Here is a 56016-nt window from a genome sequence, read left to right on the forward strand (position 1 = left end):
CCAACACAATATCCGACATGCGCTCCCGGTCTCCGCCAACAAACAGGCGTAAAAACATTACGTCAAGCAGCGCTAGAACCGTTAGTACAATCTGCACGATCTGCCAACTACGCTTAGGAAATACACCTTTACCCATGTAATTCAATATCAGATATGCAAAGAAACCCATTTGTGAATACACGCTGATCATAACCCCTGATCCAAATAGGATCAAAAGATACAGAAGAAAATCATTTAATCCATTTGTTTTCTCCCCGTTCACCAGCATCATAATCAATCCTGTACCTAATGCTCCCGCTGCCCCAATAAGCAAGGCTGTCCAAAACAGGAAAAACCATTTACGTAAATTCAAATGTTTTCCACCCCCGAGTGTTTATTTTACCAACCTTCTCAGCAAAAAACCATCATTGCTCAACATATTTCGCCCTTTCCCATCACATACTACATCCAGTATCTAATCAAGGAGGGATTGTACACATGAAACGGCCTTTGTGGCAGCTATGCTGTGTCGTACTGGGGCTATCCGTCATGCTTGCCGGCTGCGGTTCAGATCAGAGTTCTTCGCCTCCTCAGGGCAGTTATAAAGAGATGAAAACAATGGTTGTAGATATTTTGAAAAGTGACGAAGGCAAGAAAGCAGTGGAGGAAGCTCTTACAGGTCAGAGCTCATCCAGCGGAAACAGCAGTTCGGAAGAAGGTGGCGGCTCGGGTGGTGCTTCGGGATCCATTGGTATGAAAATGTTAATGCCTGTGCAATCTTCGGAACAAATACGTATTGCAGTAAAAGATACCATTACAGCTCCCGAATATAAGAAGGAATTCGAAAAGATTATGACTGATCCGCAGTTTGCGGGGGAATTTGCCAAGGTGATCAACGCACAAAGTAAACAACTTCATATGCAATTGATTAAAGATCCCACATATCAAAAGTCTGTTGAAGACATCATGAAGTCACCTGAGGTATCCAAAATGTTCATGGATATGACAAAGACTCCAGATTACCGTAAACAGACGATGACTGTCATGCAGGAAGTGATGCAAAACCCATTGTTCCGCATGGAAGTACTCACTTTGCTCAAGAAAGTTGTACAGGAAGAGTTGCAACCGAAAGTGGAAAGTGGCGGAAAACAAGGGGAAGAGCAAGGCGGACAGCAAGACGGTCAGGGCCAAGGTGGTAGTGATGGCGGAGATGGTGGAAGCAGTGGAGATTCGGGCAGCGGAGGTTCTTAAACAGTAGGTGTTTAATTGCGCACCACAGATACTGAAAAGCCTGCATCCAAGTGGACGCAGGCTTTACTTGTATTTATAACACCCAACCCTTAAAACTGGGATTCAATGGACCGGGCCACTTCATCGTAGATGACCCCTATACGAGAATCTGCTTTGTAAACGGAAGGTGAGAAATCAGGCTCAGAAGGATGATTATCCGGCGTGCCTAGTGGAATCTGGGCAAGCAAGCTTGTGTGCAGACTTTCCGCAAGTCTTCCCCCGCCTCCACGTCCAAAGACATAATCCTTCTCGCCGCAACTGCCACATTCATAATAAGCCATGTTCTCAACCACACCAAGCAACTCATGATCGGTCTGAATGGCCATTGCACCCGCACGTGCAGCGACAAAAGCAGCTGTTGCATGTGGCGTGGTCACAATAATTTCCTTGCTCTGTGGCAACAACTGATGCACATCCAAAGCAACATCTCCCGTACCTGGTGGCAAATCCAGTAACATATAATCCAACTCGCCCCACTGGACATCAGTAAAGAATTGACGCAACATCCGGCCGAGCATGGGTCCTCGCCAGATCACTGGATTGTTCTCCCGAATAAAGAAGCCCATGGACATCACTTTGACTCCGAAACGTTCAACCGGTTGGATAACGCCATCTTCAACGAGCGGATATTCTTCAATCCCCATCATGTCAGGTACACTGAAGCCGTAAATATCCGCATCAATCAAGCCTACTTTCTTGCCTTGACGTGCCAAGGCTGCAGCGAGATTAACGGTCACCGTTGATTTACCAACGCCACCTTTACCACTGGCCACTGCAATAAAACGAACCCCTGATTCAGGACTTAACAACTCATGTCCATCCAGGCCCGCTGCGTGACCTTTTACGAGCACTTCGTCCCGATCGGGTTCTTTATCAGGTTGTCCCATATTCAGGCTCTCACGATCATGCTCAGAAGCTGCACGTACGCGAATATGTACATCCCTCAGTCCGTGCTGGGACAACAAATTACGTGCTGCATCACTCAAGGCTGTTGAATCCTCAGGTCGATTTTCCAGTGTCACTATGGTCAGAGCCACATGATTTTCTTTCACCATAATATCTCGAACCCATTCCAGTTCGGTCAGACTTACTCCCAATTGTGGTTCTTGTAATGGCTGTAATAGTTCAAGTATCTGTTCTTTTGATAACATCAGACAGCACCTCAGCTTTATCTATTGGCATGTAATTAGGTATGCTGATCCAATTATATCATTACCTTTCTTATTCTGACTAACTTTTAGGCCGTTCTCCTGAGGAATATCTGAGAATCCCATTATAGATCGATGCAGCTACCTTGCGTTGATAAGCTTCATCAGCAAGCATACGTGCCTCTTCCGGATGAGAAAGGAAGCCCACTTCTACCAGTGCTGAGGGAATCTTCAAAGCTTGTAACAGGTAAACCGTGTTTACCGTTTTGGCGATCCGATCTGTATTCTCCAGATTACGAACCATCTCTTGTTGAAGCAGATTAGCCAAACCTTCGTTATCCGGATGGTTAGGTGTATAGAAAACCTGCGCTCCACTCCATCGGTTGGATGGGACACTGTTCATGTGAATGCTAATAAAGAGATCTGCTTGCTTATCCTCTATGCGCCGTACTCTTTGTTTCAGATCTTCCGTCTTGCGTTTGGAGTACCCCTTGGTGTCCGCTTCTGCCAGATCCGTGTCTATCTCTCGTGTCATAACCACCAAGGCCCCAGCCTGCTGCAAATAATCTCTCACATACAAGGCGATAGACAGGTTAATATCTTTTTCAATAACCCCCTGCTTACTTACCGCTCCTCCATCTGGACCTCCGTGCCCTGCATCAATAGCAATGACTTTGCCTGCCATCGGTAGACTCCAGTAGCCTGACGTCTTGGCAGAAGGCAGCTCATAAGACATCACCGCCACTAACATGGCCAGCAGACAGAGGCTAAGCATGACTCTTTTGATTGTTTTTAACCTAATCCAGACTACAAAGTGTTTCCCCATATTTTTACGCATAATAAAACCACCTCGTCCCTATAAATGACTCTAATCATCTATATGGGACAAGATGGACAATTATACCGCTAGGACGGGACTTGCTCCGCCATTCCTTCAATCAGCACCTCAGCTACCTCAGTACGTGTAAATTCAGGAGAAGGGCACTGACCGTCTCGGAGCAACCCGCTTACTTTGGTGCTGGAAAGCGCCATGAGGTGCTCTTTATCATGTGGACAAGTTTTGCTGGATGCCTAGTGCGTCTACAATCTCCATAGCGCTCTTTTGAATGTACTCATGAGTCCCGCTGGACCGGATTACGTGTCTGAAAGCCGACTACTGTCTTCCAACAATTGCTCACGTTCTTTTCCTTGTACGACACGCTGAACCAGCGTACCTCCATGTGACAGAATTGATGTCATCTTGTCAGTTCCTTGTGTATCTATTATTTATGAAGGCCACATTCCGTTTTATCATTACCAGACCAACGTCCAGCACGAGGGTCCTCACCAGGCATAACCTGACGTGTGCAATGCTCACAGCCAATACTCGGGTAGTTCTGATCATGAAGAGGATTATACACAACGTTATTATCACGAATATATTGCCATACATCCTCTGTGGTCCAATGCGCAATCGGATTAAACTTCATCAGGCCAAATTTAGTATCATATTCAACCTTCTTGGAGTTTGCACGAGTTGGTGCTTGATCTCTACGAATACCTGTAATCCATGCATCATACTGAGAAAGAATTCGTGTTAACGGTTCAACTTTGCGAATGTTACAGCACGCATTTGGATCAGACTTCCACAATTCTTCACCGTGTTGAGCTGCCTGTTCTTCCGGAGTAATCTTAGGTGACACGCGTACAAACTCAAGGTTGTAATTCTCTTGCATCTTATCCCGTGTTTCGTATGTTTCTTTGAAGTGGAAATCAGTATCCAAATAAAAAATATCTGTCGATGGGCTGATCTTCTGCAACATATCTACAAGTACAACATCTTCCGCACCAAAGCTACATGCAAAAGTGATATTAGGAAATGTTTCAATAGCATACCGAATAATATCCTCTGGACTCGCCAGCTCCAGTTCCTCTGCCTTCGTGCGTGCCAATTCTTCTTTCTCCAATAAGTTCATCTGCGTATTTTCCCCCATTCTGCATTTCAATAAACGTTAAAGCCGACTAATCTAATATGAATTATGTTTAGTATAAATCTTTCATTGTGGATGTCAATGCCTGCCATATGGTAAAATAGATCATTTTTTTCTCTTTTTGATCGTTGCTATCGCAAATAATTTGGTTCAATTTATCCTTTTCTCTGTTCATGAGATAAAAAAGTGAACTTGGCCCAAGTCATTGGGCTGGTTAGAATATATTTCAAAGCCTAGAAATGCTTTGCTGGTGCTGAGTTTGAACAGTTTATATCGCCAGGAAAAGCATCAGATTATCAATCTTCAATTAACATGAAATAAAGAGAAGAAGAAGTTATAAGTAGTTCAGCGTGACAACATATATCAAATGATATGTGAGAGACTTTTATGGTTTTCATAAGAAATACTGATGAAACTTACAATGAAGAATAAAGTTTTGAAGAGCAAACCGAATTCATTCAATAAAGCAGGCTTGAGCCCTATAGAAGATTTTATAAAGAGCTGTTTTAGAACGTGTGGGAAACGACGGGAATGAGCATAGCGTATCATCATAAACGATTTATGAGGTGTAGTGAGGTGTAGTAAGAAGTATTAACTCAGATATGAAAAACTGTATTGAGGAACATTAATGAAGATATTTAACACATATGATGCGACAATGAACAGTCATGCGGACACATATGAGTATTATGGCATAAGCGGATATATATATTATATGCGAAATCTTCATGAAGATATAAAAAAGCCTTTGGCCGAGGCCAAAGGCTTTTAATATTAACGTTTGGAGAACTGAGGTGCGCGACGAGCCGCTTTAAGACCGTATTTTTTACGCTCTTTCATACGTGGGTCACGAGTCAGGAATCCTGCTTTTTTCAGGGATGCACGGTATTCCGGATCTGCTTTGAGCAGAGCGCGGGAGATACCATGACGGATTGCGCCGGCTTGGCCGGAGATTCCGCCACCATGAGCAATAACAAGAACGTCATAGTTGTTGAGCGTTTCTGTCAAGTTCAGTGGTTGTTTTACGATCAGTTTGAGTGTTTCCAAACCGAAGTATTCATTAATATCACGTTTATTGATGACAATGCGTCCTTCACCCGGTACAAGGCGAACACGTGCTACCGAATGTTTACGACGACCTGTCCCATAGTATTGTACTTGTGCCATGAAACTGTCCTCCTTTTAATTAACCGCGAAGTTCGTAAACTTCTGGTTTTTGTGCTGCATGTGGATGCTCAGTGCCTCTGTACGCTTTAAGTCTCAACTTCATTTTCTCGCCCATGCGAGTTTTAGGAAGCATACCGCGAACAGCCAATTCCAACATACGCTCAGGTTTGTTTTTAACCATCTCTTCAGCAGTAGTTACTTTCAAACCACCTGGGTGCATCGAGTGACGGTAGTATTTTTTACCTTGCATTTTCTTACCAGTCAATACGATTTTCTCAGCATTGATGATAACAACGAAATCGCCAGTGTCCACATGTGGAGTGAATTGTGGCTTGTGTTTGCCGCGAATCAAAGCAGCTGCTTCGCTCGCCAAACGTCCGAGGGTTTTGCCTTCAGCATCAATGATGTGCCATTGGCGCTCAACTTCGTTAGGCTTCGCCATGTACGTAGTACGCATGAAAAGTTCCTCCTTAAAATGTTCAAAATCATCATTTTCATTTATCTTCGTTCGTTAAGTTATAACTTTAGGTGTTGATGGATTGTAAATTTGATGTGAACCTCTTAATTGGGGCTGTGGGAAAGCCATTAAGAAAACACAACTTTTATATTACATGATAGGCGATTAAATCGCAAGTGTTAATTAAGCTTTTCACTCACCAATTTTAATCTTTTGTATATTCAAGATCCCAGAGCATTAAACCGCAGCTAACTGCAGTAGGTCCTGCAGCAGATCGATTACATGCAGCAATCATATTCGGTACATCAGAGGCTTTCCGTTTGCCCTCTCCGATCTCCAGCAGTGTGCCTACAATGATTCGAACCATATGCTGCAAAAAGCCGTTACCACTCACATAAATGTGAATGACACCCTGATCACGCGGATGGTCTCTGCACATTGATCGGTCCACTTCAATCCATGCTTCGTATACCGAACGGACATGATTCTCTTTCTGAGACTTGCGTGAAGCAAAAGAGGTATAATCATAGGTCCCTATGAAATGTCGTAAGGCCTCCTGCATTGCCGTAATATCAAGCTTCGCATGATGATGATACTGCAGTCTTCTGTTGAATACATCCGGAAACTGATTCGCATTGACTGTGTAACGATATGTTTTCTTTTTCGCTGCATAGCGAGAATGAAAATCAGCCGAAACTTCAATCGCATCAATAACGACAATATCGGAGGGTAATCTGGAGTTGAGCGCAATACACCAACGTTCAATCGGGATCTGGGATTCCGTAGGAAAATTGAAGATCTGTCTGCGAGCGTGAACGCCTGCATCTGTTCGGCCTGAACCTGTAATTTTAACCTTCTCACCGGTTAAAGCACGAATCGCATCTTCAAGATGATCCTGAATGGTATTCCCACCCGGCTGTACTTGGAAGCCGTAATAGGCAGTGCCATCATAAGTTAACGTCATACATAAGTTCCGCATTAATACCACACCTTTGTTCCATACTATACATATCCCTATCCCGAACAGCAAAAGAAGCCCCTTACGGAGCTTCTATTACAGCACGAATTCCGAAATGAAGAGAAAAAAAGGGTTAATCCAGAATCGTTGATTCTGTCCCCTTTCCTCATCTCATCTGTTTTACGCGCGGTCTACCAGTTCCAAGTAAACCATTGGCGCTGCGTCACCACGACGAGGTCCCAGTTTCAAGATACGAGTGTATCCACCTGGACGCTCAGCGTAACGACCGGACAATTCGCTAAACAGTTTTTGGATTGCATCTTGCTCACCATCGATAGTTTCGCGGCGAACATAAGCTGCCACTTGGCGACGGGCATGAAGATCTCCCTTTTTCGCTTTAGTGATCAGTTTTTCAGCAATAGAGCGAACCTCTTTTGCTTTCGCTTCAGTTGTCTGAATGCGTTCGTATAAGAACAGGTCGGTTACCAGGTCACGGAACAAAGCTTTACGTGCGCTGGAATTACGGCCCAACTTTTGGTATGCCATTGTTTTCCCTCCTTCACTTCAAGCACTCGGCTGTCTATTCTTCTGTACGGAGTCCCAAACCAAGTTCCTCAAGCTTCTCTTGAACTTCTTCCAAAGACTTGCGTCCGAGGTTACGGACTTTCATCATGTCTTCTTCCGTTTTCGTAGTCAGCTCTTGCACGGTATTAATACCGGCACGTTTGAGGCAGTTGTAGGAACGAACAGAGAGATCCAGCTCTTCGATCGTCATTTCGAGTACTTTTTCTTTTTTGTCTTCTTCTTTTTCGACCATGATCTCTGCATCTTTCGCTTCGTCTGTAAGACCCACGAAGAGCATCAAATGCTCAGTCAAAATTTTAGCGCCAAGGCTTACAGCCTCTTCAGGACGAATACTTCCATCAGTCCAAACTTCCAACGTGAGCTTGTCATAGTTGGTCACTTGACCGACACGCGTATTTTCCACAGCGTAGTTAACGCGACTGATCGGGGTGAAGATGGAATCGACTGGGATGACGCCGATCGGCTGGTCATCGCGTTTATTCCGATCTGCCTGGACGTAGCCGCGACCGCGATTGGCAAAAATACGCATGTGAAGTCTCGAACCTGGTCCGAGCGTAGCGATGTGCAGATCCGGGTTAAGGATTTCCACATCGGAGTCAGCACGGATATCTCCAGCCGTAATTGCTCCTTCGCCTTCAGCATCAATCTCGAGCACTTTCTCCTCATCCGAATGAATCTTAAGCGACAAAGCTTTCAGGTTAAGAATAACCTCCGTAACATCTTCCATTACGCCAGGAACTGTAGCAAATTCATGCAGAACGCCATCGATTTGAACCGAAGACACTGCCGCACCCGGCAGTGACGAGAGCAAGATTCGGCGAAGCGAGTTTCCAAGCGTCGTACCGTATCCGCGCTCAAGCGGTTCTACTACGAATTTCCCATAGGTGCCATCATCGTTGACGTCTACCGTCTCAATTTTCGGCTTTTCGATTTCAATCACTGCAATACCCCTCCTTCAAAACGTCGGTCCTCTATGAAACATTTACCTTCTCTTGCGAAAACATGTAGTAGTATGCCTAAACAACCATTATTAGCAGATTGTGCCGGAAATATACCACACGCAGGGGCAAATCTCATTAGACACGACGACGTTTTGGAGGACGGCATCCGTTATGCGGGACTGGAGTTACGTCTTTGATCAGGTTAACTTCAAGACCAGCAGCTTGCAAAGAGCGGATCGCTGCTTCACGGCCTGCGCCTGGTCCTTTAACCATAACCTCAACGGCTTTCATCCCATGTTCCATTGCAGCTTTGGCAGCAGTCTCAGCAGCCATTTGTGCAGCAAACGGAGTCGATTTACGGGAACCTCTGAATCCGAGACCGCCGGAGCTTGCCCACGAAATTGCATTTCCGTGAGGATCCGTAATAGTAACGATAGTGTTATTGAAAGTGGAACGGATATGTGCCACGCCAGATTCAATATTCTTACGGTCACGACGTTTAGTACGTACGACTTTTTTCGGTTTAGCCATTTTCTCTTATCCCCCCTTATTATTTCTTCTTGTTCGCTACTGTACGACGAGGACCTTTACGAGTACGAGCATTCGTTTTCGTACGTTGTCCACGAACAGGCAGACCACGACGATGACGAACTCCACGGTAACAACCGATCTCCGTCAAACGTTTAATATTCAAAGAGATTTCTCGACGCAGGTCACCTTCTACTTTGACCTCTTTATCGATACTTTCACGCAATTTGCTGACTTCATCTTCCGTCAAATCACGAACACGAGTGTCCGGATTGATGCCTGTTGTGCTCAGAATTTTCTGGGAAGTCGTTTTACCGATTCCGAAAATATAAGTCAAGGCGATCTCAACGCGCTTATCACGTGGCAAATCCACACCAGCTATACGTGCCATTTTACGCTACACCCCCTTCTTTAACCTTGTTTTTGTTTGTGTTTCGGATTTTCACAGATAACCATAACATTCCCTTTGCGGCGAATGACTTTGCATTTTTCGCAAATCGGCTTGACCGAAGGTCTTACCTTCATGTGAATTACCTCCTCAAAGTTTTGCTAAGCAAAACCCTCTTCGTAAGCATTGACCTTGTTCTACTATTGTAAAACCGGCTTCGAAGCTTTCGCAAGTTTTGCCGGGCAAAACCCGCTTCATAAGCTTCACAGTTCATTGCAACTGTCTACTACTATTTACGGTAAGTTATGCGACCTTTTGTTAAATCATAAGGCGACAACTGAACAACTACTTTGTCTCCAGTCAAGATACGAATAAAGTGCATCCGTAGTTTTCCGGAAACGTGAGCGAGAATTTGATGACCGTTCTCAAGCTCAACCTTGAATGTTGCATTCGGTAGCGGTTCAAGAACCGTACCTTCCACTTCAATGACATCTTCCTTGGCCATTAGTCAGTCTCCTTTCTCTTCAGCTTGAATGTTGGTGGATTCCAGAAATGAATGGACCGCATAGCGGAGCTTTCCATTTGTCACCCGACCACTCTCGTTTAAACTGTTCACAACCTCGCTGCTAATCATGGGCTGGAGTTCAAGATGAAGAAGATTCTTCTTCTTGGGTTGATCAAACTTACGTTTGTCTCCATCCGCGATATATACGAACTTACTGTCCGCTATAGCAACAATTACTGCGGCTTGGTCCGCATTGCGGCCTTTACGGATCTTCACAAGTTGACCGAGCTGCGGATTAGACTGACTGTTCATGCCTCATCACCTACGCATTCAGTTTCGTGAAAATTTCCATACCATCTGGTGTAACTGCTACGGTGTGTTCAAAGTGGGCACATAACTTTCCATCAACCGTGACGACAGTCCAGTTATCTTCCAACGTTTTCACATACCGTCTTCCTACGTTAACCATCGGCTCTATGGCCAGCACCATGCCCGCTTTGAGCCGTGGTCCCCGATCGGGAAGACCATAGTTCGGAATCTGTGGTTCTTCGTGCAGATCTGCGCCTATGCCGTGACCGACATATTCACGAACAACTGAGAACCCTTCATCTTCAATATATTTCTGAATCGCATGAGATATTGTAAACAAGCGAACGTCCGGTTTTACCAGCGCCAGACCTGCGTATAACGAAGCCTCGGTAACGTCCAGAAGACGACGGGCTTCTTCGGAAATACGGCCGACCGGATAAGTCCAGGCGGAATCTCCATGATACCCCTGGTACTGCGCGCCAATGTCAAACGTAACGATATCGCCCTCGTTCAACTTGCGTTTGCCGGGAAATCCATGTACCAACTCTTCATTTACTGAAGCGCACACACTGGCAGGGAAACCGTTATAACCTTTGAAAGACGGCACAGCTCCTTGACTGCGGATATATTGATCAGCCATATGGTCAAGTTCACCAGTCGTAATACCGGGAGCGATATGCTCTGCCAAGAGACGATGCGTTTCCGCAACAATTCTCCCTGCTTCCCTCATCAAGCCCAGTTCCGTTTCGGACTTACCAATGATCATCAATTAACCTCTCAGTAAGGACACGATTTCTTGAGAAACTTGATCGATATCCTGTTCTCCGTTCACTTGACGAAGAAGACCTTTAGTCTCATAGAACGTGAGGAGTGGTGCTGTTTTGTTGATATACTCGTCCAGTCGTGTACCTACACTCTCTTCATTATCATCAGAGCGTTGATACAACTCACCAGCGCATTTATCACAAATACCTTCCTGCTTAGGCGGATTGAATACCACATGATAAGTGGAACCACAGTTTTTACAAATCCGACGACCCGTCAAACGAGCGAGTAATTTGTTGCGATCCACTTTCAGGTTGATTACATGATCGAGACCTGAGTTCAATCGGTCCAGAATGCCATCGAGCGCTTCTGCTTGTGACAGGGTTCTTGGAAATCCGTCCAAGAGGAAACCTTCTCTGCAGTCAGGCTGCTGCAAACGTTCTTCAACGATGCCAATGGTTACATCATCTGGTACAAGCAATCCTTGATCCATATATTCCTTGGCTTTCAGGCCAATGGGAGTTCCCTGTTTGATCGCTAGACGAAATGCATCGCCTGTTGAAATATGGGGAATACCGAACTCTTTCACGATGACGTCTGCTTGTGTTCCTTTTCCTGCCCCAGGAGGGCCCATGAATAGGATGTTCACGTTATGTCACTCCCTCCAAGACTACCCTACATCAACAAACAGCACAATAGGTGCCGGCAAGTAAATCTTCACTCGACCGGTACCTATTGCCTATTTATTGATAAAACCTTTGTAGTGGCGTTTGATCAATTGGCTTTCGATTTGCTTCATCGTATCCAGCGCAACACCGATAACGATCAGGAGGGATGTTCCTCCAATTTGCGCAGATTGAGGCAAACCAGAAAGTGCCCCTAAGAATACAGGCAGAACGGAAATGACTGCCAAGAAGATGGCTCCGGCCATTGTCAAACGAGTCATGACACGGGTCAGATATTTCTCGGTTGCTTTACCCGGGCGAATGCCTGGGATGTAACCGCCGTTCTTTTTCATATTATCAGCCATCTGCTGTGGATTCATCTGTACAAAAGTATAGAAGAATGTGAAACCGAAGATCATCACAACATACAGTAACATACCCAGAGGTTTGTGTGTAGTCAGATTCTGTCCGATCCACTGTGCCCAGATGCGATCTGCCCAGAAGTTGGCGATGATCGTTGGGAACATCAACAGCGATGAAGCAAAGATGACAGGGATAACACCTGCTGCATTAATTTTCAGCGGGATATGTGTATTCTGTCCACCGTACATTTTGTTACCTACGACACGTTTAGCGTACTGTACAGGAATTTTCCGAATCGCCTGCTGAATGTAAATGACCCCTATGATGATCAGCACAATAACAATTGCGATGATTACACCTTTAAGAATATTCATAAACAGTTGGTCAGGTTGGATGAAGTCAGATTCGATCGTTTGTTTGATAATATTAGGCACCGTAGATAGGATACCTGCAAAGATCAAGATCGAAATTCCGTTTCCTATGCCCTTCTCGGTGATTTGCTCACCAAGCCACATCAGGAATGAAGTACCGGCCGTAAGTACAATCGCGATCAAGATATAATCTGCAAATGTAGCGTTAGGCACCATCTCTGTATTGTACAAGCGGTTGAATCCGATCGACGTACCAAACGCTTGAATCAATGCCAGCCCGATGGTTAAATAACGGGTCAACTGTGCAGATTTCTTCTTACCTTGTTCACCTTGCTTTGCCCACTCCGCTAATTTAGGAATAACGTCCATGGAAAGCAACTGTACTATGATAGACGCAGTGATGTAAGGCACGATCCCGAGCGCAAATATCGAGAACTGGAAGAGCGCTCCACCCGAGAACGTATTGAGAAGTCCAAAAACTTCTTTACCCGCAGAATTTGTCGCTTCGAACACATCTTTGTTAACTCCCGGCACGGGGACAAAGGAGCCGATGCGGTAAATGATCAGTACAAAAAGGGTAAATAATACCCTTTTGCGCAGATCTTCAACCCGCCAGATATTCTTTAGGGTCTTGAACATTAAATCACCTCAGTTGTACCGCCAGCAGCTTCAATTTTCTCAATAGCAGATTGAGAAAACTTGTTAGCTTTAACAGTCAGCTTCACAGTGACATCACCGTTACCCAGGATTTTGATTCCGGATTTAGCGTTTTTAACTACGCCATTCGTCATCAAGAATTCTGGAGTTACTTCAGTACCCGCTGCAAAACTGTTCAGGTCTTCAGTATTCACAACTGCATATTCTTTGCGAGTTGGGTTTACAAAACCACGTTTTGGCAAGCGACGATACAATGGATTTTGTCCACCTTCGAAGCCTGGACGAACTCCACCGCCAGAACGAGAATTTTGTCCTTTGTGACCGCGACCTGATGTTTTACCTGTACCACTACTTGGACCGCGACCAACACGTTTACGTTCTTTGCGGGATCCAGGAGATGGTGAAAGCTCATGTAACTTCATCGTTCGTTGCACCTCCTTAAAGATTTGTGGGATTAACCCGTTTTTAAGCTTCTACTTCTTTAACAGCAACCAAGTGGCTTACTTTGTTAATCATACCACGGATGGCAGGATTATCGTTTTGAACCACTTTGCTATTGATTTTGCGCAAACCCAATGTTTTCACAGTTGTTCTTTGCGTCTCCGGACGTCCGATCAAACTGCGGACGAGGGTAATTTCTAATTTAGCCATGAGAATTCCCTCCTTAACCCAGAAGCTCTTCGACGGATTTTCCGCGCAGTTTAGCCACGTCTTCAGCACGCTTCAAACGGGACAAACCTTCCAAAGTCGCATTGACCATGTTCATGGAATTCGAAGAACCCAGAGATTTTGTCAAAATGTCACCCACACCAGCAAGTTCGAGAACCGCACGTACAGGACCACCAGCGATAACACCAGTACCTTCAGATGCTGGTTTCAACAGCACGCGTCCTGCGCCGAACTTACCTGTTACCAAGTGAGGAATCGATGTTCCTACGAGTGGAACGTGTACAAGGTTTTTCTTAGCGTCTTCAATACCTTTGCGAATTGCATCAGGTACTTCGCCCGCTTTACCGATACCAGCTCCAACCCAGCCGTTGCCGTCGCCGACTACAACCAGTGCGCTAAAGCTGAAACGGCGTCCGCCTTTTACTACTTTAGCTACGCGATTAATATTTACAACTCTTTCAGTCAGTTCCAAAGTATTCGGATCTACACGCAAGTCGTTAACCTCCTTTTGAAAAATATCTTAAAACTCAAGTCCTGCTTCACGAGCCGCTTCAGCCAAAGCTGCGATACGACCATGGTACAGATATCCGCTACGGTCAAATACGATGTTGGAAACACCTTTGTCTTTCGCACGTTTAGCAACGAGTTCGCCAACTTTACGAGCTGATTCAACAGATGCACCATTTTTGATGTCAGTGCTCAATTCTTTGTCTACGGTAGACGCGGAAGCGATTGTTACACCAGCAACATCATCGATGATTTGAGCATACATATGTTTACCAGAACGGAATACGTTCAAACGAGGACGTGCTGCCGTTCCTTGGATTTTCTTACGAACACGAAGGTGTCTTTTCAGACGAGCCTTATTTTTATCTGGTTTCGTAATCATCTCAAAGATTCACTCCTTTCAGGTTACCTCGCTGGCTTCAAAGCAGAAGCCACGGGGTATATTAGAAACACACGAAGCAAGCAAGCCGAAAGCCGCGCAAAGGCGGTAAGAGAAATCTTATTTCTTCTTACCGGCTTTACCTTCCTTACGGATGATACGCTCGCCTTCATATTTAATACCTTTACCTTTGTATGGCTCAGGTTCACGTACGGAACGGATTTTAGCAGCGTAAGCACCTACGCGCTCTTTGTCGATTCCGCGAACGATGATTTTTGTATTCGAAGGTACTTCGAATTCAATTCCCGCTTCCGGTGTAATTTCAACCGGGTGAGAGTAACCAACGTTCAGAACGATTTTATCTCCGGATTTGCTTGCACGATATCCGACCCCAACCAATTCCAGAGATTTCGCGAATCCTTCAGTAACGCCGCTCACCATATTGTTTACAACGCTGCGCGTTGTGCCGTGCAAAGAACGGTGAGTTTTGTTATCGGAAGGACGCACAACTGTGATTTCGTTATTTTCAACTGTAACCTTCATGTCTTTATGAAGCTCACGAGTCAAAGTTCCTTTTGGTCCTTTTACCGTAATAACGGTGTTGTCCAGGGTGATGTCTACACCACTTGGTACTGTGATTGGTTTGCGACCAATACGAGACATATGTTGCACCTCCTATCTTGTGACGTTATATTACCAAACGTAGCAAACGACTTCTCCGCCGGATTTCGATTGACGAGCTTCTTTGTCCGTCATGATACCTTTGGATGTCGAGATGATCGCGATTCCCAGGCCACCAAGTACACGAGGTACTTCATTGCTTTTCGTGTAAACACGAAGACCAGGTTTACTGATTCTTTTCAGACCAGTGATAACGCGCTCGTTATTTTGACCGTATTTCAGGAAAACACGGATAATCCCTTGTTTGTTATCATCGATAACTTCAGCGTCACGGATGAAACCTTCACGCTTCAGGATATCGGCGATTTGTTTTTTCATTGTCGAAGCAGGCATTTCTACCGTTTCGTGACGAACAGTGTTCGCGTTACGAATACGAGTAAGCATATCTGCAATTGGATCAGACATAGTCATTGTGAGTTAACCTCCTTCCCGTTCAGGACTTTTTACCAGCTTGCTTTTTTCACGCCAGGGATCTGGCCTTTATAAGCTAATTCACGGAAGCAAATTCTGCAAATTTTGAACTTTTGCAGGACCGAATGTGGACGTCCGCAACGCTCACAGCGTGTATATGCACGTACTTTAAACTTTGGTGTACGTTGTTGTTTAACTTTCATCGAAGTTTTTGCCACTTAGCCTGACACCTCCTAAATAATTTCGGAGAAAAGGGAGTCTTTCCAGACACCCGGAAACGTTATGCCAACATTACTTAACGAAAGGCATTCCCATTTGCGTGAGCAATTCGCGGGACTCTTCGTCTGTTTTCGCCGTTGTTACGATGACAATATCCATACCGCGGACTTTATCAACTTTATCATACTCGATCTCTGGGAAGATCAATTGCTCTTTCAGACCCAGTGTGTAGTTACCACGTCCGTCGAAAGCTTTGCTCGATACACCGCGGAAGTCGCGGACACGAGGAAGCGTAACGTTGAACAGTTTATCGAGGAAGAAGTACATACGCTCGCCGCGCAATGTTACTTTCACACCGATAGGCATATTCTCACGCAGTTTGAATCCTGCGATTGATTTTTTTGCACGAGTGATTACAGGTTTTTGACCTGCGATCAGTTGCAAATCGTTTACTGCGGAATCCAACACTTTGGAGTTTTGGACAGCGTCGCCCACACCCATGTTGATAACGATTTTCTCGATTTTCGGCACTTGCATTACCGTTGTATAGTTAAACTTCTGCATCAAAGCAGGAGCGATTTCTTGCAGGTAACGTTCTTTCATTCTTGATGCCATGAATCATAGCCCTCCTTTCTCATTCGGTTCAATTAGTCGATAATTTCTCCGGAACGTTTAGCAACGCGCACTTTCTTTCCGTTATCCAAAACTTTGTAACCTACACGGGTTACTTTTCCGCTCTTCGGATCGATGTGCATTACGTTGGAAACGTGAATCGGAGCTTCCTTCTCGATAATGCCGCCTTGCGGGTTTTGCTGGTTAGGCTTCTGGTGTTTTTTCACCATGTTAACACCTTCCACAAGGACGCGGTTCTCACGAGGATAAGCAGCGATGACACGGCCTTTTTTACCTTTGTCTTTACCGCTGATCACCATAACCGTATCTTCCTTTTTAACGTGAAGTTTGTTGTTATGGGATTCCAGAACTTTTTTCACTCTTGGCATTTCGTACACCTCCTGTTTCTAACATCACGAGATTAAAGCTTTAGATTACTTCTGGAGCCAAGGAAACGATTTTCATGAAGTCTTTATCGCGAAGTTCGCGAGCAACTGGTCCGAAAATACGTGTTCCACGTGGGCTTCTGTCGTCTTTTACAACAACCGCTGCATTTTCATCAAAACCGATGTAGGAACCGTCTTTACGACGTACAGAACGTTTCGTACGAACGACAACCGCTCTAACTACATCACCTTTTTTGACAACGCCGCCTGGTGTTGCTTGTTTAACAGAACAAACGATCAGATCACCGATTTGAGCTGTACGACGTCCCGTACCGCCGAGTACGCGGATACACATCAGTTCCTTCGCACCGGAGTTGTCAGCCACAGTCAAACGTGTAAATGGTTGAATCATTTAGTATTCCTCCTTTCAGCAGTGCTGCTGAGCATTAGATGATAACCGCTTTTTCTACGATTTCAGTAAGTCTCCAGCGTTTATCTTTCGAAAGCGGACGAGTCTCCATGATTTTCACCGTGTCACCGATTTTCGCAGTGTTTTCTTCGTCATGTGCTTTGAATTTTTTAGTAACCTTAATGCGCTTATGGTACAAGTTGTGTTTTTTGTAAGTTTCTACAGCAACAACAATTGTTTTGTCCATTTTATCGCTGACCACTTTACCAGTTTGCACTTTACGTGCGTTACGTTCTTCGCTCATTGTTGGCCTCCTTCCTGATTACGGACGGATTGTCCATCCTATCCCTAATTAACCGATTCCCAATTCTCTCTCACGGATAATGGTTTTAGCACGAGCTATTTCTTTCCGCACATCACGGATGCGAGTCGGGTTATCCAGCTGACCGGTAGCTAATTGAAAGCGGAGGTTAAAGAGTTCTTCTTTAAATCCGGCAATCTTTTGCTCGATTTCAGCAGAGGTTAGGTTGCGAAATTCACTAGCTTTCATTTGCTTCACCACCCAATTCTTCACGTTTCACGAACTTCGTTTTGATTGGCAGTTTGTGAGCGGCAAGACGCATTGCTTCGCGTGCAATTTCCTCCGGTACACCAGCAAGTTCAAACATGATCTTACCTGGTTTCACTACTGCAACCCATTTTTCTACGTTACCTTTACCGCTACCCATCCGAACCTCGAGAGGCTTTTGAGTGATTGGTTTGTCTGGGAAGATTTTGATCCAAACTTTACCACCACGTTTGATGTAACGAGTCATTGCAATACGAGCCGCTTCGATCTGACGGTTCGTAATCCAAGCCGGTTCCGTAGCTTGCAGACCGTATTCGCCAAAGTTCAGAGTCGTTCCGCCTTTAGCTTGGCCTTTCATATGTCCACGTTGTTGCTTACGGTGTTTTACGCGTTTTGGTACCAACATGATTAGTTGCCTCCTTCCTTAGCAGCTTGTTTCTTAGCCGTAGGAAGAACCTCTCCACGATAGATCCATACTTTTACGCCAATACGTCCGTAAGTAGTATGAGCCTCTGCTGTACCATAGTCAATGTCAGCACGCAGTGTGTGCAGTGGAACAGTTCCTTCGCTGTAGCCTTCAGAACGTGCGATCTCAGCACCGCCAAGACGTCCGCCTACTTGAGTTTTGATACCTTTAGCACCGGAGCGCATAGTTCTTTGAATCGCTTGTTTCAGAGCACGACGGAAAGAAACGCGACGTTCCAATTGTTGTGCAATGCTTTCAGCTACAAGAATAGCGTCCAAGTCTTGGTTTTTAATTTCAGAAATGTTGATGTGTACTTTTTTACCGCCAGCAATTTTCGTAATTTGATTACGAAGATTTTCAACTTCCGAACCACCTTTACCAATTACCATACCTGGTTTAGCAGTGTGAATCGTTACGTTTACGCGGTTAGCCGCTCTCTCAATTTCTACACGAGATAAAGCGGAGTCTTTCAATTTATTCTTCAGGAATTCACGAATTTTCACGTCTTCCATCAAAAGATCACCGAAGTCTTTGCCTGCATACCACTTAGATTCCCAGTCACGGATAATTCCGACACGGAGTCCGACTGGATTTACCTTTTGGCCCACACATTTCCCCTCCTTCTACTTCTCAGATACCACCAAAGTAATGTGGCTAGTACGTTTGTTAATACGACTTGCACGTCCCATTGCACGAGGGCGGAAACGTTTCATTGTCGGTCCTTGGTTCACGTAAGCTTGCGAGATAACCAAGTTGTTAACATCCAAAGAATAGTTATGTTCCGCATTCGCAATAGCGGAGTTAAGCAACTTCTCAACGATTGGAGAAGCGGATTTCGGAGTGTGACGGAGAATGGCAACCGCCTCACCTACTTGCTTGCCGCGAATCAAGTCAACAACGAGTTGAACTTTACGAGGAGCAATCCGGATAAACTTAGCATGTGCTTTTGCTTCCATTGTGTAACCTCCTCTCAAACATTAAAGATGTTCATTTATCTTCTTGTTTTCTTATCATCATCAGTATGGCCTTTGTACGTACGGGTTGGAGCGAACTCACCCAGTTTGTGTCCAACCATGTCCTCAGTTACATACACTGGCACGTGTTTACGACCGTCGTAAACGCCAAATGTGTGTCCGATGAATTGTGGGAAAATTGTAGAACGACGGGACCAGGTTTTGATAACGTTCTTCTTACCTGAAGCTTCCATCTCTTCTACCTTTTTGAGCATGTAGCCATCAATGAATGGCCCTTTTTTCAAACTGCGACCCATGTGGAGATCCTCCCTTCAAACGTAGCTATTATGCATCCGCAGATGCCTCACGAAGTTATGCACAGTGTGTATTACTTCGTGCGGCGGCGAATGATGTATTTATCAGAAGCTTTATTTTTCTTACGCGTTTTGTAACCAAGAGTAGGTTTACCCCATGGTGACATTGGCGATTTACGTCCGATTGGAGCACGACCTTCACCACCACCGTGTGGGTGATCGTTAGGGTTCATTACTACACCACGAACCTCAGGACGTTTACCCAACCAACGGCTACGACCGGCTTTACCGATTTTGATGAGCTCGTGGTCTTGGTTACCAACAGATCCGATTGTCGCACGGCAAACTTTCAAAATACGACGAACTTCTCCGGAAGAGAGACGAACGGATACGTATTTTTCTTCTTTACCAAGCAATTGAGCTTCTGTACCAGCAGCACGAACCAATTGTCCGCCTTTACCTGGTTTCAACTCGATGTTGTGGATAACGGTACCTACTGGAATGTTTTCGAGTGGCAGTGCGTTACCGATTTTAATGTCTGATTCAGGTCCGGAGAATACTTGATCTCCAACTTTCAAACCTTTAGGAGCGATGATATAACGCTTTTCACCATCAGCATAATGAATCAGAGCGATGTTAGATGTACGGTTCGGGTCATACTCAATCGTAGCAACGCGGCCCGGTATTCCATCTTTAGTACGTTTGAAGTCAATGATACGGTATTTACGTTTGTGTCCACCACCATGGTGACGAACTGTAATTTTACCTTGGTTGTTGCGGCCTGCTTGTTTGCTCAACGGGGCCAACAACGATTTCTCCGGCTGATTTGTGGTGATTTCCTCAAATGTAGAAACGGACATGTTCCGTCTTGCCGGGGATGTTGGTTTATACTTTTTGATTGGCACTGGGTTTCCCTCCTTACTTCAAAAATTCAATTATACAGTTTCAAAGAACTCAAGCGTTTTGCTGTCTTTTGTCAGCGTTACAAACGCTTTTTTCCATTCGCTTGTATATCCGGAATAACGTCCGTACCGTTTTGGCTTAGCTGGAACACGAAGCGTGTTCACGTTTTTCACTTTTACGTTGAAAATAGCTTCTACTGCCTTTTTGATCTCGGTTTTGTTTGCACGGATATCGACTTCAAATACATATTTCAAGTCATTCATCATGTCAGCAGTACGTTCCGTAATAATCGGACGTTTTACAATATCACGAGGATCCTTCATTACGCGAGCACCTCCTCTACCTTCTGAACTGCTTCTTTCGTAATGATCAATTTGTCGTGCGAAAGCACGTCAAGAACATTAATGCCGTCAGCAGCTACGAATTTCACGCCTGGAATATTCCGTGCGGAAAGAGCTACATTATCATCATAGCTAGGAGCTACGATCAAAGCCTTACGTCCCACTTTGAGGTTACTCAAGATGGCTGCAAATTCTTTAGTTTTAGGCGTGCTCAACGCGAGAGCGTCCAAAACGATAATGTCATTGTCAAGCACTTTGGATGAAAGGGCTGATTTGATCGCCAAACGACGAACTTTCTTAGGCAGTTTATACGCATAGCTCCGTGGTGTTGGACCAAATACGATACCGCCGCCTTTCCATTGTGGTGAACGAATTGAACCTTGACGAGCGCGACCTGTACCTTTTTGTTTCCAAGGCTTACGTCCGCCGCCACGTACTTCAGAACGTCCTTTTACTTTGTGGGTACCTTGACGAAGGGAAGCGCGTTGCATAAGAACTGCATCGTACAGAACGTGTTGGTTCGGTTCAATTCCGAAAACCGCATCATTCAATTCTACTTCGCCTACTTGGCTACCATCTACATTGTAAACTGATACTTTTGGCATTTTGTGTTCCTCCTTTCTTCAGTGGTTATTTTTTCACCGTTTCTTTAACTTTGATGAGACTGTTTTTCGGTCCAGGAATGGAACCTTTCACGAGCAACACGTTACGCTCAGCGTCTACTTTAACTACTTCAAGACGTTGAATTGTAACTGTATCATGTCCCATGTGTCCTGGCAGGCGTTTGCCTTTAGGAACGCGGTTAGCTTGGATCGAACCCATCGAACCCGGGCCACGGTGATAACGAGAACCGTGAGACATAGGTCCAGTGCTTTGTCCCCAACGCTTGATTACGCCGGCAAAACCTTTACCTTTAGAAACACCCGTTACGTCAACGAATTCGCCTTCAGCGAAAATGTCAGCTTTCAGTTCTTGGCCAACTTCATATTCAGCGATGTTGATACCGCGAACTTCACGAACGTAGCGCTTAGGGGCAGTGTTTGCTTTTTTAGCGTGACCTGCTTCTGGCTTGTTAGCATTTTTCTCTTTCTTATCGGAGTAACCGATTTGAATTGCTTCGTAGCCATCGTTCTCAATGTCTTTCTTTTGCAAAACAACACAAGGGCCTGCTTCGATAACCGTTACTGGAACAACGTTACCTTCAGGAGTAAATACTTGAGTCATTCCGAGTTTTTTTCCTAAGATTGCTTTCATGTTGACACCTCTTTTCCTCTATACATGGTCTTTGTTGTAGCTTGTATTACAATTTAATTTCGATATCTACACCGGACGGCAGATCCAAGCGCATCAAGGCATCCACAGTTTGTGGAGTCGGGTTAACGATGTCGATCAAACGCTTATGTGTGCGTTGTTCGAATTGTTCCCGAGAATCCTTGTACTTGTGCACCGCACGAAGAATAGTAATGATTTGTTTTTCAGTAGGAAGCGGAATCGGACCGGATACACCTGCACCCGAACGTTTTGCTGTTTCAACAATTTTCTCCGCGGATTGATCAAGAATTCTGTGGTCGTAAGCTTTCAAACGAATACGAATTTTTTGCTTTGCCATTTTAGTCCCTCCTTCTATCGCCCAATTTTTTATCGGACATACTCCGTGAAAATTTTCTAGCCACTGTCCCATGGCAAAGGGGCCGGGTGTGCCAGTAACCTCTCACATCATCGCAACGTCACAGAACAACATTCATTATTATATAGAAAAGATAGGCGTATTGCAAGCATATTTAAGAAAAACATTTAAACTTATCTTTTCTGATGAAATGACTTCGTTTATTGTAGTGTTTATCTTCAATATCCAGGCTGCCTTGCCAATCCTTCTAAACTCGTAAATGATGTTCATTTTATATGACGCAGGTTCCGAAACTTTACACATAATAAAAGAGTTCTTTATCCGATGTCGGATAAAGAACTCTTCCGAAGCTTCGTTACAATACAATGTTACTCGTTCCAGTACACTGTTGCATATGCTTTATTCAGCGTTAAGCCGAATTATTTTTGGATCGATGCTACGGAACCGGCACCTACTGTACGTCCACCTTCACGAATGGAGAACTTAGTTCCTTCTTCAATCGCGATTGGGGAGATCAGGGAAACAGTAACTGTGATGTTATCACCAGGCATTACCATTTCAGTACCTTCAGGCAAGTTGATGATGCCTGTTACGTCAGTTGTACGGAAGTAGAACTGTGGACGGTAACCAGTGAAGAATGGTTTGTGACGTCCGCCCTCTTCTTTAGTCAAAACGTAGATTTGAGCTGTGAATTCTGTGTGAGGCTTAACAGAACCCGGTTTAGCCAAAACTTGGCCACGCTCGATGTTGTTACGGTCAACACCACGAAGAAGTGCTCCGATGTTGTCACCTGCTTGAGCGGAATCCAGCAATTTGCGGAACATCTCAACGCCAGTTACAACAGATTTTTTAGTTTCTTCAGTGATACCAACGATTTCGATCTCTTCGCCGACTTTAACAGTACCACGCTCTACACGGCCAGTAGCAACAGTACCACGACCAGTGATAGAGAATACGTCCTCGACAGGCATCAAGAAAGGCTTGTCAGTTTGACGCTCAGGCAGTGGGATGTAAGTGTCGATTTCTTTGAACATCTCAACGATTTTTTGAGCCCATTCGCCATCTGGGTTAGCCAGTGCTTCACGAGCAGATCCACGAGTGATTGGAGTATCGTCACCTGGGAACTCATATTCGTTAAGAAGGTCGCGAACTTCCATCTCAACCAATTCCAACAACTCTTCGTCTTCAACCATGTCACATTTGTTCAAGAATACAACAATGTAAGGTACGCCTACTTGACGGGAGAGCAAGATGTGCTCACGAGTTTGTGGCATTGGGCCGTCAGCTGCGGATACTACCAAGATAGCTCCGTCCATTTGTGCCGCGCCAGTGATCATGTTTTTAACATAGTCGGCGTGACCTGGGCAGTCTACGTGAGCGTAGTGACGAGTGTCAGTTTCGTACTCAACGTGTGCTGTGGAGATAGTGATACCGCGCTCGCGCTCTTCTGGAGCTTTGTCGATTTGGTCGAATGCTACAGCAGCACCACCGTAAGTTTTGGACAATACAGTTGTGATTGCAGCAGTCAGAGTTGTTTTACCGTGATCGACGTGACCGATAGTACCGATGTTAACGTGGGGTTTATTACGTTCGTATTTAGCCTTTGCCATTTGAACGTGGCCTCCTTAAAATTATAATTTTATGTTTTCACTGAATGAAGTGCTCCGAAATGAATTCTTATGCACTTACATCCAGTGTGAGAAAACTACTCGGTGCCTTTTGTTTTGGCAACGATTTCTTCAGCGATGCTCTTAGGAACTTCTTCATAATGAGAGAGTTCCATGGAGAACACGCCGCGTCCTTGAGTACCGGAACGAAGAGTTGTAGAGTAACCAAACATTTCAGACAAAGGTACCTTAGCACGGATGATTTGAGCTCCACTACGGGAATCCATACCTTCGATGCGGCCACGACGGGAGTTCAACATACCCATTACGTCACCCATGTACTCTTCTGGAACTGTTACTTCTACTTTCATGATAGGCTCAAGCAGAACTGGTTTACACTTGTCTTTAGCCGCTTTTAGCGCCATTGATCCGGCAATTTTAAATGCCATCTCATTGGAATCGACATCATGGTAAGATCCGTCTACGATTGTAGCCTTAACGTCAACAAGCGGGAAGCCTGCGATAACACCGTTTTTCATTTGCTCTTCAATCCCTGACAGTGCAGGTTGAATGTATTCTCTAGGAACGGAACCACCGACAACCTTACTTTCGAACTGGCTGCCTGTACCCGGCTCGAGAGGTTCGAATTCAACCCATACGTGACCGTATTGACCACGACCACCGGATTGACGTACGAATTTACCTTCAACGCGCGCTGGAGCACGGAATGTTTCACGGTAAGCTACTTGTGGTTTACCCACAGTAGTTTCAACCTTGAACTCACGACGCATACGGTCGATGATGATATCAAGGTGAAGCTCACCCATACCTGCCAAGATAGTTTGACCTGTTTCTTCATCAGTATGAGCACGAAGAGTTGGATCCTCTTCAGTCAACTTACCGAGAGCAACACCCATTTTGTCTTGGTCAGCTTTGGTTTTAGGTTCAACGGCGATTTCGATAACCGGATCAGGGAAGTTCATTGACTCCAAGATAACCGGATTTTTCTCATCACATAGTGTATCACCTGTACCGGTATCTTTCAAACCTACGGCAGCTGCAATATCACCGGAGTAAACTTCAGTGATCTCTTGACGGCTGTTCGCATGCATTTGAAGGATACGACCGATACGCTCACGTTTGTTTTTAGTTGCATTCAATACATATGAACCGGATTGAAGAATACCGGAATATACGCGGAAGAATGTCAATTTACCAACGTAAGGGTCAGTCATGATTTTGAATGCCAATGCGGAGAATGGCTCTTCATCAGAGGACTTACGAACTGCTTCAGTTCCATCTTCAAGATGACCAGTGATTGAAGGTACATCTGTTGGAGCTGGCAAGTAGTCGATAACAGCATCCAACATCAGTTGAACACCTTTGTTACGATATGAGGATCCACAGATAACAGGGAAGATCTTAACATCTACAACACCTTTACGGAGAGCGCCTTTGATCTCTTCAATAGAGATTTCTTCGCCTTCCAGGTATTTCATTGTTAATTCTTCATCCAGTTCTGCAACACGCTCAATCAATTCATTACGGAGTTCTTCAACTTGCTCTTTGAATTCCGCAGGAATTTCTGTTTCTTCGATATTTTGACCAAGGTCATCTTTGTACATATGAGCCTTTTGTTCAACAATATCGATAATACCGATGAAATCATTTTCAGCGCCAATTGGAAGCTGAATCGCAACAGCGTTCGCTTGAAGGCGATCACGCATGTCGGATACAACGTTCAAGAAGTCAGCACCGATGATATCCATTTTGTTTACATATGCGATACGAGGTACGCCGTACTTGTCAGCCTGTCTCCATACAGTTTCAGACTGAGGCTCAACGCCTTCTTTCGCACTGAATACACCAACTGCTCCGTCCAATACACGAAGGGAACGTTCAACTTCAACAGTGAAGTCAACGTGTCCCGGGGTATCAATAATATTAACGCGGTGGCCTTTCCAAGCAGCGGTAGTCGCAGCGGAAGTAATCGTAATTCCGCGCTCCTGTTCCTGTTCCATCCAGTCCATTGTCGCAGCGCCTTCGTGTACTTCACCGATTTTGTGCGTACGTCCTGTGTAGAACAAGATCCGCTCAGTTGTCGTGGTTTTACCCGCATCAATATGAGCCATGATCCCGATATTACGTGTATTTTTTAAGGAGAACTCTCTAGCCATGAAATGGGTCTCCCTTCAAAATAGAAGTTTTTTATTGTGAACTGAATCCTACCAACGGTAGTGAGCAAACGCTTTGTTCGCTTCAGCCATTTTGTGCGTATCTTCACGTTTTTTAACGGAAGCGCCTGTGTTGTTGGAAGCGTCGATGATCTCAGCCGCCAAACGCTCTTCCATTGTTTTCTCACCGCGGTTGCGGGAGTAGTTCACGAGCCAACGTAGTCCCAGAGCAGTACGTCTCTCTGGTTTTACCTCGATTGGTACTTGGTAGTTGGCACCGCCGACACGGCGAGCTTTAACTTCCAGGACTGGCATGATATTCTTGATTGCTGCTTCAAATACTTCCATCGGGTCATTACCCGTACGTTCTTGAATCAACTTGAACGCATTATACAGAATGCTTTGAGCAACACCGCGTTTTCCGTCGAGCATGATGCGATTGATCAAACGAGTAACCAACTTGGAGTTGTATACCGGATCTGGCAACACGTCTCTTTTCGTAACTGGACCTTTGCGTGGCATGGATATCCCCCTTTCTTTCTTGTTCAGCAGACCCTGTACCTTCCAGACCTAAGCCAGAAGGCTTTCAGGTTCTCTGCTTATAATGGTTTAGGCTTTTTTAGCTTTTGGACGTTTTGCACCGTATTTCGAACGAGCTTGCATACGGTTGTTTACGCCTGCAGTATCGAGAGCTCCACGAACGATGTGATAACGAACCCCTGCAAGGTCTTTAACTTTACCTCCGCGGATCAATACCACACTGTGCTCTTGAAGGTTATGTCCGATTCCCGGGATATAAGCAGTTACCTCGAGACGGTTCGTCAAACGAACACGGGCATACTTACGAAGTGCAGAGTTTGGTTTACGTGGAGTCATTGTACCTACACGAGTGCAGACACCACGTTTTTGTGGGGCACTGATGTTAGTAGATTCACGTTTCAAAGCGTTGAATCCTTTTTGCAAAGCTGGAGATTTTGACTTCTCAACTTTTGCTTGACGTCCTTTACGAACCAGTTGATTGATAGTTGGCATGTGATTGCCACCCCCTTCCTCAAATATTCATGTTTCTTTATAAACCTCTTTTCGCTAAGTCCACAGACCCAGGCGGTTCATAAAAAGACAAATGAAAAGTTTTTGCCTTGGAGAATCCCTAAAAGTTCTCGGACAAAAACGTTCCTTACACTATCATTTTACGACAGCAGCCATAGCTGCTCCCACTCCAATCCCGCAAGCTTTGCCGAGATTTTTCATTGTATCCACTTTCGTGTACTTTACATTGTGTTGTTCACACAAGGCAATGATTTTGGAAGTGAGCTGCGGATCACTATCTTCTGCGACATAGACTTCAGAAGCCATACCTGTCTGCACCATCCGCATGGTCTGTTTGGTACCTATTTTGACATGAGCATCTTGCAAGGCTTTTTCATTAGACATTGTGCATTCCTCCGAATAGAACCATGTACAATCAGCTGCCCACGCACCTTTGATATATTAGCATCTAGCGCAAGCATTGTCAATGCTAATCCTAAAAGATTTTATAAAAGTTTACGTACATCAGGATTCGTCCGCCTGCACTATACAAGCGTCCGCCTCCTGACGTACAAAACTTTCTTCCTCTCTAAATGAGAAGAAATCTATTTAATCAACCGAAACTGGCTCGAGTTCTTCTACTGAAGATTGGCCATCTTCTGGCTCAGCAAACTTGATGCTGCGGTAACGGTGCATACCTGTACCTGCAGGGATCAATTTACCGATGATTACATTTTCCTTCAGACCGAGCAACTGATCGACTTTACCTTTGATCGCTGCATCTGTCAGTACACGTGTAGTTTCTTGGAACGAAGCCGCTGAGAGGAACGAGTCTGTTTCCAGGGATGCTTTCGTAATACCGAGCAGGATTGGTTTAGCAACCGCTGGCTCTTTATCACTAAGAATCGCAATTTTGTTAGCTCTTTCGTACTCATGCGTATCTACGAACGACCCTGGCAACAGCGTTGTATCCCCTGCATCTACGATGCGGATTTTACGCAGCATTTGACGGATCATAACTTCAACGTGTTTGTCATTGATTTCTACGCCTTGGTTACGGTATACGCGCTGTACTTCCTGCAAAATGTAGTTTTGTACGCCACGTACGCCTTTAATGCGCAGCATTTCTTTTGGATCGATGGAACCGTCTGTCAACTCATCACCAGCTTCAATTTCCATGCCTTCGCTTACGCGCACACGGGAACCGTAGGTAACAGAGTATACTTTGGACTCCGCTTCACCTTGAATTTCGATTTCACGACGATCTTTCGCTTCGCGAATCTCTTTAACTACACCATCAATTTCACTGATCGTTGCTTGACCTTTAGGATTACGAGCTTCAAACAACTCCTGGATACGCGGCAAACCTTGCGTAATATCGTCTCCGGCTACACCGCCGGTGTGGAACGTACGCATTGTCAACTGTGTTCCTGGCTCACCAATGGATTGTGCTGCAATAATACCAACTGCTTCACCGATCTCCACATGTTTACCTGTCGCAAGGTTACGACCGTAACACTTCTTGCAGACACCATGACTTGCACGGCAGCTGAGTACGGAACGGATTTGCAATTTGGTTACGCCCGCTTTGATGATTGCCTCTGCTTTGTCGGAGTCAATCAATTCATTACGACCTGCAATGATTTCTTTCGTTTCCGGATGACGAACTGTCTCGAAGCAGTATCTGCCTTCAATACGGTCATAGAGATCTTCAATAACCTCTTTACCATCCTGAATACGACTTACCGTAAAGCCTTTATCTGTACCACAATCATCATCACGCACGATTACGTCTTGGGCTACGTCTACGAGACGACGAGTCAGGTAACCTGAATCGGCTGTACGCAGGGCTGTATCCGCCAAACCTTTACGCGCTCCGTGAGTGGAGATAAAGTACTCGAGTACTGTCAGACCTTCACGGAAGTTCGATTTGATTGGGAGTTCGATGATTCGACCAGACGGGTTGGCCATCAGACCACGCATACCGCCCAATTGGGTGATTTGCGATTTGTTACCCCGTGCTTTGGAGTCTACCATCATCATGATCGAGTTGTAACGGTCCATGGACTTCATCAGAATCTCAGTGATGTCATCTTTGGATTTTGACCAGATATCAATGATACGGTCATAGCGCTCTTCATTCGTAATCAGACCACGACGGTACTGATTCGTAACGATTTGTGCTTTATCCTCAGACTGTCTAAGAATTTCAAACTTCTCAGGCGGAACGATAACATCAGATACCGCAACCGTGATACCGGCACGGGTAGAGTATGTGAATCCAAGTTGTTTGATTTTATCCAAAATAACGGCTGTTTCCGTTGTGTGATAAATTTCGAAACAACGTGCAATGATGGAACCGAGATATTCTTTGCCGACACCGCCAGCCAGAGGAGCATTCATAATAGCCTCTCTGAGGTCAGCACCTTTTTCATATACAAATGAGTGATCTGCAGTACCTTGGTACAGGTTCGCACGAGTCGCATCATTGATATACGGGAAGCTTGCCGGGAAAATTTCATTGAAGATAATTTTACCGATAGTAGTCAGCAACATTCCTTCTTGTTGCTCTTCCGTGAAGCTTGTTTTACCAAGCGCCTTAACCGGAATAGCTACACGAGCGTGCAGACCAGCAGTACCACGTTGGTATGCCGATACTGCTTCGTTCACTGTACGCAGAATCATACCTGTGCCCTTTTCTTCCTTGTTGTCCATAGTGAGGTAATAAGAACCAAGCACCATATCCTGGGAAGGAGTAACAACCGGTTTACCGTCTTTCGGGTTCAAAATGTTTCCTGATGCAAGCATCAGAATACGTGCTTCCGCTTGAGCTTCAGCGGACAACGGAACGTGCACGGCCATTTGGTCACCGTCAAAGTCGGCATTGTATGCCGTACATACGAGTGGGTGAAGACGAATTGCTTTACCTTCAACGAGAATCGGTTCAAACGCTTGAATACCGAGTCTGTGAAGCGTAGGGGCACGGTTCAACAGAACCGGATGCTCCTTGATTACTTCTTCAAGAACATCCCATACTTCAGGACTTACACGCTCAACTTTACGTTTCGCGCTCTTGATGTTGTGGGCAAGCCCTTTATTTACAAGCTCTTTCATAACGAAAGGCTTGAACAATTCAAGTGCCATATCTTTTGGCAGACCACACTGATACATTTTCAGATAAGGTCCGACAACGATAACGGAACGACCAGAATAGTCAACCCGTTTACCGAGCAAGTTCTGACGGAAACGTCCTTGTTTACCTTTCAGCATGTGGCTGAGGGATTTCAATGGACGGTTACCAGGACCCGTTACCGGGCGACCGCGACGACCATTATCGATCAATGCATCAACAGCTTCCTGCAACATCCGTTTTTCATTTTGCACGATAATATCTGGCGCGCCCAGATCAAGCAGACGTTTCAGACGGTTATTCCGGTTAATTACACGGCGATACAAGTCATTAAGGTCAGACGTTGCAAAACGTCCACCGTCCAACTGTACCATTGGACGAAGTTCCGGTGGGATAACAGGAAGTACATCCATGATCATCCACTCTGGCTTGTTGCCAGAGTTACGGAAAGCTTCGATAACTTCCAGACGTTTGATTGCACGATTACGACGTTGTCCTTGCGCAGTCCGGAGCTCTTCTTTCAGGAACTCGAGCTCTTTATCTATGTCAAGATCTTGAAGCAGTTTTTTAACCGCTTCTGCGCCCATGCCAGCCTGGAAACCATAACCGTATTTTTCACGGTAGCTGCGGTATTCTTTCTCGGACAACAGCTGTTTTTTCTCCAGTGGAGTTTCTCCTGGATCCGTTACAACATATGATGCAAAGTAGATAATCTCTTCAAGAGATCTTGGAGACATATCCAGAGCAAGACCCATACGGCTCGGAATACCTTTGAAGTACCAGATATGCGATACCGGAGCAGCGAGCTCAATATGGCCCATCCGTTCACGACGTACTTTCGCACGTGTTACTTCAACGCCACAACGATCACAGACAACGCCTTTATAACGAACGCGTTTGTATTTACCGCAATGACATTCCCAGTCTTTTGTAGGGCCAAAAATCTTTTCGCAGAACAGCCCTTCTTTTTCCGGTTTCAACGTACGATAGTTGATCGTTTCCGGTTTTTTCACTTCTCCGCGGGACCAAGAACGAATTTTCTCTGGGGAAGCAAGCCCGATCTTCATGTATTCGAAATTGTTGACGTCCAACAAGGAGCAACCCTCCTTAACCAATTCCTGTAATCTAGGTTACGCCCTCTCCGGCCGAAGCCGGAGCAAGACGCGAGCCTGATGAAAAACGCCGGTCATCATGCGCTCGAAGCGAATTATTCCGCTCCGACCTCTGTACCCTCAAGGTTGAGGCTGAGCTTATCGCTCGCAGCGTCATCTTCATCGTCCATTTCTCTCATTTCAATCTCTTGCTCATCTTCACTCAAAATCTTAACGTCCATACCCAAGCTTTGCAGCTCTTTGATCAATACTTTGAATGATTCAGGAACACCTGGTTCAGGAACATTCTCGCCTTTGACAATGGATTCATATGTTTTAACCCGACCAACAACATCATCGGATTTAACAGTCAAGATTTCTTGCAGTGTATAAGCAGCACCGTACGCCTCAAGCGCCCATACTTCCATCTCCCCGAAACGCTGTCCACCAAATTGGGCTTTACCACCCAATGGCTGTTGCGTAACAAGTGAGTAAGGACCCGTGGAACGGGCATGGATTTTATCATCAACCATGTGTGCCAATTTGATCATGTGCATGACACCAACGGTAACTTCACGTTCAAACTCTTCACCTGTACGACCATCATACAGGACGGTTTTACCATTACGTTGCATTCCTGCTTCTTCCATCGTATCGAAGACATCATACTCCTTCGCTCCGTCGAATACAGGAGTTGCTACGTGAATACCCAGTTGCATTGCGGCCATACCCAAGTGAACCTCAAGTACTTGACCGATATTCATCCGGGACGGTACGCCCAGTGGGTTAAGAACGATCTGAACCGGTGTACCGTCTGGCAGGAAAGGCATATCTTCTTCCGGCAAGATGCGGGCCACGACCCCTTTGTTACCATGACGTCCGGCCATTTTATCACCCTCGGAAATTTTCCGTTTTTGAGCGATATATACACGAACGAGTTGGTTAACACCTGGAGGCAGTTCATCACCGTTTTCACGGGTAAATACTTTTACGTCTACTACGATACCGTCGGTACCATGTGGTACACGCAAGGAAGTATCACGTACTTCACGTGCTTTCTCACCAAAGATCGCATGCAGGAGACGTTCTTCTGCTGTCAGCTCTGTTACACCTTTAGGTGTTACTTTACCAACCAGAATGTCGCCAGCACTGATCTCAGCACCGATGCGGATAATACCGCGCTCATCCAAGTTACGCAACGCTTCTTCCCCAACGTTAGGGATGTCACGTGTGATCTCTTCAGGTCCGAGCTTGGTATCACGTGCTTCAGACTCATACTCCTCGATATGGATGGATGTGTATACATCTTCCTTAACGAGTTTTTCACTGAGCAAGATCGCATCCTCGTAGTTGTAACCTTCCCAAGTCATGAAGGCAACAACAACGTTACGTCCCAGAGCCAATTCACCCATTTCCGTTGAAGGACCGTCAGCGAGGATATCGCCAGCTTTGACAGCAGCACCTCTTTTGACAATCGGACGCTGGTTAATGCATGTTCCTTGGTTCGAACGCATAAATTTGTGTAATTTATATTTAACGATATCGCCTTTAACTTCCTGACCGTCCACTTCTTCAACACGACGGAGCCAAATCTCGTTCGCAGAAGAACGTTCAATAATTCCGTCATAATCGGAGACAATACATACACCAGAGTCTTTTGCAGCTTTGTGCTCCATACCTGTTCCTACAAGTGGTGCTTTAGGAATCAAGAGTGGAACCGCCTGCCGCTGCATGTTAGATCCCATGAGTGCACGGTTGGAGTCATCGTTCTCAAGGAACGGGATAAGCGCTGTAGCGACGGATACAACCTGTTTAGGAGATACGTCCATGTAGTCAACTCGCTCACTCGGCATCGTAAGGATGTTATCCGACTGTTTGTTGTAACGTACAATGATCGCTTCTTCTTCAAATGTACCGTCTTCGTTCAACTTCGCATTCGCTTGCGCGATGACATAGTTGTCCTCTTCATCCGCTGTCAGGTAATCAATTTGTTCGGTCACAATACCTGTCTTCGGATCAACCCAACGATATGGAGCTTCAATGAAGCCATATTCATTCACACGGGCGAACGTTGACAAGGAGTTGATCAAACCGATGTTTGGTCCCTCTGGAGTCTCGATTGGACACATACGGCCATAGTGGGATGGATGGACGTCACGCACTTCCATACCTGCGCGCTCACGCGTCAAACCACCGGGTCCGAGTGCGGACAAACGACGTTTATGTGTCAACTCACCCAGCGGGTTCGTTTGATCCATAAACTGTGACAATTGAGAGCTACCAAAGAACTCTTTAATGGATGCAATAACAGGACGTATGTTGATCAATGCCTGTGGTGTAATGACGTTGGCATCCTGAATGGACATTCTCTCACGAACCACACGCTCCATACGGGACAAACCGATACGGAACTGGTTCTGCAGGAGTTCACCCACTGAACGCAAACGACGGTTACCCAGATGATCGATATCATCCGTGCTACCAATTCCCTGCAGAAGGTTAAGGAAATAACTGATAGACGAAATAATATCCGCCGGAGTCACGTTTTTAACGGACTTGTCAATGTTTGCATTGGCAATCAGTTTAACAACTTTACCATCTTCAGTTGGTGAGAATACATCAATCGTTTGCATAGGGATATCATTGGCATCCAAAACGCCGTTACCCACGTGATACGTGCGGAATCCAACGCTTTTCTCCAGATACGGCATGATTTCATCCAACAAACGACGATCAACCATTTGGCCTGCTTCAGCAATGATTTCACCTGTTTCAGCGTCAACAAGTGATTCAGCCAAGCGTTGGTTAAACAAACGGTTTTTGATGTGAAGTTTTTTATTCATTTTGTAACGACCTACATTAGCAAGGTCATAACGTTTTGGATCAAAGAAACGTGCTACGAGCAAGCTTTTCGCATTATCCAATGTTGGTGGCTCGCCCGGACGAAGACGCTCGTAGATCTCAATGAGTGCTTTCTCAGTGGAATCCGTGTTGTCTTTGTCCAGTGTGTTGCGGATATATTCGTCATTACCGAGCAGATCCAGAATCTCAGCATCTGTGCCAAAACCAAGTGAACGCAGGAGAACCGTAACCGGTATTTTACGTGTACGGTCGATCCGGACGTAAACAACATCCTTCGCGTCCATCTCCAGTTCGAGCCAAGCGCCGCGGTTAGGAATAACTGTAGCGGTATACGTTTTTTTGGCGTTTTTATCTACTTTGGTACTGAAGTAAACGCTAGGAGAGCGAACCAACTGGCTGACAATAACCCGTTCCGCACCATTAATAATAAATGTGCCCGTGTTGGTCATCAGCGGGAAATCTCCCATGAATACTTCCTGCTCTTTGACTTCGCCGGTTTCCTTATTAATGAGCCGGACTTTGACCCGAAGCGGTGCTGCATAAGTAACGTCACGCTCTTTCGCGTCGTCTACTGTATACTTCGGTTCACCGAGACTGTAATCGATAAATTCCAAAATCAAGTTGCCTGTGAAATCCTGGATCGGCGAGATATCCTGGAACATTTCGCGCAACCCTTCCTCCAAAAACCAATCATATGATTTTTGTTGGATTTCAATCAGGTTAGGAACTTCGAGTATCTCGTTAATTCGTGCATAACTGCGCCGAGTGCGTCGACCATATTGAACAAGATGTCCTGCCAACTTAAACTCACCCCTCAATGTCTACTCACTTTAAAAATTTCGTTGCGAACCTCTGTTTGTAACCTTATAATGGTACACATACAGAGCAAAGCAATGCATCCACAAATAAAGAAAAGCCCTTACTCGAAATGTCGTTCGAAAAAAGAGCAACTTTGATCGGCGGATGTCTTTCCAAAACATTCTTATCCCCAGTTTGCCCAAAATGTACATATTATACGCCAAACGTAGGCATAATAAGCCCGTTCGGCGTAAAAAAAGGTTGACATTTTCAGTTAGCTAAAGCCAAGTAGGGCATCTTAATACTGACATTTTACAATAATACCACGACCTGAATTTCAAGTCAATAGTCCTATTGCAAAAAAAATGATCCCCTGCTTACTTTACAAACTCGGATTCAGCTTTTAGTAGAATCCTCTTCCGATTTCATCGCTTTGAAAATCCGGTAGCCTTTATCCTTCGTCACTTCTTCCACTCTTCCAAACAAAGATTCCAACTTCGCTTTTGCTGATGGAGCCCCTTGTTTCTTCTGAATGACAATCCACAACGAACCACCTACCTTCAGATGACGATGTGCCTGTTCGAAAATAGTATGAACCGTCTCTTTCCCAGCCCGTATAGGCGGATTGGTTAAGATAACGTCAAAATCTTGCTTTTTTACTTCAGCCAGTAGATTACTTTGCAATACGGTAACATTGTTAATCCCGTTCGCTTTTGCATTTTCCATGGAAAGTTCAACGGCTCTCTCGTTGATATCGATCATGGTGACATGTCCGTCCGGTACAAGTTTGGCTGCTGTAAGACCCATCGGTCCATATCCACAACCCACATCGAGAACATGAGCCCCTGATGGCAACTCTATCGCATCAATCAATACTCTGCTGCCATAATCGATTCCGTTTTTGGAAAACACACCGGCGTCCGTCACGAATCGCAGACTGAATCCGCGAAGAATCGCTTCAGTTGCTCTGCGATCATGCGCTACTTGCGGTTTGTCCGAATAATAATGATTGGACATGTCCTCACTCACTTTCCATTTACAATTACAGCAACAAACCCCTTGATATAAGTCAAGGGGTTTGTTGTTTTGTTCATCTAGCTTATAAAAGCTAAATTATTTAACTTCGATTGTAGCGCCAGCTTCTTCAAGCTTAGCTTTAACCGCTTCTGCTTCTTCTTTAGCAACTTTTTCTTTCAATGCTTTTGGAGCGTTGTCAACCAGTTCTTTTGCTTCTTTCAGGCCAAGACCTGTGATTTCGCGAACTGCTTTGATAACGTTGATTTTGGAAGCACCAGCGTTAGTCAAGATTACGTCGAACTCGGATTGCTCAGCTTCAGCAGAAGCAGCGCCTGCACCTGCAGCAGCTACTGGAGCTGCAGCAGTTACGCCGAATTCTTCTTCGATTGCTTTAACAAGATCGTTCAATTCCAGTACAGTCATGCCTTTGATTGCTTCCAAGATTTGCTCTTTACTCATGAGTGAACCTCCATATATAATATTATTTTTTTTAATTCATTTGCCGCCTAAGCAGCGTTCAGATCAAGTTGCTTACGCGCCTTGCTCTTCTTTTTCTGCAACTGCTTTAACCGCAAGCGCGAAGTTGCGCACTGGCGCTTGAAGCACGCTGAGGAGCATGGAAAGGAGTCCATCGCGGGATGGCAATTCTGCCAACGCCTTAACTTCTTGTACTCCGATTACGCGACCTTCTACGATAGCACCTTTCAATTCCAGTGCATCGTTCTTTTTCGCGAAGTCGTTCAGAATTTTAGCGGGAGCCACAACGTCGTCTGCGCTGAATGCAATTGCAGTAGGACCTGTAAGAACACTATCGAGTTCTGTCAGTTCTGCTGCTGCAGCTGCACGGCGAAGCAACGAGTTTTTCAGCACTTGGAATTCGATCCCTGCTTCACGAAGTTGCTTACGCAACTCAGTTACTTGGGCAACGTTCAATCCGCGATAGTCAACAACAACAGTTGTAACGCTCTCGCGCAATTTTGCTGTTACTGCATCAACGGACTCTTGTTTTGCTTGAATCACTTTTGCGTTTGCCAATCTGTACACCTCCTGGTCAAATTTATCCCATTAAGAAAAGCCTCCGTAGAATCACGAAGGCTTGATATATACTCATCATCGATTTGCATCGTTCTAAGTTCTATAATCACACCTCGGCAGGAAATTAAGCCTAATGGCACCTACTGTCTACGGCAAGCATATTCAAATGTCAACGGTCAGTCACTCGGACTCACAACTTTTATATCTTATCAAAAACAGGACAAGCCTGTCAAGAGATATTATCTAAAAGCTGCTGCGTTCACGCGTGCTCCAGGGCCCATCGTGGAAGAAAGACTAACATTCTTCAGATAAACACCTTTTGCTGCCGCTGGTTTAGCACGATTCAGAGCTTCCATGAGAGCTTTGAAGTTCTCATTAAGTTGCTCAGAAGAGAAAGAAGCTTTACCAATCGGTGCATGAATTTGACCTGCACGATCCAGACGATATTCGATTTTACCGGCTTTAATTTCTTGAACAGCCTTAGTTACATCGAAAGTTACCGTTCCGGCTTTAGGGTTAGGCATCAGACCTTTACCGCCGAGCAGTCGGCCCAATTTACCTACTTCACTCATCATATCTGGTGTCGCTACGCAGACGTCGAATTCGAACCAGCCTTGTTGGATTTTGTTGATCATGTCTGCATCACCAACATAGTCCGCGCCAGCCGCTTCCGCTTCTTTCGCTTTGTCACCTTTTGCAAATACCAATACGCGTTGTGTTTTACCTGTGCCGTGTGGCAAGACAACAACACCACGTACAGCCTGGTCTTGCTTACGAGGGTCTACACCCAAACGAACTGCCGCTTCGATTGTTTCATCGAATTTTGCAGTAGCTGCCTTTTTCACAAGCTCTACAGCTTCTGAAGGCTCGTAAGTTGCTTCGCTGTCAATCAGCTTAGCAGCTTCCAGGTATTTTTTACCGTGTTTAGCCATGTTTTATTCCTCCTTTGTGGTGTTAGCGGATATACCTCCCACATCAACCGGTCGCGAATCGACCGGTTTTACGAAGCCATGTTTCTTATGAAAATTAGTCTTCGATGGTGATACCCATGCTGCGGGCAGTACCTTCGACCATACGCATAGCGGACTCAACGTCTGCTGCATTCAGGTCAGGCATTTTTGTTTCTGCGATTTGACGAACCGCATCACGTTTAACAGTAGCAACTTTTTTCTTGTTCGGTTCTCCGGATCCTTTTTCAACTTTAGCTGCCACTTTCAACAGAACTGCTGCTGGTGGAGTTTTAGTGATGAAAGTAAAGGAACGGTCTTCGAATACAGAAATTTCAACTGGAATAATCAATCCTGCTTGATCAGCTGTACGAGCGTTGAATTCTTTACAGAATGCCATGATGTTGACACCTGCTTGACCCAAAGCTGGACCTACTGGTGGCGCTGGATTTGCTTTACCTGCTGGAATCTGCAGTTTTACCATTTTGATTACCTTTTTTGCCATGATTGACACCTCCTTGCAAAATAGTGGTTAACGGGCCTTGCAGCCCTCCCACAAGAAACTTGAAGAAACTATATCTTCTCCACTTGGGTATATTCCAACTCAAGCGGTGTTTCCCGTCCAAACATGTTCACGTGCACTTTCAACTTGCTTTTGTCTACCAAAATTTCTTCCACGGAGCCTACGAAATTCGCAAAAGGACCGACTTTAATACGCACGGATTCCTTAATATCGAACTCAATTTTCGGCTTAGGTTCAACCATGCCCATGTGCTTCAGAATTTGTTCCACTTCTTCAGGCAACAAAGCAGTTGGTTTGGACCCAGAACCTGTCGAACCGACAAATCCTGTAACACCTGGTGTGTTGCGAACAACATACCAAGAATCATCCGTCTGTACCATTTCCACCAAGACATAACCCGGGTAAACTTTACGCATAACGGTTTTTTTCTTACCGTCCTTGTTTACCACTTCTTCTTCCATAGGAACAAGAACGCGGAATATCTTGTCTTCCATGCCCATAGACTCGACGCGTTTTTCCAAATTGGCCTTGACCTTGTTCTCATACCCTGAATAGGTATGAACGACGTACCATCTTTTTTCCATATCAAGCCACCGGAACCCTTCTTAAATAATCGCTTCGATCACAAAGGAGATGCCAATGTCAATGACCCAAAAAAACAGCGTCATAACCACAACAGTACCAAGTACGATCAATGTGTAGTTGGTCAGCTCTTTACGATTAGGCCAGCGAACTTTTTTAAGTTCAGCCCAGCTTTCTGAGAAAAAGGAAATCAGAGATTTGAAACTTCGTTTCACGCCGACACCTCCAAAAACTATCTGGTTTCGCGATGAGAAGTCTGCTCGTTACAAAACTTGCAAAATTTCTTCATCTCCATGCGGTCGGGGTGATTACGCTTGTTTTTTGTCGTAGTGTAATTTCTTTGTTTGCAGTTAGTACAAGCCAAAGTAATAATTACCCGCATGATGTACACCTCCCGAAGACTTCCACATTCAAGCAGAGTCTCTAAATTGATCCTGAAAAAAAGCCATAAATTTAGGCCTACCTAAAACACTTTATCACAAGGGTATAACCATGTCAATGAAAGAATAGCCTTTCATTCATTGGGTATTACTTCCGTACAACGTACATTCGTTTCGCATCTCTGTTTTTCTCTTCTCCTATACGGACCGAGCGATTACTAGTATAAACATTCTTTGATTTTATAAACTTGAGACAGTAAAAAAAGACTCAAACACCGAGCCTTTTCCATCAACGACAACATGTGTTCAATTATCTCGAACTTCCAGGTACTTTTCAAGTTTGCGCTTGACGCGCTGAAGTGCATTATCAATGGACTTCACATGTCTATCCAAATCTACTGCAATCTCTTGATAAGATCTCCCGTCCAGATACAACATCAATACTTTACGCTCCAGATCACTTAGAATCTCGGACATTTTATCTTCCAGGCCCACAAACTCTTCCTGATTGATGATTAATTCTTCCGGATCACTGACCTGGGTTCCACAAATCACATCGAGTAACGTACGATCAGACTCTTCGTCATAAATGGGCTTGTCCAGAGATACATAAGAATTAAGCGGAATATGCTTCTGACGTGTTGCTGTCTTAATCGCCGTGATAATCTGTCTTGTAATACACAGTTCAGCAAAAGCCTTGAATGAAGCCAGCTTGTCCCCTTTAAAATCTCGAATGGATTTATAGAGGCCAATCATTCCTTCTTGAATAATATCTTCCCGGTCTGCCCCAATCAGAAAATAAGATCTAGCCTTGGCGCGTACAAAGTTACGATACTTGTTAATCAAAAACTCTAACGCTTCGCTTTCGCCTTCACGGAAAGCTTCGACAATGTCTTCGTCACTTTGGTAATCATACTTAGATAACATGATATCTTTGAGGTCGACACTCACAGACAATCCCTCCGGCTGCAACGCAAGGTACCCCGTTACTCTACTCTATGAAATATAGGATCAGTATATATGATGGTACCTCACACCGTCAACCACGCTCTGCCTAAAAAAGAACATCAATAACATAAATGTCAAGAGTTTCAATATTCTAATTTTTGTAAAAACGAACTGTTATTCCCGGCGCCACCGCTCAAACTCTTTCAATACATCCGGACTCAACTTGCCCCCGAGTGTGTTACGCGTGGTCTTCGCCTGATCTTCTTCCAGTCGTTTTTTTAATTCTTTTTCGTTCTGCTCAACCTCAATGAGCAGTTCCCTTGCAGATACGCGTAGCGCTCCCTGTCCGAAAATGACATGTTGCTCTACCATATCGCTCGTAGCCACATAGATTTGGCGTCTTCGCATGCTTAGTTCCCGAACGAGTCTCTCAATGCATTCGTCTGCCGTCTCTTTTTCCTTTGTAAAATATATCTGCACTTTGCTCTGTGTAAAGGATTTACCGAGTCCAGGCACGAGGTAGGCGTCAAACACAACAATGACTCGCCGGCCGGAGAAAGCCTGATAGTCGGCAAGACGAAAGAGAAGCCTGTTGCGCGCCTCTTCTAGCCCACTTTCTGCCAGTTTGGTTAACTCCGGCCAGTCGCCAATCATGTTGTACCCGTCTACAAGAAGCACATCACGGGAATCAGCCATACCTTCTATTCCTGCGCTTGACGCGAGCGGAGCACTTCATACATGACAACACCCGCTGCCACGGAAGCATTCAAGGAGTTAATCTGACCTTGCATCGGTAATTTGATCAGTACGTCGCATTTCTCACGAATAAGTCGTCCCATTCCCTTGTTTTCATTCCCGATTACCAGTGCAACAGGGCCAGTAAAGACTCCATTACCAAAGACACCTTCATGAGCCGTGACATCTGTCCCTACAACCCATACACCTTCCTCTTTGAGGCGATCAATGGTCTGACCAAGATTACTTACACGAGCCACTGGCACGTACTCCACAGCGCCTGCTGACGTTTTGGATACCGTTGCTGTTACTGCTGCCGAGCGACGTTTGGGTACAATAACGCCATGTGCACCCGTGCAGTCCGCTGTCCGCAAAATCGACCCCAGGTTATGAGGATCTTCGATCTCATCCAGCAGAATCAGGAAAGGATGCTCATTCTTCGCTTTCGCTGCGGCAAGAATGTCTTCTACCTCCACATAAGCGTATGGTGCAGCTTGTGCAACTACCCCCTGATGCTGAATGCCTGGTACCGTTTGATCCAGCTTACGCTTGTCCACATGTTGAATGACAATACCTAGTTTTTTGGCTTCCGAGATAATAGGTTGAGTCAGATGTTTCTGTGCTGTATCGGCAATCCATATTTTATTAATGGTCCGGCCTGAACGCAGCGCCTCCGTCACGGAGTGTTTACCCGCGATCCATTCTTCTTCCATCGTTGTTCGTTCCTCTCTGTAATGCGTTGTTTTGTTGAAATTTCTATTTTTTTGTCGGCGAAGACGATTGTTGTTCCGCGTGTTCAATGCCAAGCCTAATCAGTTCAATCATGCGATCATGATGACCACTGCTGTAGAGATAACCAATGAGACATTCAAAAGCCGTGGCATGTCTATACTCCAACACATCTGCATTTTTGGGTACACTACCCGACTTGGCATTCCGCCCTTGCCGGACAATATCGCGTTCTTCCTCTGTCAGTTCAGCCTCAATCATTGCAAGAATGCGGCTCTGTGCCTTCGCTGATACCAATCCGGTTGCACTACGGTGCAGATGATTGGGACGCATGTTGGCTTTCGACAATAGATATTGACGAACAGCTACCTCATATACCGCGTCACCAATATAGGCCAGTGCAATAGGTGGAATCAACTTCGCAGGTCTGGACGGAGAATACGGGAACCATCCTCCCTCCGTGACCTGCTCCTGTTGTTTTGGTGTATTTGGATGTCCTTCGCTCATTTGCGCCGCCATCTCATACCCTGCGCCGTATCCTCAAGCAGAATGCCCCGTGCAGACAACTCATCACGAATTTCATCCGCTCTTGCCCAGTTTTTGGACTTGCGCGCTTCTACACGTTCTTCAATCAGCTGTTCTACTTCCTCATCCAGAAGTTCTGGCTCTCCATCTGTATAGATGCGAAGCACAGCATTCAATTCACTGAACAATTCAAGGAGCGCACGTATGTCTGCCGCATTGACAACTTCCTGCTGTAACAGTTGATTGGCTTCCCCTGCCCACTCAAACATAGCAGTGATTGCATCAGGAGTATTGAAATCATCCTGCATCTTCTCATGATATTGCTGACGGATTTGGTCGAGTCTTGCCGCAAACTCTGCTGTGATATCCTGATCTACGGTTACCGCGCTCAGACGATGGTTCAGGTTACCTACAGCATTCGCAATCCGGTCCACACTATTCTGTGCCTGCTCCATCGTATCATCCGTGAAATTCAACGGGTTACGATAGTGGGTAGACAACATAAAGTAACGAATCGCTTCGCGTTTATATTGATTCCGCAAATCTTTAACAAGAACACCGTTACCGAGAGATTTTGACATCTTCTCGTTATCAATCCGGATGAAACCATTATGCATCCAGTAGTTCGCAAGTGGTTTACCTGTTAACACTTCGGATTGGGCGCATTCGCACTCATGGTGCGGGAACTGCAGATCCTGTCCACCCCCGTGAATGTCCAGTGTGTCCCCAAGGTACTCCCTAGCCATGGCGGAGCACTCAATATGCCAACCTGGTCGACCATCGCCCCAAGGACTGGACCAATAGATCTCACCTGGTTTTGCAGCCTTCCAGAGCACGAAATCTTCGGGATGCTCTTTGCGCTCGTCCACACCTACACGGATTCCAAATTGCAGCTCCTGTAAATTTTGCTTCGATAGCTTACCATACTCGCTGAATTTGCCTGTACGGTAATAGACGTCACCGCCATTTTCGTATGCGAAACCTTTTTCAACCAACTCACGGATAAAATCAATAATGAGCGGCATGTTTTCCGTTACTCTCGGGTTGCTACTTGCCTTGGGAATACCCAATCCCTCAAGGTCTTCATAGTAGGCTGCAATAAACTTCTCCGCGACGTGAGGAACGTCTGTTCCAAGTTGTTCGGCTTTGCGAATCAGCTTATCGTCCACATCCGTGAAGTTCACCACATAGTTTACATCATGTCCTGTCTGTTCCAGGTATCCACGAACCGTGTCGAAAAAGATAACCGGGCGTGCATTTCCAATATGAATATAGTCATATACCGTTGGTCCGCAGACATACATTTTTACTTTCCCTGGCTCTTGGGGAACAAATTCTTCTTTTGTACGACTCATCGTATTATAAATCTGAAGCGTCATGGTCACTTATCCTTTCATCCTATACTGCCTTTATTTATTGTATCACGTATCATGCACAGTCTCATTTGCACGGGCATTCTGCAGTGTACGTACTTCTTCCTGCAATCGTTCGAGTTCTTTTTGCATACCACGCAAGGAGTCAACGACCGGATCGGGCAATTGTTGACTGAGGCGGTCTACCCGTCGGCCATCCTGTTTAACAATTCTGCCCGGTATACCTACCACGGTACTATTGGAAGGGACCTCCTTAAGCACAACAGAGTTCGCCCCAATGTTGCTTTGATCCCCCACGCTAAATGAACCCAGCACCTTTGCTCCAGATGAGATAACCACATTATTACCAATGGTCGGATGTCTCTTTCCTTTTTCTTTCCCTGTTCCGCCAAGCGTAACCCCCTGATAGATAACAACATCATCGCCAATCTCACATGTTTCTCCAATAACGACGCCCATTCCATGGTCAATAAACAACCGATTCCCGATCGTAGCTCCAGGATGTATCTCAATCCCTGTCATAAAACGGCTAACCTGCGAAATGAACCTGGCCACCGAGAACCATCTTCGCTTGTATAAAAAATGAGCCATCCGGTGTGCCCATATCGCATGCAGCCCTGAGTAGGTTAGTACCACTTCAAACCACCCCCGGGCCGCCGGATCGTTTTCAAACACCACCTGGATATCTGATCTGATCTTCTTGAACATGCTCGTTCCCCTCTTGTTCAGGTTCCCGTCCTCCGGCTTACCGGACGGCGCGTTCCTTTGGTAGTGTACTGCACACTCGCCTAAACAAAAAACGCCCCTGCAGCATTTAGCTGCAGAGGCGTTTATCGCGGTCCCACTCTGCTCGGTCCATTCTTAAATAGAATGAGCCCTCAAGCGGTTTGGTAACGGAAACCAATCGTCACAACCTATCCTAACGTTTTCCCATGTCATGATCGACAAAGGCGGGGCTGGATTCGGCTGTGCAGCTCACGGGCGCATTTCGACTGATGGACAGTGGATGGTTCACAGCCACCGCAATCAAAGAAATCTTTCTTTGCTGCGGGACCATCCTCTCTGAATCTGCCCGGGTCAGTCTACTCCTCCCGATCTTTGCTGTTCTATTAGATAAATCATATCAATTATTCGTTGTGTTGTTATTATAGCGAAAAGGCCTCAGACTGACAACAGCCTCCTACGTAATCCATACCTGAACAGACTGTGTGCAGATTCCGATTAAACGGAATGCCCCTCGGATAATCTTATTTTACTTGTGCGAGCAATCGTTCGATCACTGTATCACGACCCAGAAGCACGATCGTTTGATTCAGATCCCGTCCATGCGTCTGTCCGGTCAAGGCTACACGAATTGGCATAAAGAGCTGTTTGCCCTTAAAGCCGGTTTCTTTCTGTACTTCCTTGATCAATGCAGCCATTTTGCTTGGCGTGAACTCTTCACTTGCCTGCACTTTATCGGCAAATGCCTTCAGCACAGTCGGCACCTGCTCTTCAGCGAGAACTGCGGCACCTTCAGTTTCCAGCTCAATCTCCGAACGGAAGAACACTTCCGACAATTCTACGATATCGGATGCGGCATTCATCTGTTCCTGATAGAGATGTACGAGGGTATGCGCCCACTCTTTTTGCTCAGCGGATAGATCCCCAGGAAGACGTCCTGCTTTTTGCAGTTGCGGAATGGCCATTTCGGCAATCCGTTCCGGGTCAGCATGTTTGATATAGTGGTTGTTCAAGTGAGCCAGCTTGTGTGTATCAAATACGGCCGGGCTCTTGGACAGGCGTTTCGTATCAAAAATGGAGATCAGTTGTTCTTGCGAGAAGATCTCTTCCTCCCCTTCCGGCGACCAGCCGAGCAGGGAAATGAAGTTAAACATCGCTTCAGGCAAATAGCCGAGTTGATCATACTGCTCAATAAACTGAATCACGGACTCATCCCGTTTACTCAGCTTCTTGTGATTTTCATTCACGATCAGCGTCATATGACCGAATTGCGGTGGCTCCCAGCCCAGCGCTTCATAGATCATCAGTTGACGCGGCGTGTTCGAGATGTGATCTTCCCCACGCAGGACGTGGGAGATCTTCATCAAGTGATCATCCACAGCAACAGCATAGTTGTACGTGGGAATGCCATCTTTTTTCACAATGACGAAGTCACCGGATTCCTTGCTGTTGAACGAGATTGTACCTTTAACCATGTCATCAAACGTATATACGCGCTCTTCGGGCACACGGAAACGAATACTCGCTACGCGGCCTTCCGCTTCAAATGCACTAATCTGCTCTGGAGTCAGATCACGGTGTTTGCCTGAATAACGCGGTGTTTCTCCACGTGCTGACTGCTCCTCACGCTCTTGCTCCAATTCCTCTTCCGTGCAGAAGCAAGGGTAGGCCAGACCTTTATCCAGCAATTCCTGTGTATATTTACGATAGAGGTCCAGACGTTCCGTTTGACGGTATGGTCCGTATTCTCCGCCCACATCAATACTTTCATCCCACTCGATTCCGAGCCATTTCAGGTATTTCAGCTGGCTTTCTTCACCACCGGCAATATTCCGTTTTACGTCCGTATCTTCAATACGAATAATGAATTTACCGTTATTATGTTTGGCATATAGATAGTTAAACAGCGCCGTACGGGCATTCCCGATATGCAGATGTCCTGTTGGGCTCGGCGCGTAACGCACACGAATTTCCGTGCTCATATGATCCCCTCCGTCATGAATTAATTGATGATATCACACACGAACCAGGCAAACAACGGATTGAGCAGCAATGCCCTCTCCCCGTCCCGGGAATCCCAGTTGCTCTGTCGTTGTTGCTTTCACGTTCACCAGTGTTACATCCGCTTCCAGTGCCTTGGCAATAACCTCAGCCATCTGCGGGATGTAAGGAGCCATCTTCGGCTTCTGGGCAATAATCGTTGAATCGATATTGCCTAACCGATATCCGCGATCCTTCACAAGCTGCCATACATGCTCCAGCAATTTCAGGCTGTCGGCATCCTTGAATTCCGGATCGGTATCCGGGAAGTGCTTGCCGATATCCCCAAGTGCCAGCGCACCCAAAATGGCATCACTTATCGCGTGCAACAGCACGTCTGCGTCCGAGTGACCCAGCAGTCCTTTTTCATAAGGAATCGTTACTCCGCCAATAATACACGGGCGTCCCTCTACCAGCTGATGTACATCAAATCCCTGTCCTACACGTATCATCGCTTCTTCTCTCCCCCCAGCAAAAACGCAGCGTATTGCAAATCTTCCGGCGTTGTTAATTTGATATTTGTATAATTGCCTTCCACAACCTTGACCGACATACCCTGACGTTCAGCCAGCATGGCGTCATCTGTTCCCAGAAAACCGTCCTGCTCGGCTGATTCGTAGGCGGAGAGCAGGGAAGAAAGACGAAAAGCCTGCGGGGTTTGAATGCTCCACAGACTGCTGCGATCTGGTGTCGCCGTAACGACTCCCTCCGCATTCACTTGTTTGATCGTATCCTTCACGGGAACCGCCAGTACAGCTGCTCCACCACCGGCTATGGCAGCCGCCATGCATCCCTTGATCTGCTCATGGTTCACAAAAGGACGTACCCCGTCGTGAACGAGAACCCAATCCGTCCCAAGTGCCTCAAGGCCTTTATGGACAGAATGTTGTCTCTCTTTCCCTCCGGGGATAACATGGACACGTGAATCCAGTTGGTATTTTTTTACCCAATCCTGGCAGCGTTCAACATCTGCAGCTCCTGTGACCAGCACTATCTCGCGGATCTCGTCCAGCGCAGCAAATACCTCAAGCGTATGTATGAAAACGGGCTTGTCCTGCAGCAACAGAAACTGTTTGCTCTCGGTCGTCCCCATACGGGTTCCGCGACCTGCTGCCACAATGACAACGCCCCACCCTTTATCCATGCCGCAATCCCTGCCTTGTCTGTCAGTTTATCGTTCAAAGATACACAATATCATTCAACGATACACTACCCATCATACCGCTTTATTGGGCTTTTTCCAACAGTTTCGGCTTGGCAAAAATCATTCGTCCCGCTGAAGTCTGCAGCACACTGGTCACGAGCACTTCCATCATCATGCCAATATACTCGCGTCCGCCCTCCACAACGATCATTGTGCCATCATCCAGATAGGCTACACCTTGACCATGCTCCTTGCCATCCTTGATGATCTGCACCATGATCTCCTCACCTGGCAGAACAACTGGCTTAACGGCATTGGCGAGATCATTAATGTTCAGCACAGATACACCCTGGAGTTCGCACACTTTGTTCAGATTAAAGTCATTGGTGACCACTTTGCCCTGAAGCACTTTAGCCAGTTTAACCAATTTGCTGTCCACCTCGGAGATTTCCTCGAAATCCCCTTCGTAGATCAGGACTTTTACATCAAGTTCCTTCTGGATTTTGTTCAAAATATCCAGTCCACGCCGTCCTCTGTTCCGCTTGAGCAGATCCGATGAATCCGCAATATGCTGTAACTCCTCCAGAACAAATTCCGGAATTACAATCGTGCCTTCAATAAATCCGGTTTTGCATATATCAGCAATACGCCCATCGATAATAACACTGGTATCCAGAATTTTATGTTCTTCCATCCGTCTATCCTCGTCCACCTCGGGATGACCCCATCGTCCAGACATCCAGAAGGCCCCCAGATCGTCTTTCTTCGCCATGGCAAGGGCATAACCGGAATAAGCACTAATCACCGTCAGCGCCACTTGCAGCACTTCTCCTGGCGTCCCCATCCATCTCACAACAGGGTAGAGCAACAAGGCCACCAGCAATCCCGCAACGGTACCTGCGGCACCTGCAGCCAATTCGTTCATAGGTACTTTTGCCAATGAATTGATCCCACTATGCAGCCTGTCTGCCATCAATGTTCCACCAATATTACATACAGCCATAAACATTACAGCTCCCAGCAGCGTCGATATACCAGCTCCCAGTAATCCTGCGGACTGAATCCATTCCGCCATCCATGGGACTGATTTTCCTGCCAGATGATATGCCGTGTAGCCGAACCATGCACCGCACAATCCTGTAAAAGTTAAAATGCCTTTTTTCCACATTAGTCCCTGCACCTCCTTCAATGTATCTTGATCTTGATATCCAGTATGATCCAATTCCTAATTTGCTAATCCCTTCCGGAAGAACTTTTTGGAAATGTTGCAATCGTCAGTTGAAAGTAGGTAAATTATTGGCATATAATGAATTCAATTCATATCCCGAGGTGAGTGGCAAAAATGAGTACGCTAAGTTTACAGGCTTTCCAGGATCAAGTTTCTGAACTGTTGTTGCGTCATCGCAGCCTGATTGATGTACTGTCCAAAACGGGACAAGCCGGAGCGTCTGTTAACCGTGCCGTGTCCAAAGCCATTACCGAATGCGGCTGCATCGAGCTGCACGCCACCAAGCAGAAATATGCCCCGGAGAGCGATATCGCTCAAACCAAGGGCCTGCTGGAAACGCATGTGGAAGGTGAATTGTGTGAGAATTGCCGAGAGGTCATCAGCTCTGAACTAGGGCGGAATCTGTTCTACATGTCGGCTCTCTGCAATCTGCTGGACATTAACATGGAAGAGGTCGTAAATCACGAATCACAGAAGTGTTCAACGCTAGGGATGTTTAATCTGTCGTAAGAAGATATGTAGGTCGTTCGCAAGGGTTTCTTTTACCGTAAATAGATCTGAATAAACAAAAAGCACGCATTCTCCAATGCAGGAGAGTACGTGCTTTCTTTGTCTAGTGTCTGTTACCAAGGTTACTTAACGATCGGAAGGACGGGATGATTTCTCATCCTTGCGCTTTTTCGCCCGACTACGCGAGGCCGCTGTTCGCAGGTTATGCTTCATTCCATACAAGGCGTATAACACCAACGGAATAAAGATCAATTTGGATAGCTGCTCCGGGAAAATCACGGCTACGGCTATGGCAAATAACACAACCCATGGGGCAATCCAGATTGCCTTGCGTGGCAACCCGACCTTTTTGAAATTGGGATATTTAAGCGAACTGACCATCAGATACGATAACAGCAATGTAGCAATCATCATGCTGATGGGACCGATATCCTTGTTAAACAAGGACAATGTGGCCAGCACTCCGCCGGCTGCCGGAATCGGCAAACCTGTGAAGTACCCGGGGATCCCCGGACGAACATTAAACCGGGCAAGACGAATCGCCCCACAGATCGGAAAAGCCGCTGTTGCAATCCAGGCGAGGATCGGCATCGAATCTTGAAACGACACCATAAATATGATCAGGGCTGGTGCGGCACCAAAGGAAACCATGTCAGACAAGGAATCAAGTTCCTTACCGAATTCGCTCTGGGCATTGAGTGCACGTGCCACTCGGCCATCCAGACCATCCAGCAGCATCGCTACAATGACCATAATGGCAGCCAAACTGTAATTTCCATCAATCGCAAGCAAAATTGCCATCATTCCAAGAAACAGATTACCCAGGGTAAAGAGATTCGGAATGAATCTGGTTAGCATCGTTGTTTCACCTCATCCATTTCAAGCCTTTATATAGGCAAAACCTTACATCTGTCTGTCGATAAACATCTGCTCCTGCAAACGTTTGAGGCCTTCCTTAATGGTCCGAGCTCGAACTTCACCAATACCGTCCACTTCGTCCAGTTCTTCAATTGTAGCCATAATAACATGAGGTAGTTGTTCAAATTGATCCACCAGGTTATGGATAATGACATTGGGCAGACGGGGGATCTTATTTAATACCCGGAATCCGCGAGGTGCAACCGAATCCTCTGACGTGGCCGCTGATGAAGGATAACCGAGCAGACGGACAATATGGTGTGCATCCAGTAATTCATCGTCCGACAATCTTTTCAGTCCTACTATAATTTCACGGATTTTGTCATCACTGTCGTCACGAGCATAGTCTTTATACAACAACCAGGCTTCTTCTTCCGTTGTACCCACAAGCTCTTCCATTTGCATGGAGATGAGTCGTCCCTCATTCCCGAGTTCATGAATGTATCGTTTGATCTCCGTTTTGATCCGCATCACCATCTCGGTACGCTGAATCACATTGACCACTTCAGGAATCGTCACCAATTCCTCAAATTCAGAGGCACTCAGATTCGTAAGGGACTGTGTTAATACCGCTTTGTATTTCTCCAGGGTTTGAATCGCTTGATTCGCTTTGGTCAAAATAACCCCGATTTCCTTGAGGGAATAACGAAGTGTTCCCTGATACAAGGTAATGATATTCCGGCGCTGTGATATGGATACGACCAATTTACCCGTTTGCTTCGCTACACGCTCCGCCGTCCGGTGACGAATGCCCGTCTCTGATGAAGAGATTGAGGAATCGGGAATTAACTGGGTATTGGCGTAAAGAATACGCTTCAAATCTTCGCTAAGAATAATGGCTCCATCCATCTTAGCGAGTTCGTACAGATAGTTGGGGGAGAAGTCACAGTTAATCGAGAATCCCCCATCCACCACTTCCATGACTTCAGGGCTGTATCCTACAACAAGCAGTGCGCCCGTCTTGGCGCGCAGCACATTTTCCAGACCTTCGCGGAAAGGTGTACCTGGTGCAATCAGCCTTAATAATTCATTCATATTATCCAGTTGGCTCGAATCTTTCATCTTGTTATGCCCCCTAATCTAAAGCAACCGCTAGTGCATCTGCCACGGTATTCACACCGATCAGTTGTATCCCGCGAGGATGTTTCCAGCCCTTTAAGCTTTTTTCTGGTAAAATAACACGCTTGAAGCCCAGCTTCGCGGCTTCCTTCACTCGTTGTTCTGCTCGTGATACGGCTCGAACTTCACCTGTGAGACCAATCTCGCCAAAGATGACGTCATCCGGCTTGGTCGGTACATCTCTCAAACTGGAGGCAATGCTGACCGCAACCGCCAAATCTACCGCGGGCTCATCCAGCCTTACTCCACCAGCCACGTTAAGATATGCATCCTGGGTTTGTAAAAACATGCCCATCCGTTTCTCCAGCACGGCAATGATCAGATTTAATCGATGCAAGTCTACTCCTGTTGCCATACGGCGGGGAGAAGGGAAGTGGGTGGTCGAGATCAACGCCTGCAATTCCACGAGCAAAGGACGTGTGCCCTCCATGCTGGCAACTACCGTAGAACCCGCTACACCCAGTGGCCGTTCCGACAAAAAGAGTTCTGACGGGTTGCCCACCTCACGAAGTCCATCCTCGCCCATCTCAAAAATGCCAATCTCATTGGTTGAACCAAAACGGTTCTTCACCGCACGCAACAGTCGATACGTATGATGCCGTTCTCCTTCAAAATAAAGCACGCAATCCACCATATGTTCTAACATACGTGGACCGGCAATGGCACCTTCTTTGGTAACATGCCCCACAAGAACCGTTGCAATGCCTCTGCCTTTGGCAATCCGCATGAACCTAGACGTACATTCCCTTACCTGGGCTACACTACCCGGCGCACTGGTAACTTCGGGAAGATACACCGTCTGAATGGAGTCGATGACAAGAAAATGCGGCTGGATCTGATCCACCGCTTCCTCTACACGTTCCATATTGGTTTCACACAGCACATACAACTCGGCAGAGAGTGCCCCGAGACGATCCGCCCGCAATTTGGTTTGCTTGACTGATTCCTCACCAGAAACATATAACACACGTAGACCCGAATGCGTCAAAGCATGAGACGTCTGCAACATCAACGTTGATTTACCGATACCTGGGTCTCCACCCACCAGAACGAGTGAACCCGGAACGATTCCGCCACCCAATACCCGGTTCAACTCGCCGATTCCAGTCTGTACACGCGGTTCCTGACCGCTATCTATATCTATGATAGGAAGCGGTTTATCTTTACTGTCAAACAGAGGAGAATTTCTCCCTTGTGTTTTGACCACCGTCTCTGTTTCTTCCACCATTGAATTCCATGACTGACAACCCGGACACTTCCCGTACCACTTGGGGGCTTCATAGCCGCATTCCGTACATTGAAACTTGGTTTTAACTTTGGCCACTTCAGCACTCCTATAATTTAGTTTTATAACAGCATTTTGCATTATTCGACGAATTTTGCCCAAACTCCCTGACGTGCAGGGTCACTAAAAGTTTACCATTGTTTGAGATTTTTCGTAAAGGATTATCGCAAACTTTACACATGTTCCTGACATAATCATGTCCGTCTTCTGTCCAAAATGCAAAAAATCCTCCCCGGCCGAAGCCGAGAAGGATTAACAATCAATACAAGCTTGAGTTCAACTCCATAGCTTGTTACATATTATTTAGTTTCGATTTCCTCGTTAGAAGGAACAATCACGTCTTTTTTCGTTACTGACAGTGCACCGTTCTCTTCGTCAATGAGTAATGAATCCCCTTTGGTTACGTTGCCTGTAAGCAACTCTTCAGACAATTTGTCCTCGATATGCTTCTGGATTGCCCGACGAAGCGGACGCGCACCGTAGGCTGGATCGAAACCTGCCTTGGCAAGGAATTCCTTCGCATTGTCGGTAAGTTCGAAGTCAACCTCATATTCACGCAGCCGTTTGCGAAGCTCCTCACTCATGAGCGTAACAATCTCTGCAATGTGTTTCTGTTCCAGAGAGTGGAATACGATAATTTCATCAATCCGGTTAAGGAACTCTGGACGGAAGGATTTCTTCAGCTCATCCATGACTTTACCCTTCATGTTATCATAATCCGCACCTGCATCCACAACTGCTGTGAAACCAAGTGTCGAGTTACGTTTGATCGCTTCAGCACCCACGTTGGATGTCAGGATAATCAGCGTATTCCGGAAGTCAACAACGCGACCTTTGGAATCAGTCAGACGACCATCCTCAAGCACTTGCAGCAAGATATTGAATACTTCCGGATGTGCTTTCTCGATTTCATCGAGCAGGACAACGGAATATGGTTTGCGACGAACTTTCTCTGTCAGCTGGCCACCTTCTTCATAGCCAACATATCCTGGAGGCGCACCGACGAGTCGGGAAGTCGAATGCTTCTCACCATACTCGGACATATCAATACGGATTACTGCATTTTCATCACCAAACATCGCTTCAGCCAGAGCACGAGCAAGTTCTGTTTTACCTACCCCTGTAGGACCGAGGAAGATAAATGAACCCATCGGACGTTTTGGATCTTTAAGTCCTGCACGCGCACGACGAACCGCACGACTGACCGACTTCACAGCCTCATCCTGGCCGATGACACGTTCATGCAGAATGGATTCCAGATTCATCAGGCGCTGTGTCTCTTCTTCTTTCAGCTTGTTCACCGGAATTCCTGTCCAGTTGGCTACCACTTGTGCGATATCCTCTGGTGTTACCTCGGAATCCGTGCGACCTTGTTTTTCTTTCCATTGGTTCTTCGTTACATCCAGCTCTTCACGGATTTTTTGTTCCGTATCACGCAGAGCGGCTGCTTTTTCGAACTCCTGGCTTTGAACTGCAGCGTCTTTTTCCTTGCGGATATCTTCCAGACGGCTCTCCAGCTGTTTCAGGTTTGGTGGGATCGTGTAAGAGTTCAATCTTACTTTGGAACCCGCCTCGTCAATCAGGTCAATCGCTTTGTCTGGCAGGAAACGGTCTGTGATGTAACGGTCAGACAGCTTAACCGCCTGCACAATCGCTTCGTCCGTAATTTTCACGCGGTGATGCGCCTCATAACGGTCACGCAAGCCGTGCAAGATCTGAATCGCTTCTTCCGGAGAGGGCTGATCTACCGTAATCGGTTGGAAACGACGCTCAAGCGCTGCATCCTTCTCGATGTATTTGCGATATTCATCCAGTGTTGTCGCACCGATACATTGCAATTCTCCACGGGCCAGAGCCGGTTTCAAAATGTTAGAAGCATCGATGGCACCTTCAGCTCCGCCTGCGCCAATCAAGGTATGCAATTCATCGATAAACAGGACAATGTTACCTGCTTGGCGAATCTCATCCATGATTTTTTTCAGACGATCTTCAAACTCACCACGATATTTGGTTCCAGCAACTACTGAACCCATATCCAGGGTCATCACACGTTTGTCGCGCAATGTTTCCGGAATTTCATTTGCAATAATTTTTTGTGCAAGGCCTTCAGCAATCGCTGTTTTACCTACACCTGGTTCACCAATCAATACCGGGTTGTTCTTGGTACGACGGCTGAGTACCTGAATGACACGCTCAATTTCTTTGCTACGTCCAATAACCGGGTCAAGGTTATTCTCTCTGGCGTATGCCGTGAGGTCACGTGCCAGACTGTCCAGCGTTGGTGTGCTGACATTGGCAGGTGTTCCATTATGGCTGGATACAGCTTCACTGCTGCCAAGCAGCTGTAACACTTGTTGACGTGCTTTGTTCAGGCTGATACCCAGGTTATTGAGCACACGTGCTGCAACACCCTCGCCTTCACGAATCAATCCGAGCAGGATATGCTCTGTGCCTACATAGGTATGGCCCAATTTACGAGCTTCATCCATAGACAACTCAATTACTTTTTTCGCACGTGGCGTATATGCAATGTTGGTAGGTTGCTCTTGGCCACGGCCAATCAGCGTTTCTACTTCATCCTGAATTTTTTCCAATCCGAGTCCCAGGCCGATCAGTGCTTTGGCTGCGATGCCTTCGCCTTCACGAATGAGGCCGAGCAAAATATGCTCAGTACCGATGTTATTATGACCGAGACGGACAGCTTCTTCCTGCGCGAGTGCGAGCACCTTTTGGGCCCGTTCCGTAAATCTTCCAAACATCATATCTCCTGCACCTCCATGGTTTTGGATAAAACGAGGGGTTCAAACCATCCCCGCCGTATTCTTCATATCATTTTTGTTTGCAGCCGTGCTGCGAATAAAGTCATTCGGCATCGTACATGCCTTATTATATAAAAGCCGCAATGCGGCATGAAACCATAATTCAATACAATATCAGAGTAAGCTAGGACTGCTTCGCTGCATTGATCGTATCACGAATCAACTGAGCTCGATAGATGTCACGCTCATCTGTGCGCATATCTTCCCCGAATGTTTTCTGCAAAAATCCCGGCTGTGTCATCACATTCAACTCA

70 protein-coding genes, 1 pseudogene and 1 other annotated feature (2 of these 72 cut by a window edge) are annotated in these 56016 nt (G+C 45.9%); of the genes and pseudogenes, 2 read left to right on the forward strand and 69 right to left on the reverse strand.

Annotated features, from left to right (window positions below):
- Positions 1 to 352 carry the 5' portion of a KinB-signaling pathway activation protein gene (locus tag MKZ12_RS26265; RefSeq protein WP_339257558.1) on the reverse strand. 281 nt of this gene lie to the left of the window's left edge, so the window shows 352 of its 633 coding nt (coding positions 1-352); it begins with the start codon at positions 350 to 352; its stop codon lies off the left edge, out of view.
- A gap of 125 nt (positions 353 to 477) precedes the next feature.
- On the opposite strand from MKZ12_RS26265, the gene gerD reads away from it, so the two are divergent.
- A complete protein-coding gene (gerD, locus tag MKZ12_RS26270) occupies positions 478 to 1230 on the forward strand; it encodes a spore germination lipoprotein GerD (RefSeq protein WP_339237981.1) in 753 nt (250 codons plus the stop codon).
- 89 nt (positions 1231 to 1319) lie between these two features.
- On the opposite strand, the gene MKZ12_RS26275 is transcribed toward gerD, so the two are convergent.
- The 63 genes and pseudogenes from MKZ12_RS26275 to MKZ12_RS26585 form a co-directional block, all read right to left on the reverse strand.
- On the reverse strand, positions 1320 to 2420 hold the full coding sequence (locus MKZ12_RS26275) for an Mrp/NBP35 family ATP-binding protein (protein ID WP_339257560.1): 1101 nt from the start codon (positions 2418 to 2420) through the stop codon (positions 1320 to 1322).
- A gap of 79 nt (positions 2421 to 2499) precedes the next feature.
- Complete coding sequence (gene cwlD / locus MKZ12_RS26280; RefSeq protein ID WP_339257562.1) at positions 2500 to 3255, reverse strand: N-acetylmuramoyl-L-alanine amidase CwlD; 756 nt, start codon at positions 3253 to 3255, stop codon at positions 2500 to 2502.
- A gap of 68 nt (positions 3256 to 3323) precedes the next feature.
- A pseudogene (gene sat / locus MKZ12_RS26285) lies at positions 3324 to 3488 on the reverse strand (sulfate adenylyltransferase); the annotation flags it as partial.
- Between the two features lie 191 nt (positions 3489 to 3679).
- Entirely contained in the window at positions 3680 to 4372 is a 693-nt protein-coding gene (locus MKZ12_RS26290) for a phosphoadenylyl-sulfate reductase (protein WP_339237987.1), read from the reverse strand.
- Positions 4373 to 5161: 789 nt separating this feature from the next.
- Positions 5162 to 5554, reverse strand: a complete 393-nt coding sequence (rpsI, locus tag MKZ12_RS26295) for a 30S ribosomal protein S9 (protein ID WP_017692105.1) — start codon at positions 5552 to 5554, stop codon at positions 5162 to 5164.
- Positions 5555 to 5573: 19 nt separating this feature from the next.
- On the reverse strand, positions 5574 to 6011 hold the full coding sequence (gene rplM, locus MKZ12_RS26300) for a 50S ribosomal protein L13 (protein ID WP_024633564.1): 438 nt from the start codon (positions 6009 to 6011) through the stop codon (positions 5574 to 5576).
- 205 nt (positions 6012 to 6216) lie between these two features.
- Positions 6217 to 6990: a tRNA pseudouridine(38-40) synthase TruA gene (gene truA / locus MKZ12_RS26305; protein WP_339237989.1), complete on the reverse strand. Its 774-nt coding sequence runs from the start codon at positions 6988 to 6990 to the stop codon at positions 6217 to 6219.
- A gap of 159 nt (positions 6991 to 7149) precedes the next feature.
- Positions 7150 to 7515, reverse strand: a complete 366-nt coding sequence (rplQ, locus tag MKZ12_RS26310) for a 50S ribosomal protein L17 (protein WP_017692102.1) — start codon at positions 7513 to 7515, stop codon at positions 7150 to 7152.
- Between the two features lie 34 nt (positions 7516 to 7549).
- Complete coding sequence (locus tag MKZ12_RS26315) at positions 7550 to 8494, reverse strand: DNA-directed RNA polymerase subunit alpha (protein WP_017692101.1); 945 nt, start codon at positions 8492 to 8494, stop codon at positions 7550 to 7552.
- 136 nt (positions 8495 to 8630) lie between these two features.
- Complete coding sequence (gene rpsK, locus MKZ12_RS26320; protein ID WP_017692100.1) at positions 8631 to 9026, reverse strand: 30S ribosomal protein S11; 396 nt, start codon at positions 9024 to 9026, stop codon at positions 8631 to 8633.
- A gap of 19 nt (positions 9027 to 9045) precedes the next feature.
- Complete coding sequence (gene rpsM, locus MKZ12_RS26325) at positions 9046 to 9414, reverse strand: 30S ribosomal protein S13 (protein WP_062329455.1); 369 nt, start codon at positions 9412 to 9414, stop codon at positions 9046 to 9048.
- 20 nt (positions 9415 to 9434) lie between these two features.
- A complete protein-coding gene (rpmJ, locus tag MKZ12_RS26330; protein WP_003333770.1) occupies positions 9435 to 9548 on the reverse strand; it encodes a 50S ribosomal protein L36 in 114 nt (37 codons plus the stop codon).
- A 152-nt stretch (positions 9549 to 9700) separates the two neighbouring features.
- A complete protein-coding gene (infA, locus tag MKZ12_RS26335; RefSeq protein WP_017692098.1) occupies positions 9701 to 9916 on the reverse strand; it encodes a translation initiation factor IF-1 in 216 nt (71 codons plus the stop codon).
- 3 nt (positions 9917 to 9919) lie between these two features.
- Positions 9920 to 10228 carry a KOW domain-containing RNA-binding protein gene (locus MKZ12_RS26340; RefSeq protein WP_091039171.1) on the reverse strand — a complete coding sequence of 103 codons (309 nt, stop codon included), beginning with the start codon at positions 10226 to 10228 and terminating at the stop codon, positions 9920 to 9922.
- A gap of 10 nt (positions 10229 to 10238) precedes the next feature.
- Positions 10239 to 10991 (reverse strand): type I methionyl aminopeptidase, encoded by a 753-nt coding sequence (gene map, locus MKZ12_RS26345; RefSeq protein ID WP_036607191.1) that lies wholly within the window; start codon positions 10989 to 10991, stop codon positions 10239 to 10241.
- 3 nt (positions 10992 to 10994) lie between these two features.
- The gene (locus MKZ12_RS26350) at positions 10995 to 11639 is read right to left on the reverse strand and encodes an adenylate kinase (protein WP_339237992.1); all 645 of its coding nucleotides are present in this window, start codon (positions 11637 to 11639) and stop codon (positions 10995 to 10997) included.
- A 90-nt stretch (positions 11640 to 11729) separates the two neighbouring features.
- Positions 11730 to 13028: a preprotein translocase subunit SecY gene (gene secY / locus MKZ12_RS26355; RefSeq protein ID WP_339257564.1), complete on the reverse strand. Its 1299-nt coding sequence runs from the start codon at positions 13026 to 13028 to the stop codon at positions 11730 to 11732.
- A complete protein-coding gene (gene rplO, locus MKZ12_RS26360; protein WP_091020538.1) occupies positions 13028 to 13468 on the reverse strand; it encodes a 50S ribosomal protein L15 in 441 nt (146 codons plus the stop codon). Before rplO ends, secY begins: the two co-directional genes overlap by 1 nt.
- Positions 13469 to 13511: 43 nt before the next feature.
- On the reverse strand, positions 13512 to 13697 hold the full coding sequence (gene rpmD, locus MKZ12_RS26365) for a 50S ribosomal protein L30 (protein WP_017692092.1): 186 nt from the start codon (positions 13695 to 13697) through the stop codon (positions 13512 to 13514).
- A 13-nt stretch (positions 13698 to 13710) separates the two neighbouring features.
- A complete protein-coding gene (rpsE, locus tag MKZ12_RS26370; RefSeq protein WP_017692091.1) occupies positions 13711 to 14208 on the reverse strand; it encodes a 30S ribosomal protein S5 in 498 nt (165 codons plus the stop codon).
- Between the two features lie 27 nt (positions 14209 to 14235).
- Entirely contained in the window at positions 14236 to 14604 is a 369-nt protein-coding gene (gene rplR / locus MKZ12_RS26375) for a 50S ribosomal protein L18 (protein ID WP_017692090.1), read from the reverse strand.
- A 117-nt stretch (positions 14605 to 14721) separates the two neighbouring features.
- Complete coding sequence (gene rplF, locus MKZ12_RS26380; protein WP_017692089.1) at positions 14722 to 15264, reverse strand: 50S ribosomal protein L6; 543 nt, start codon at positions 15262 to 15264, stop codon at positions 14722 to 14724.
- A 30-nt stretch (positions 15265 to 15294) separates the two neighbouring features.
- Entirely contained in the window at positions 15295 to 15693 is a 399-nt protein-coding gene (rpsH, locus tag MKZ12_RS26385) for a 30S ribosomal protein S8 (RefSeq protein WP_017692088.1), read from the reverse strand.
- A 32-nt stretch (positions 15694 to 15725) separates the two neighbouring features.
- A complete protein-coding gene (locus MKZ12_RS26390) occupies positions 15726 to 15911 on the reverse strand; it encodes a type Z 30S ribosomal protein S14 (RefSeq protein ID WP_013312154.1) in 186 nt (61 codons plus the stop codon).
- Between the two features lie 73 nt (positions 15912 to 15984).
- On the reverse strand, positions 15985 to 16527 hold the full coding sequence (rplE, locus tag MKZ12_RS26395) for a 50S ribosomal protein L5 (RefSeq protein ID WP_253441169.1): 543 nt from the start codon (positions 16525 to 16527) through the stop codon (positions 15985 to 15987).
- 32 nt (positions 16528 to 16559) lie between these two features.
- Positions 16560 to 16913 (reverse strand): 50S ribosomal protein L24, encoded by a 354-nt coding sequence (gene rplX / locus MKZ12_RS26400; RefSeq protein WP_017692086.1) that lies wholly within the window; start codon positions 16911 to 16913, stop codon positions 16560 to 16562.
- Between the two features lie 40 nt (positions 16914 to 16953).
- Positions 16954 to 17322 carry a 50S ribosomal protein L14 gene (gene rplN, locus MKZ12_RS26405; RefSeq protein WP_017692085.1) on the reverse strand — a complete coding sequence of 123 codons (369 nt, stop codon included), beginning with the start codon at positions 17320 to 17322 and terminating at the stop codon, positions 16954 to 16956.
- 34 nt (positions 17323 to 17356) lie between these two features.
- Positions 17357 to 17623: a 30S ribosomal protein S17 gene (rpsQ, locus tag MKZ12_RS26410; protein ID WP_017692084.1), complete on the reverse strand. Its 267-nt coding sequence runs from the start codon at positions 17621 to 17623 to the stop codon at positions 17357 to 17359.
- A gap of 48 nt (positions 17624 to 17671) precedes the next feature.
- On the reverse strand, positions 17672 to 17869 hold the full coding sequence (gene rpmC / locus MKZ12_RS26415; RefSeq protein ID WP_017692083.1) for a 50S ribosomal protein L29: 198 nt from the start codon (positions 17867 to 17869) through the stop codon (positions 17672 to 17674).
- Positions 17859 to 18293, reverse strand: a complete 435-nt coding sequence (rplP, locus tag MKZ12_RS26420) for a 50S ribosomal protein L16 (protein WP_017692082.1) — start codon at positions 18291 to 18293, stop codon at positions 17859 to 17861. Before rplP ends, rpmC begins: the two co-directional genes overlap by 11 nt.
- 2 nt (positions 18294 to 18295) lie before the next feature.
- Positions 18296 to 18961 (reverse strand): 30S ribosomal protein S3, encoded by a 666-nt coding sequence (gene rpsC / locus MKZ12_RS26425; RefSeq protein WP_339237997.1) that lies wholly within the window; start codon positions 18959 to 18961, stop codon positions 18296 to 18298.
- Between the two features lie 15 nt (positions 18962 to 18976).
- On the reverse strand, positions 18977 to 19309 hold the full coding sequence (rplV, locus tag MKZ12_RS26430) for a 50S ribosomal protein L22 (protein WP_024633583.1): 333 nt from the start codon (positions 19307 to 19309) through the stop codon (positions 18977 to 18979).
- A gap of 35 nt (positions 19310 to 19344) precedes the next feature.
- On the reverse strand, positions 19345 to 19623 hold the full coding sequence (gene rpsS, locus MKZ12_RS26435) for a 30S ribosomal protein S19 (protein ID WP_062836183.1): 279 nt from the start codon (positions 19621 to 19623) through the stop codon (positions 19345 to 19347).
- Positions 19624 to 19694: 71 nt separating this feature from the next.
- Complete coding sequence (gene rplB, locus MKZ12_RS26440; protein ID WP_017692078.1) at positions 19695 to 20525, reverse strand: 50S ribosomal protein L2; 831 nt, start codon at positions 20523 to 20525, stop codon at positions 19695 to 19697.
- A gap of 30 nt (positions 20526 to 20555) precedes the next feature.
- Positions 20556 to 20846: a 50S ribosomal protein L23 gene (gene rplW, locus MKZ12_RS26445; protein ID WP_017692077.1), complete on the reverse strand. Its 291-nt coding sequence runs from the start codon at positions 20844 to 20846 to the stop codon at positions 20556 to 20558.
- Entirely contained in the window at positions 20846 to 21469 is a 624-nt protein-coding gene (rplD, locus tag MKZ12_RS26450) for a 50S ribosomal protein L4 (protein ID WP_339237999.1), read from the reverse strand. The genes rplW and rplD overlap by 1 nt, the downstream gene beginning before the upstream one ends.
- A 25-nt stretch (positions 21470 to 21494) precedes the next feature.
- A complete protein-coding gene (gene rplC, locus MKZ12_RS26455; RefSeq protein WP_053779208.1) occupies positions 21495 to 22118 on the reverse strand; it encodes a 50S ribosomal protein L3 in 624 nt (207 codons plus the stop codon).
- Positions 22119 to 22164: 46 nt separating this feature from the next.
- Positions 22165 to 22473 carry a 30S ribosomal protein S10 gene (gene rpsJ, locus MKZ12_RS26460; RefSeq protein ID WP_017692074.1) on the reverse strand — a complete coding sequence of 103 codons (309 nt, stop codon included), beginning with the start codon at positions 22471 to 22473 and terminating at the stop codon, positions 22165 to 22167.
- A gap of 437 nt (positions 22474 to 22910) precedes the next feature.
- Complete coding sequence (gene tuf / locus MKZ12_RS26465; protein WP_062836181.1) at positions 22911 to 24101, reverse strand: elongation factor Tu; 1191 nt, start codon at positions 24099 to 24101, stop codon at positions 22911 to 22913.
- Between the two features lie 95 nt (positions 24102 to 24196).
- A complete protein-coding gene (gene fusA / locus MKZ12_RS26470) occupies positions 24197 to 26275 on the reverse strand; it encodes an elongation factor G (protein WP_339238003.1) in 2079 nt (692 codons plus the stop codon).
- Positions 26276 to 26323: 48 nt separating this feature from the next.
- On the reverse strand, positions 26324 to 26794 hold the full coding sequence (rpsG, locus tag MKZ12_RS26475; RefSeq protein WP_018753997.1) for a 30S ribosomal protein S7: 471 nt from the start codon (positions 26792 to 26794) through the stop codon (positions 26324 to 26326).
- An 87-nt stretch (positions 26795 to 26881) separates the two neighbouring features.
- Complete coding sequence (gene rpsL / locus MKZ12_RS26480; protein ID WP_017692070.1) at positions 26882 to 27304, reverse strand: 30S ribosomal protein S12; 423 nt, start codon at positions 27302 to 27304, stop codon at positions 26882 to 26884.
- Between the two features lie 153 nt (positions 27305 to 27457).
- Positions 27458 to 27706, reverse strand: a complete 249-nt coding sequence (locus MKZ12_RS26485) for a ribosomal L7Ae/L30e/S12e/Gadd45 family protein (RefSeq protein WP_047841123.1) — start codon at positions 27704 to 27706, stop codon at positions 27458 to 27460.
- 204 nt (positions 27707 to 27910) lie between these two features.
- Positions 27911 to 31525, reverse strand: a complete 3615-nt coding sequence (gene rpoC, locus MKZ12_RS26490) for a DNA-directed RNA polymerase subunit beta' (protein WP_339238005.1) — start codon at positions 31523 to 31525, stop codon at positions 27911 to 27913.
- A 113-nt stretch (positions 31526 to 31638) separates the two neighbouring features.
- Positions 31639 to 35184: a DNA-directed RNA polymerase subunit beta gene (gene rpoB, locus MKZ12_RS26495; RefSeq protein ID WP_091039164.1), complete on the reverse strand. Its 3546-nt coding sequence runs from the start codon at positions 35182 to 35184 to the stop codon at positions 31639 to 31641.
- A gap of 394 nt (positions 35185 to 35578) precedes the next feature.
- On the reverse strand, positions 35579 to 36199 hold the full coding sequence (locus MKZ12_RS26500) for a class I SAM-dependent methyltransferase (protein ID WP_339257568.1): 621 nt from the start codon (positions 36197 to 36199) through the stop codon (positions 35579 to 35581).
- A 96-nt stretch (positions 36200 to 36295) separates the two neighbouring features.
- Entirely contained in the window at positions 36296 to 36658 is a 363-nt protein-coding gene (rplL, locus tag MKZ12_RS26505) for a 50S ribosomal protein L7/L12 (protein WP_278298116.1), read from the reverse strand.
- Positions 36659 to 36730: 72 nt separating this feature from the next.
- Entirely contained in the window at positions 36731 to 37234 is a 504-nt protein-coding gene (gene rplJ / locus MKZ12_RS26510; protein WP_278298115.1) for a 50S ribosomal protein L10, read from the reverse strand.
- Between the two features lie 23 nt (positions 37235 to 37257).
- Positions 37258 to 37405, reverse strand: a sequence feature (ribosomal protein L10 leader region).
- 68 nt (positions 37406 to 37473) lie between these two features.
- Positions 37474 to 38166 carry a 50S ribosomal protein L1 gene (rplA, locus tag MKZ12_RS26515; RefSeq protein ID WP_017692063.1) on the reverse strand — a complete coding sequence of 231 codons (693 nt, stop codon included), beginning with the start codon at positions 38164 to 38166 and terminating at the stop codon, positions 37474 to 37476.
- A gap of 94 nt (positions 38167 to 38260) precedes the next feature.
- Positions 38261 to 38686, reverse strand: a complete 426-nt coding sequence (gene rplK, locus MKZ12_RS26520) for a 50S ribosomal protein L11 (protein WP_017692062.1) — start codon at positions 38684 to 38686, stop codon at positions 38261 to 38263.
- 68 nt (positions 38687 to 38754) lie between these two features.
- Positions 38755 to 39288, reverse strand: coding sequence for a transcription termination/antitermination protein NusG (nusG, locus tag MKZ12_RS26525; RefSeq protein WP_024633599.1), 534 nt, complete (start codon positions 39286 to 39288; stop codon positions 38755 to 38757).
- A 21-nt stretch (positions 39289 to 39309) separates the two neighbouring features.
- Complete coding sequence (gene secE, locus MKZ12_RS26530; RefSeq protein WP_017692060.1) at positions 39310 to 39501, reverse strand: preprotein translocase subunit SecE; 192 nt, start codon at positions 39499 to 39501, stop codon at positions 39310 to 39312.
- A 17-nt stretch (positions 39502 to 39518) separates the two neighbouring features.
- Complete coding sequence (rpmG, locus tag MKZ12_RS26535; protein ID WP_072735843.1) at positions 39519 to 39668, reverse strand: 50S ribosomal protein L33; 150 nt, start codon at positions 39666 to 39668, stop codon at positions 39519 to 39521.
- A 304-nt stretch (positions 39669 to 39972) separates the two neighbouring features.
- Positions 39973 to 40617 (reverse strand): RNA polymerase sporulation sigma factor SigH, encoded by a 645-nt coding sequence (gene sigH / locus MKZ12_RS26540; protein WP_017692059.1) that lies wholly within the window; start codon positions 40615 to 40617, stop codon positions 39973 to 39975.
- Positions 40618 to 40788: 171 nt separating this feature from the next.
- Positions 40789 to 41310 (reverse strand): NYN domain-containing protein, encoded by a 522-nt coding sequence (locus tag MKZ12_RS26545; RefSeq protein ID WP_036607162.1) that lies wholly within the window; start codon positions 41308 to 41310, stop codon positions 40789 to 40791.
- A 5-nt stretch (positions 41311 to 41315) separates the two neighbouring features.
- Positions 41316 to 42062 carry a 23S rRNA (guanosine(2251)-2'-O)-methyltransferase RlmB gene (gene rlmB / locus MKZ12_RS26550; RefSeq protein WP_339238014.1) on the reverse strand — a complete coding sequence of 249 codons (747 nt, stop codon included), beginning with the start codon at positions 42060 to 42062 and terminating at the stop codon, positions 41316 to 41318.
- 43 nt (positions 42063 to 42105) lie between these two features.
- Positions 42106 to 42585, reverse strand: a complete 480-nt coding sequence (locus MKZ12_RS26555; RefSeq protein ID WP_339238015.1) for a ribonuclease III domain-containing protein — start codon at positions 42583 to 42585, stop codon at positions 42106 to 42108.
- On the reverse strand, positions 42582 to 43982 hold the full coding sequence (cysS, locus tag MKZ12_RS26560; RefSeq protein ID WP_339257571.1) for a cysteine--tRNA ligase: 1401 nt from the start codon (positions 43980 to 43982) through the stop codon (positions 42582 to 42584). The genes MKZ12_RS26555 and cysS overlap by 4 nt, the downstream gene beginning before the upstream one ends.
- Before the next feature lie 42 nt (positions 43983 to 44024).
- Complete coding sequence (cysE, locus tag MKZ12_RS26565; RefSeq protein ID WP_339257573.1) at positions 44025 to 44684, reverse strand: serine O-acetyltransferase; 660 nt, start codon at positions 44682 to 44684, stop codon at positions 44025 to 44027.
- A gap of 539 nt (positions 44685 to 45223) precedes the next feature.
- Positions 45224 to 46681 (reverse strand): glutamate--tRNA ligase, encoded by a 1458-nt coding sequence (gene gltX, locus MKZ12_RS26570; RefSeq protein ID WP_339257575.1) that lies wholly within the window; start codon positions 46679 to 46681, stop codon positions 45224 to 45226.
- A 33-nt stretch (positions 46682 to 46714) separates the two neighbouring features.
- Positions 46715 to 47191 carry a 2-C-methyl-D-erythritol 2,4-cyclodiphosphate synthase gene (gene ispF, locus MKZ12_RS26575; RefSeq protein WP_339238023.1) on the reverse strand — a complete coding sequence of 159 codons (477 nt, stop codon included), beginning with the start codon at positions 47189 to 47191 and terminating at the stop codon, positions 46715 to 46717.
- Positions 47188 to 47883, reverse strand: coding sequence for a 2-C-methyl-D-erythritol 4-phosphate cytidylyltransferase (ispD, locus tag MKZ12_RS26580; RefSeq protein ID WP_339257577.1), 696 nt, complete (start codon positions 47881 to 47883; stop codon positions 47188 to 47190). The genes ispF and ispD overlap by 4 nt, the downstream gene beginning before the upstream one ends.
- Before the next feature lie 82 nt (positions 47884 to 47965).
- Entirely contained in the window at positions 47966 to 49051 is a 1086-nt protein-coding gene (locus MKZ12_RS26585; RefSeq protein ID WP_339257579.1) for a PIN/TRAM domain-containing protein, read from the reverse strand.
- 174 nt (positions 49052 to 49225) lie between these two features.
- Between MKZ12_RS26585 and MKZ12_RS26590 the strand changes: the two genes are divergently transcribed.
- Positions 49226 to 49621 carry a hypothetical protein gene (locus tag MKZ12_RS26590; protein ID WP_017692049.1) on the forward strand — a complete coding sequence of 132 codons (396 nt, stop codon included), beginning with the start codon at positions 49226 to 49228 and terminating at the stop codon, positions 49619 to 49621.
- A 126-nt stretch (positions 49622 to 49747) separates the two neighbouring features.
- On the opposite strand, the gene pssA is transcribed toward MKZ12_RS26590, so the two are convergent.
- From pssA to MKZ12_RS26615, 5 genes are all read right to left on the reverse strand, one after another.
- Positions 49748 to 50479: a CDP-diacylglycerol--serine O-phosphatidyltransferase gene (gene pssA, locus MKZ12_RS26595; protein WP_339238030.1), complete on the reverse strand. Its 732-nt coding sequence runs from the start codon at positions 50477 to 50479 to the stop codon at positions 49748 to 49750.
- 45 nt (positions 50480 to 50524) lie between these two features.
- On the reverse strand, positions 50525 to 51601 hold the full coding sequence (disA, locus tag MKZ12_RS26600; protein WP_062836168.1) for a DNA integrity scanning diadenylate cyclase DisA: 1077 nt from the start codon (positions 51599 to 51601) through the stop codon (positions 50525 to 50527).
- A gap of 13 nt (positions 51602 to 51614) precedes the next feature.
- On the reverse strand, positions 51615 to 52982 hold the full coding sequence (gene radA / locus MKZ12_RS26605) for a DNA repair protein RadA (RefSeq protein WP_036671578.1): 1368 nt from the start codon (positions 52980 to 52982) through the stop codon (positions 51615 to 51617).
- Positions 52983 to 53242: 260 nt separating this feature from the next.
- Complete coding sequence (locus MKZ12_RS26610) at positions 53243 to 55705, reverse strand: ATP-dependent Clp protease ATP-binding subunit (protein WP_339238032.1); 2463 nt, start codon at positions 55703 to 55705, stop codon at positions 53243 to 53245.
- A 181-nt stretch (positions 55706 to 55886) separates the two neighbouring features.
- Positions 55887 to 56016 carry the final stretch of a protein arginine kinase gene (locus tag MKZ12_RS26615; RefSeq protein WP_339238034.1) on the reverse strand. 941 nt of this gene lie beyond the right edge of the window, so the window shows 130 of its 1071 coding nt (coding positions 942-1071); its start codon lies off the right edge, out of view — the gene reads right to left on this strand; its stop codon occupies positions 55887 to 55889.

Source organism: Paenibacillus sp. FSL R5-0713, assembly GCF_037973325.1.
GTDB lineage: Bacteria > Bacillota > Bacilli > Paenibacillales > Paenibacillaceae > Paenibacillus.

What these genes read in the sequence shown, in the direction of transcription:
- rplO (WP_091020538.1), bottom strand. Translation starts at nt 13,468, where the DNA reads ATGAAGTTACATGAGCTTTCACCATCTCCTGGATCCCGCAAAGAACGT.
- rplV (WP_024633583.1), bottom strand. Translation starts at nt 19,309, where the DNA reads ATGGAAGCAAAAGCACATGCTAAGTTTATCCGGATTGCTCCTCGTAAA.
- cysE (WP_339257573.1), bottom strand. Translation starts at nt 44,684, where the DNA reads ATGTTCAAGAAGATCAGATCAGATATCCAGGTGGTGTTTGAAAACGAT.
- truA (WP_339237989.1), bottom strand. Translation starts at nt 6,990, where the DNA reads ATGCGGAACTTATGTATGACGTTAACTTATGATGGCACTGCCTATTAC.
- rpsG (WP_018753997.1), bottom strand. Translation starts at nt 26,794, where the DNA reads ATGCCACGCAAAGGTCCAGTTACGAAAAGAGACGTGTTGCCAGATCCG.
- rpmJ (WP_003333770.1), bottom strand. Translation starts at nt 9,548, where the DNA reads ATGAAGGTAAGACCTTCGGTCAAGCCGATTTGCGAAAAATGCAAAGTC.
- map (WP_036607191.1), bottom strand. Translation starts at nt 10,991, where the DNA reads ATGATCATTGGTAAGTCCGAAACGGAACTGGGCTTGATGAGGGAAGCA.
- rpsL (WP_017692070.1), bottom strand. Translation starts at nt 27,304, where the DNA reads ATGCCAACTATCAATCAACTGGTTCGTAAAGGACGTCAAGCAAAAGTT.
- rplE (WP_253441169.1), bottom strand. Translation starts at nt 16,527, where the DNA reads ATGGCATCAAGAATGAAAGAACGTTACCTGCAAGAAATCGCTCCTGCT.
- rpmD (WP_017692092.1), bottom strand. Translation starts at nt 13,697, where the DNA reads ATGGCTAAATTAGAAATTACCCTCGTCCGCAGTTTGATCGGACGTCCG.
- rpsH (WP_017692088.1), bottom strand. Translation starts at nt 15,693, where the DNA reads ATGACTATGTCTGATCCAATTGCAGATATGCTTACTCGTATTCGTAAC.
- fusA (WP_339238003.1), bottom strand. Translation starts at nt 26,275, where the DNA reads ATGGCTAGAGAGTTCTCCTTAAAAAATACACGTAATATCGGGATCATG.
- rplN (WP_017692085.1), bottom strand. Translation starts at nt 17,322, where the DNA reads ATGATTCAACCATTTACACGTTTGACTGTGGCTGACAACTCCGGTGCG.
- infA (WP_017692098.1), bottom strand. Translation starts at nt 9,916, where the DNA reads ATGGCCAAGGAAGATGTCATTGAAGTGGAAGGTACGGTTCTTGAACCG.
- MKZ12_RS26290 (WP_339237987.1), bottom strand. Translation starts at nt 4,372, where the DNA reads ATGAACTTATTGGAGAAAGAAGAATTGGCACGCACGAAGGCAGAGGAA.
- MKZ12_RS26485 (WP_047841123.1), bottom strand. Translation starts at nt 27,706, where the DNA reads ATGTCTAATGAAAAAGCCTTGCAAGATGCTCATGTCAAAATAGGTACC.
- rplQ (WP_017692102.1), bottom strand. Translation starts at nt 7,515, where the DNA reads ATGGCATACCAAAAGTTGGGCCGTAATTCCAGCGCACGTAAAGCTTTG.
- gerD (WP_339237981.1), top strand. Translation starts at nt 478, where the DNA reads ATGAAACGGCCTTTGTGGCAGCTATGCTGTGTCGTACTGGGGCTATCC.
- ispF (WP_339238023.1), bottom strand. Translation starts at nt 47,191, where the DNA reads ATGATACGTGTAGGACAGGGATTTGATGTACATCAGCTGGTAGAGGGA.
- MKZ12_RS26590 (WP_017692049.1), top strand. Translation starts at nt 49,226, where the DNA reads ATGAGTACGCTAAGTTTACAGGCTTTCCAGGATCAAGTTTCTGAACTG.
- disA (WP_062836168.1), bottom strand. Translation starts at nt 51,601, where the DNA reads ATGAAAGATTCGAGCCAACTGGATAATATGAATGAATTATTAAGGCTG.
- MKZ12_RS26340 (WP_091039171.1), bottom strand. Translation starts at nt 10,228, where the DNA reads ATGAACAGTCAGTCTAATCCGCAGCTCGGTCAACTTGTGAAGATCCGT.
- rpsM (WP_062329455.1), bottom strand. Translation starts at nt 9,414, where the DNA reads ATGGCACGTATAGCTGGTGTGGATTTGCCACGTGATAAGCGCGTTGAG.
- secY (WP_339257564.1), bottom strand. Translation starts at nt 13,028, where the DNA reads ATGTTCAAGACCCTAAAGAATATCTGGCGGGTTGAAGATCTGCGCAAA.
- rplM (WP_024633564.1), bottom strand. Translation starts at nt 6,011, where the DNA reads ATGCGTACTACGTACATGGCGAAGCCTAACGAAGTTGAGCGCCAATGG.
- rplK (WP_017692062.1), bottom strand. Translation starts at nt 38,686, where the DNA reads ATGGCAAAAAAGGTAATCAAAATGGTAAAACTGCAGATTCCAGCAGGT.
- rplR (WP_017692090.1), bottom strand. Translation starts at nt 14,604, where the DNA reads ATGATTACGAAACCAGATAAAAATAAGGCTCGTCTGAAAAGACACCTT.
- MKZ12_RS26610 (WP_339238032.1), bottom strand. Translation starts at nt 55,705, where the DNA reads ATGATGTTTGGAAGATTTACGGAACGGGCCCAAAAGGTGCTCGCACTC.
- rplL (WP_278298116.1), bottom strand. Translation starts at nt 36,658, where the DNA reads ATGAGTAAAGAGCAAATCTTGGAAGCAATCAAAGGCATGACTGTACTG.
- cysS (WP_339257571.1), bottom strand. Translation starts at nt 43,982, where the DNA reads ATGACGCTTCAGATTTATAATACGATGAGTCGTACAAAAGAAGAATTT.
- MKZ12_RS26275 (WP_339257560.1), bottom strand. Translation starts at nt 2,420, where the DNA reads ATGTTATCAAAAGAACAGATACTTGAACTATTACAGCCATTACAAGAA.
- rplC (WP_053779208.1), bottom strand. Translation starts at nt 22,118, where the DNA reads ATGAAAGCAATCTTAGGAAAAAAACTCGGAATGACTCAAGTATTTACT.
- rpmC (WP_017692083.1), bottom strand. Translation starts at nt 17,869, where the DNA reads ATGAAAGCTAGTGAATTTCGCAACCTAACCTCTGCTGAAATCGAGCAA.
- rlmB (WP_339238014.1), bottom strand. Translation starts at nt 42,062, where the DNA reads ATGGAAGAAGAATGGATCGCGGGTAAACACTCCGTGACGGAGGCGCTG.
- rpsS (WP_062836183.1), bottom strand. Translation starts at nt 19,623, where the DNA reads ATGGGTCGCAGTTTGAAAAAAGGGCCATTCATTGATGGCTACATGCTC.
- tuf (WP_062836181.1), bottom strand. Translation starts at nt 24,101, where the DNA reads ATGGCAAAGGCTAAATACGAACGTAATAAACCCCACGTTAACATCGGT.
- rpsJ (WP_017692074.1), bottom strand. Translation starts at nt 22,473, where the DNA reads ATGGCAAAGCAAAAAATTCGTATTCGTTTGAAAGCTTACGACCACAGA.
- cwlD (WP_339257562.1), bottom strand. Translation starts at nt 3,255, where the DNA reads ATGCGTAAAAATATGGGGAAACACTTTGTAGTCTGGATTAGGTTAAAA.
- pssA (WP_339238030.1), bottom strand. Translation starts at nt 50,479, where the DNA reads ATGCTAACCAGATTCATTCCGAATCTCTTTACCCTGGGTAATCTGTTT.
- rpmG (WP_072735843.1), bottom strand. Translation starts at nt 39,668, where the DNA reads ATGCGGGTAATTATTACTTTGGCTTGTACTAACTGCAAACAAAGAAAT.
- MKZ12_RS26545 (WP_036607162.1), bottom strand. Translation starts at nt 41,310, where the DNA reads ATGGCTGATTCCCGTGATGTGCTTCTTGTAGACGGGTACAACATGATT.
- rpsI (WP_017692105.1), bottom strand. Translation starts at nt 5,554, where the DNA reads ATGGCACAAGTACAATACTATGGGACAGGTCGTCGTAAACATTCGGTA.
- rplW (WP_017692077.1), bottom strand. Translation starts at nt 20,846, where the DNA reads ATGAAGGATCCTCGTGATATTGTAAAACGTCCGATTATTACGGAACGT.
- rplF (WP_017692089.1), bottom strand. Translation starts at nt 15,264, where the DNA reads ATGTCTCGTATTGGTCGCAAACCAATCACAGTACCAAGTGGTGTAGAC.
- MKZ12_RS26585 (WP_339257579.1), bottom strand. Translation starts at nt 49,051, where the DNA reads ATGTGGAAAAAAGGCATTTTAACTTTTACAGGATTGTGCGGTGCATGG.
- MKZ12_RS26555 (WP_339238015.1), bottom strand. Translation starts at nt 42,585, where the DNA reads ATGAGCGAAGGACATCCAAATACACCAAAACAACAGGAGCAGGTCACG.
- rplX (WP_017692086.1), bottom strand. Translation starts at nt 16,913, where the DNA reads ATGCCAAGAGTGAAAAAAGTTCTGGAATCCCATAACAACAAACTTCAC.
- rpsQ (WP_017692084.1), bottom strand. Translation starts at nt 17,623, where the DNA reads ATGAGCGAAGAACGTAACGCACGTAAAGTGCAAACTGGTAAAGTGGTC.
- nusG (WP_024633599.1), bottom strand. Translation starts at nt 39,288, where the DNA reads ATGGAAAAAAGATGGTACGTCGTTCATACCTATTCAGGGTATGAGAAC.
- rplA (WP_017692063.1), bottom strand. Translation starts at nt 38,166, where the DNA reads ATGGCTAAACACGGTAAAAAATACCTGGAAGCTGCTAAGCTGATTGAC.
- rplD (WP_339237999.1), bottom strand. Translation starts at nt 21,469, where the DNA reads ATGCCAAAAGTATCAGTTTACAATGTAGATGGTAGCCAAGTAGGCGAA.
- MKZ12_RS26500 (WP_339257568.1), bottom strand. Translation starts at nt 36,199, where the DNA reads ATGTCCAATCATTATTATTCGGACAAACCGCAAGTAGCGCATGATCGC.
- rpsK (WP_017692100.1), bottom strand. Translation starts at nt 9,026, where the DNA reads ATGGCTAAACCGAAAAAAGTCGTACGTACTAAACGTCGTGACCGTAAG.
- rplP (WP_017692082.1), bottom strand. Translation starts at nt 18,293, where the DNA reads ATGTTGGTACCAAAACGCGTAAAACACCGTAAGCAACAACGTGGACAT.
- gltX (WP_339257575.1), bottom strand. Translation starts at nt 46,681, where the DNA reads ATGAGCACGGAAATTCGTGTGCGTTACGCGCCGAGCCCAACAGGACAT.
- ispD (WP_339257577.1), bottom strand. Translation starts at nt 47,883, where the DNA reads ATGGATAAAGGGTGGGGCGTTGTCATTGTGGCAGCAGGTCGCGGAACC.